50 protein-coding genes (2 of these 50 only partly in view) are annotated in these 56,485 nt (G+C 70.9%); 28 read left to right on the forward strand and 22 right to left on the reverse strand.

All coding sequences use genetic code 11. The annotated features are described in order from the left end of the window. Both ACFU5O_RS14500 and ACFU5O_RS14505 read right to left on the reverse strand, forming a co-directional pair. Window positions 1-690 carry the 5' portion of an ABC transporter ATP-binding protein gene (locus ACFU5O_RS14500; protein WP_384240036.1) on the reverse strand. It extends 87 nt beyond the left edge of the window, so 690 of the gene's 777 nt are visible here — the first part of the coding sequence; it begins with the start codon at window positions 688-690; its stop codon lies off the left edge, out of view. Beyond that, window positions 687-1,202 carry a PadR family transcriptional regulator gene (locus tag ACFU5O_RS14505; RefSeq protein WP_384240038.1) on the reverse strand — a complete coding sequence of 172 codons (516 nt, stop codon included), beginning with the start codon at window positions 1,200-1,202 and terminating at the stop codon, window positions 687-689. The genes ACFU5O_RS14500 and ACFU5O_RS14505 overlap by 4 nt, the downstream gene beginning before the upstream one ends. 185 nt (window positions 1,203-1,387) lie before the next feature. On the opposite strand from ACFU5O_RS14505, the gene ACFU5O_RS14510 reads away from it, so the two are divergent. From ACFU5O_RS14510 to ACFU5O_RS14530, 5 genes are all read left to right on the forward strand, one after another. Beyond that, on the forward strand, window positions 1,388-2,671 hold the full coding sequence (locus ACFU5O_RS14510; RefSeq protein ID WP_384240040.1) for an ABC transporter substrate-binding protein: 1,284 nt from the start codon (window positions 1,388-1,390) through the stop codon (window positions 2,669-2,671). A gap of 148 nt (window positions 2,672-2,819) precedes the next feature. Beyond that, window positions 2,820-4,568 carry a glycoside hydrolase family 13 protein gene (locus tag ACFU5O_RS14515; protein WP_384240042.1) on the forward strand — a complete coding sequence of 583 codons (1,749 nt, stop codon included), beginning with the start codon at window positions 2,820-2,822 and terminating at the stop codon, window positions 4,566-4,568. A gap of 53 nt (window positions 4,569-4,621) precedes the next feature. Further along, complete coding sequence (locus ACFU5O_RS14520) at window positions 4,622-5,944, forward strand: ABC transporter substrate-binding protein (protein WP_384240044.1); 1,323 nt, start codon at window positions 4,622-4,624, stop codon at window positions 5,942-5,944. Between the two features lie 4 nt (window positions 5,945-5,948). Then, window positions 5,949-7,322 carry an ABC transporter permease subunit gene (locus tag ACFU5O_RS14525; protein WP_384240046.1) on the forward strand — a complete coding sequence of 458 codons (1,374 nt, stop codon included), beginning with the start codon at window positions 5,949-5,951 and terminating at the stop codon, window positions 7,320-7,322. Then, on the forward strand, window positions 7,319-8,236 hold the full coding sequence (locus tag ACFU5O_RS14530; RefSeq protein WP_384240047.1) for a carbohydrate ABC transporter permease: 918 nt from the start codon (window positions 7,319-7,321) through the stop codon (window positions 8,234-8,236). Before ACFU5O_RS14525 ends, ACFU5O_RS14530 begins: the two co-directional genes overlap by 4 nt. 127 nt (window positions 8,237-8,363) lie before the next feature. Here the strand turns inward: ACFU5O_RS14530 and ACFU5O_RS14535 are convergent, their stop codons facing one another. Continuing rightward, window positions 8,364-10,244 carry an FAD-dependent oxidoreductase gene (locus ACFU5O_RS14535; protein WP_384240049.1) on the reverse strand — a complete coding sequence of 627 codons (1,881 nt, stop codon included), beginning with the start codon at window positions 10,242-10,244 and terminating at the stop codon, window positions 8,364-8,366. A gap of 264 nt (window positions 10,245-10,508) precedes the next feature. Between ACFU5O_RS14535 and ACFU5O_RS14540 the strand changes: the two genes are divergently transcribed. From ACFU5O_RS14540 to ACFU5O_RS14570, 7 genes are all read left to right on the forward strand, one after another. Next, window positions 10,509-11,639 carry a SchA/CurD-like domain-containing protein gene (locus tag ACFU5O_RS14540; RefSeq protein ID WP_384240051.1) on the forward strand — a complete coding sequence of 377 codons (1,131 nt, stop codon included), beginning with the start codon at window positions 10,509-10,511 and terminating at the stop codon, window positions 11,637-11,639. 96 nt (window positions 11,640-11,735) lie between these two features. Continuing rightward, entirely contained in the window at window positions 11,736-12,176 is a 441-nt protein-coding gene (locus ACFU5O_RS14545; protein WP_384240053.1) for a cupin domain-containing protein, read from the forward strand. Next, window positions 12,173-13,441, forward strand: coding sequence for a beta-ketoacyl-[acyl-carrier-protein] synthase family protein (locus ACFU5O_RS14550; protein WP_384240054.1), 1,269 nt, complete (start codon window positions 12,173-12,175; stop codon window positions 13,439-13,441). Before ACFU5O_RS14545 ends, ACFU5O_RS14550 begins: the two co-directional genes overlap by 4 nt. Next, a complete protein-coding gene (locus ACFU5O_RS14555) occupies window positions 13,438-14,688 on the forward strand; it encodes a beta-ketoacyl synthase N-terminal-like domain-containing protein (RefSeq protein ID WP_384240056.1) in 1,251 nt (416 codons plus the stop codon). Before ACFU5O_RS14550 ends, ACFU5O_RS14555 begins: the two co-directional genes overlap by 4 nt. Window positions 14,689-14,704: 16 nt before the next feature. Next, window positions 14,705-14,971: an acyl carrier protein gene (locus ACFU5O_RS14560; RefSeq protein WP_384240058.1), complete on the forward strand. Its 267-nt coding sequence runs from the start codon at window positions 14,705-14,707 to the stop codon at window positions 14,969-14,971. A 1-nt stretch (window position 14,972) separates the two neighbouring features. Further along, window positions 14,973-15,452 (forward strand): SRPBCC family protein, encoded by a 480-nt coding sequence (locus ACFU5O_RS14565; protein ID WP_384240060.1) that lies wholly within the window; start codon window positions 14,973-14,975, stop codon window positions 15,450-15,452. Window positions 15,453-15,480: 28 nt separating this feature from the next. Next, on the forward strand, window positions 15,481-15,807 hold the full coding sequence (locus tag ACFU5O_RS14570) for a TcmI family type II polyketide cyclase (protein WP_384240061.1): 327 nt from the start codon (window positions 15,481-15,483) through the stop codon (window positions 15,805-15,807). Between the two features lie 98 nt (window positions 15,808-15,905). Here ACFU5O_RS14570 and ACFU5O_RS14575 read toward each other — a convergent pair whose 3' ends face one another. The 3 genes from ACFU5O_RS14575 to ACFU5O_RS14585 all read right to left on the reverse strand — a co-directional run bounded on the left by ACFU5O_RS14575 (window position 15,906) and on the right by ACFU5O_RS14585 (window position 19,306). Beyond that, a complete protein-coding gene (locus tag ACFU5O_RS14575; RefSeq protein ID WP_384240063.1) occupies window positions 15,906-16,952 on the reverse strand; it encodes a methyltransferase in 1,047 nt (348 codons plus the stop codon). Window positions 16,953-16,997: 45 nt separating this feature from the next. Further along, complete coding sequence (locus ACFU5O_RS14580) at window positions 16,998-18,056, reverse strand: nitrous oxide reductase family maturation protein NosD (RefSeq protein WP_384240065.1); 1,059 nt, start codon at window positions 18,054-18,056, stop codon at window positions 16,998-17,000. 170 nt (window positions 18,057-18,226) lie between these two features. Continuing rightward, on the reverse strand, window positions 18,227-19,306 hold the full coding sequence (locus ACFU5O_RS14585) for a hypothetical protein (RefSeq protein WP_384240067.1): 1,080 nt from the start codon (window positions 19,304-19,306) through the stop codon (window positions 18,227-18,229). A 270-nt stretch (window positions 19,307-19,576) separates the two neighbouring features. On the opposite strand from ACFU5O_RS14585, the gene ACFU5O_RS14590 reads away from it, so the two are divergent. From ACFU5O_RS14590 to ACFU5O_RS14600, 3 genes are all read left to right on the forward strand, one after another. Then, window positions 19,577-21,046, forward strand: a complete 1,470-nt coding sequence (locus ACFU5O_RS14590) for an aldehyde dehydrogenase family protein (protein WP_384240068.1) — start codon at window positions 19,577-19,579, stop codon at window positions 21,044-21,046. Continuing rightward, window positions 21,043-22,623 (forward strand): APC family permease, encoded by a 1,581-nt coding sequence (locus ACFU5O_RS14595; protein ID WP_384240070.1) that lies wholly within the window; start codon window positions 21,043-21,045, stop codon window positions 22,621-22,623. Before ACFU5O_RS14590 ends, ACFU5O_RS14595 begins: the two co-directional genes overlap by 4 nt. A 67-nt stretch (window positions 22,624-22,690) precedes the next feature. Then, a complete protein-coding gene (locus ACFU5O_RS14600) occupies window positions 22,691-24,253 on the forward strand; it encodes a GMC family oxidoreductase (RefSeq protein WP_384240071.1) in 1,563 nt (520 codons plus the stop codon). A gap of 45 nt (window positions 24,254-24,298) precedes the next feature. Here the strand turns inward: ACFU5O_RS14600 and ACFU5O_RS14605 are convergent, their stop codons facing one another. After that, complete coding sequence (locus ACFU5O_RS14605) at window positions 24,299-24,583, reverse strand: hypothetical protein (RefSeq protein WP_384240073.1); 285 nt, start codon at window positions 24,581-24,583, stop codon at window positions 24,299-24,301. A gap of 673 nt (window positions 24,584-25,256) precedes the next feature. Here ACFU5O_RS14605 and ACFU5O_RS14610 point away from each other — a divergent pair. From ACFU5O_RS14610 to ACFU5O_RS14625, 4 genes are all read left to right on the forward strand, one after another. Further along, on the forward strand, window positions 25,257-27,704 hold the full coding sequence (locus tag ACFU5O_RS14610; protein WP_384240075.1) for a SpoIIE family protein phosphatase: 2,448 nt from the start codon (window positions 25,257-25,259) through the stop codon (window positions 27,702-27,704). 250 nt (window positions 27,705-27,954) lie between these two features. Then, the gene (locus ACFU5O_RS14615) at window positions 27,955-28,491 is read left to right on the forward strand and encodes a hypothetical protein (protein WP_384240077.1); all 537 of its coding nucleotides are present in this window, start codon (window positions 27,955-27,957) and stop codon (window positions 28,489-28,491) included. A 554-nt stretch (window positions 28,492-29,045) separates the two neighbouring features. Continuing rightward, entirely contained in the window at window positions 29,046-29,651 is a 606-nt protein-coding gene (locus ACFU5O_RS14620; RefSeq protein WP_384240078.1) for a TetR/AcrR family transcriptional regulator, read from the forward strand. Then, on the forward strand, window positions 29,648-31,141 hold the full coding sequence (locus ACFU5O_RS14625) for an MFS transporter (protein WP_384240080.1): 1,494 nt from the start codon (window positions 29,648-29,650) through the stop codon (window positions 31,139-31,141). The genes ACFU5O_RS14620 and ACFU5O_RS14625 overlap by 4 nt, the downstream gene beginning before the upstream one ends. A 132-nt stretch (window positions 31,142-31,273) precedes the next feature. Here ACFU5O_RS14625 and ACFU5O_RS14630 read toward each other — a convergent pair whose 3' ends face one another. Beyond that, window positions 31,274-32,137, reverse strand: coding sequence for a (2Fe-2S)-binding protein (locus ACFU5O_RS14630; RefSeq protein ID WP_384240082.1), 864 nt, complete (start codon window positions 32,135-32,137; stop codon window positions 31,274-31,276). Between the two features lie 190 nt (window positions 32,138-32,327). On the opposite strand from ACFU5O_RS14630, the gene ACFU5O_RS14635 reads away from it, so the two are divergent. Genes ACFU5O_RS14635 through ACFU5O_RS14650 form a run of 4 tightly spaced genes read left to right on the forward strand, consistent with a single transcriptional unit; the run spans window position 32,328 to window position 38,358 of the window. After that, window positions 32,328-33,521 (forward strand): acetyl-CoA carboxylase biotin carboxylase subunit family protein, encoded by a 1,194-nt coding sequence (locus tag ACFU5O_RS14635; RefSeq protein WP_384240084.1) that lies wholly within the window; start codon window positions 32,328-32,330, stop codon window positions 33,519-33,521. After that, on the forward strand, window positions 33,518-35,332 hold the full coding sequence (locus ACFU5O_RS14640) for an IucA/IucC family protein (protein ID WP_384240086.1): 1,815 nt from the start codon (window positions 33,518-33,520) through the stop codon (window positions 35,330-35,332). The genes ACFU5O_RS14635 and ACFU5O_RS14640 overlap by 4 nt, the downstream gene beginning before the upstream one ends. A 6-nt stretch (window positions 35,333-35,338) precedes the next feature. Next, entirely contained in the window at window positions 35,339-37,141 is a 1,803-nt protein-coding gene (locus tag ACFU5O_RS14645) for an IucA/IucC family protein (RefSeq protein ID WP_384240088.1), read from the forward strand. After that, a complete protein-coding gene (locus ACFU5O_RS14650) occupies window positions 37,138-38,358 on the forward strand; it encodes a type III PLP-dependent enzyme (RefSeq protein WP_384240090.1) in 1,221 nt (406 codons plus the stop codon). The genes ACFU5O_RS14645 and ACFU5O_RS14650 overlap by 4 nt, the downstream gene beginning before the upstream one ends. On the opposite strand, the gene ACFU5O_RS14655 is transcribed toward ACFU5O_RS14650, so the two are convergent. Continuing rightward, a complete protein-coding gene (locus ACFU5O_RS14655) occupies window positions 38,348-38,647 on the reverse strand; it encodes a hypothetical protein (protein WP_384240092.1) in 300 nt (99 codons plus the stop codon). The genes ACFU5O_RS14650 and ACFU5O_RS14655 overlap by 11 nt on opposite strands. Before the next feature lie 172 nt (window positions 38,648-38,819). Here ACFU5O_RS14655 and ACFU5O_RS14660 point away from each other — a divergent pair, with 172 nt between their 5' ends. Next, entirely contained in the window at window positions 38,820-39,551 is a 732-nt protein-coding gene (locus ACFU5O_RS14660; RefSeq protein ID WP_384240093.1) for an AAA family ATPase, read from the forward strand. A 27-nt stretch (window positions 39,552-39,578) separates the two neighbouring features. On the opposite strand, the gene ACFU5O_RS14665 is transcribed toward ACFU5O_RS14660, so the two are convergent. From ACFU5O_RS14665 to ACFU5O_RS14680, 4 genes are all read right to left on the reverse strand, one after another. Next, on the reverse strand, window positions 39,579-41,279 hold the full coding sequence (locus tag ACFU5O_RS14665; protein ID WP_384240095.1) for a serine/threonine-protein kinase: 1,701 nt from the start codon (window positions 41,277-41,279) through the stop codon (window positions 39,579-39,581). 50 nt (window positions 41,280-41,329) lie between these two features. Next, complete coding sequence (locus ACFU5O_RS14670; RefSeq protein ID WP_384240096.1) at window positions 41,330-41,872, reverse strand: hypothetical protein; 543 nt, start codon at window positions 41,870-41,872, stop codon at window positions 41,330-41,332. Window positions 41,873-42,091: 219 nt separating this feature from the next. Continuing rightward, window positions 42,092-44,131 carry a SpoIIE family protein phosphatase gene (locus tag ACFU5O_RS14675; RefSeq protein ID WP_384240098.1) on the reverse strand — a complete coding sequence of 680 codons (2,040 nt, stop codon included), beginning with the start codon at window positions 44,129-44,131 and terminating at the stop codon, window positions 42,092-42,094. Between the two features lie 240 nt (window positions 44,132-44,371). After that, the gene (locus tag ACFU5O_RS14680) at window positions 44,372-45,409 is read right to left on the reverse strand and encodes an NAD-dependent epimerase/dehydratase family protein (protein ID WP_384240099.1); all 1,038 of its coding nucleotides are present in this window, start codon (window positions 45,407-45,409) and stop codon (window positions 44,372-44,374) included. 163 nt (window positions 45,410-45,572) lie between these two features. Here ACFU5O_RS14680 and ACFU5O_RS14685 point away from each other — a divergent pair, with 163 nt between their 5' ends. Both ACFU5O_RS14685 and ACFU5O_RS14690 read left to right on the forward strand, forming a co-directional pair. Beyond that, window positions 45,573-45,743, forward strand: a complete 171-nt coding sequence (locus tag ACFU5O_RS14685) for a CsbD family protein (RefSeq protein ID WP_384240101.1) — start codon at window positions 45,573-45,575, stop codon at window positions 45,741-45,743. 51 nt (window positions 45,744-45,794) lie between these two features. Beyond that, complete coding sequence (locus ACFU5O_RS14690) at window positions 45,795-46,007, forward strand: hypothetical protein (RefSeq protein ID WP_384240103.1); 213 nt, start codon at window positions 45,795-45,797, stop codon at window positions 46,005-46,007. A gap of 75 nt (window positions 46,008-46,082) precedes the next feature. Here ACFU5O_RS14690 and ACFU5O_RS14695 read toward each other — a convergent pair whose 3' ends face one another. From ACFU5O_RS14695 to ACFU5O_RS14705, 3 genes are all read right to left on the reverse strand, one after another. Then, complete coding sequence (locus ACFU5O_RS14695; RefSeq protein ID WP_384240105.1) at window positions 46,083-46,826, reverse strand: VOC family protein; 744 nt, start codon at window positions 46,824-46,826, stop codon at window positions 46,083-46,085. Window positions 46,827-47,082: 256 nt separating this feature from the next. Beyond that, window positions 47,083-47,541, reverse strand: coding sequence for an SRPBCC family protein (locus tag ACFU5O_RS14700; RefSeq protein ID WP_384240106.1), 459 nt, complete (start codon window positions 47,539-47,541; stop codon window positions 47,083-47,085). Window positions 47,542-47,685: 144 nt separating this feature from the next. Beyond that, complete coding sequence (locus tag ACFU5O_RS14705; protein ID WP_384240107.1) at window positions 47,686-47,937, reverse strand: DUF6158 family protein; 252 nt, start codon at window positions 47,935-47,937, stop codon at window positions 47,686-47,688. A 309-nt stretch (window positions 47,938-48,246) separates the two neighbouring features. Here ACFU5O_RS14705 and ACFU5O_RS14710 point away from each other — a divergent pair, with 309 nt between their 5' ends. Both ACFU5O_RS14710 and ACFU5O_RS14715 read left to right on the forward strand, forming a co-directional pair. Then, window positions 48,247-48,960, forward strand: coding sequence for a response regulator transcription factor (locus ACFU5O_RS14710; protein WP_384240435.1), 714 nt, complete (start codon window positions 48,247-48,249; stop codon window positions 48,958-48,960). A 5-nt stretch (window positions 48,961-48,965) separates the two neighbouring features. Continuing rightward, entirely contained in the window at window positions 48,966-50,438 is a 1,473-nt protein-coding gene (locus tag ACFU5O_RS14715; RefSeq protein WP_384240437.1) for a sensor histidine kinase, read from the forward strand. A gap of 9 nt (window positions 50,439-50,447) precedes the next feature. Here the strand turns inward: ACFU5O_RS14715 and ACFU5O_RS14720 are convergent, their stop codons facing one another. The 6 genes in view from ACFU5O_RS14720 to ACFU5O_RS14745 are tightly spaced (at most 55 nt apart) and all read right to left on the reverse strand, a layout consistent with a single transcriptional unit that may run on beyond the window. Next, window positions 50,448-52,070: an ABC transporter ATP-binding protein gene (locus ACFU5O_RS14720; protein WP_384240109.1), complete on the reverse strand. Its 1,623-nt coding sequence runs from the start codon at window positions 52,068-52,070 to the stop codon at window positions 50,448-50,450. Next, window positions 52,054-52,866, reverse strand: a complete 813-nt coding sequence (locus tag ACFU5O_RS14725) for an ABC transporter permease (RefSeq protein WP_384240110.1) — start codon at window positions 52,864-52,866, stop codon at window positions 52,054-52,056. The genes ACFU5O_RS14720 and ACFU5O_RS14725 overlap by 17 nt, the downstream gene beginning before the upstream one ends. Continuing rightward, window positions 52,863-53,816, reverse strand: coding sequence for an ABC transporter permease (locus ACFU5O_RS14730; RefSeq protein ID WP_384240112.1), 954 nt, complete (start codon window positions 53,814-53,816; stop codon window positions 52,863-52,865). Before ACFU5O_RS14730 ends, ACFU5O_RS14725 begins: the two co-directional genes overlap by 4 nt. Continuing rightward, on the reverse strand, window positions 53,813-55,408 hold the full coding sequence (locus ACFU5O_RS14735) for an ABC transporter substrate-binding protein (RefSeq protein WP_384240114.1): 1,596 nt from the start codon (window positions 55,406-55,408) through the stop codon (window positions 53,813-53,815). Before ACFU5O_RS14735 ends, ACFU5O_RS14730 begins: the two co-directional genes overlap by 4 nt. Window positions 55,409-55,463: 55 nt before the next feature. Then, window positions 55,464-56,255, reverse strand: coding sequence for a class I SAM-dependent methyltransferase (locus tag ACFU5O_RS14740; RefSeq protein WP_384240116.1), 792 nt, complete (start codon window positions 56,253-56,255; stop codon window positions 55,464-55,466). Between the two features lie 10 nt (window positions 56,256-56,265). Next, window positions 56,266-56,485, reverse strand: partial view of an MFS transporter gene (locus ACFU5O_RS14745; protein ID WP_384240118.1) — the 3' portion only. 1,040 nt of this gene lie beyond the right edge of the window; only the last 220 of its 1,260 coding nucleotides appear in the window; the start codon falls outside the window, past its right edge; the stop codon is at window positions 56,266-56,268.

A 56,485-nucleotide genomic window follows, 5' to 3' on the forward strand; every position in this document is an offset into this window, starting at 1 on the left:
GAAGAAGCTGATGACACGGTCGGCGGCGCTGGCCAGCCGCGCGTCATGGGTGACCAGCAGGATGGCCTGACCGCGCTGGTGGAAGCGGGACAGCAGTCGCATCACCTCGCGGGTGCCCTTGCTGTCCAGACTGCCCGCGGGTTCGTCGGCCAGCAGCAGCCGCGGATGGTTGACGAGCGCCCGCGCAAGGGCGACCCGCTGCTGCTCACCGCCGGAGAGTTCGCCGGGCATGCTGCGTGCCTTGCCCTCCAGGCCCAGCTCGGCGAGCAGTTTCTCCCGCTCGGCGCGGGCCTGCTTCGGGCCCGTCCCGGCGAGCAGCGCGGGCAGTTCGACGTTGTCGGCGACCGTCAGGTTCGACACGAGGTTGAAGAACTGGAAGACGATGCCGATCCGGCGCCGGCGCTCCGTCGCCCAGCGGGCCTCGCTGTAGCGGTCCGTGCACTCGCCGTCGAGCCAGATGCTTCCGCTGTCCGGCCGCTGCAGCCCGCCGAGCAGATGCAGCAGGGTCGACTTGCCGGCGCCCGACGGTCCGCTGACGGCAACGAATTCGCCGTGCCGTACGGACAGATCGACCCCGCGAACGGCACGGGCGGGCGCCCCTTCGCCGTGGTGGGTCTTGACCAGGCCTTCCGCGCGCAGCAGAGGAACGGACCCGGGTCCGGTGGCGGCCTGGCCGGCGGCGTGGCTCATTCCAGCCCCTCCAGTTCCTCCTGGCAGCGCTCCAGCCAGTCGAGGTCGGCCTGCAGATGCAGCATGGCTCCCTCGATCAGCAGATGGGCGATGCGGTTGTCCCGGTTCTCCGTCACGGACAGCTTCGACAGGTTGCGCATGGTGTTGAGGTATTCGCGTCGCTGTTTGTTGATGAGGGCGATCTGGTCGGCGAGTCCGGTCCGCGGCGCGAGCGCGAGTTTCATGAAGAACTCGTCCCGTACCCGCGGCTCGTCCGCCGTCTCCTCGAACCAGGCGCGCAGCGCCTCCGTCCCGGCGTCGGTGAGGCGGTAGATCCTCTTGTTGGGCCTGCTCGACTGGGTGACGTCCTCGCCCTCGATCAGCCCCGACTTCTCCAGCCGGCCCAGCGTGACATAGATCTGGCCGACGTTCGGCTGAGGGTACGCGGCACCCAGCAGTTGCTCAAGGTCCTGCTTGAGTTCGTAGCCATGGGCCGGGCCCCGGGAGAGGAGTGCCAGGAGGGGCAGGCGCACTCAGCTCTCCTCCCTCCGCCATCCCCGGCAGCGTGCGTGCCGGGGGCAGTGCCGGCGGTTGTCGTAATGTGGCCCGGATCGCTCTCGTCATCCGATACCGGCCCTAGTATCGCCCATGCCTAACGGGTATACATGCCCGTACGCCGGACGACGATGCCCGGGGGCGGATGTACAGGGAGGAACCTATGCGGTGGATACGTGCCGCCGGTAGGGGTCTCCTGGTCGCAGCGGTCGTGCTGACGGGATACGTGTCGTCCGGCACGCATGCCGACGGTGCGCCGCCGGGCGGTGCGGGCGGCGGCGGGCGCGGCCCCATGACGCTGGCCACGGCGGGCGATCTCACCGGCTATCTCGGCCCCCTGCTCGAAGGCTGGAACCGCGCTCGTCCCGCCGAGAAGGTCACGCTGGTCGAGCTGCCGGACTCCGCCGACGAGACCCGCGCCCAGATGACCACAGAACTGCGGCCGGGCGGCGGCCGGTTCGACATCCTCAACATCGATGTCGCCTGGACCTCGGAGTTCGCCGCGGCGGGCTGGATATCCCCGCTGGAGTCGAGCCGGTTCCCGCTGGACAGTTTCCTGCCACCGGTCGTGGACACGGCGACATACGAAGGACAGCTGTACGCCGTCCCCTATGTCACGAATGCCGGGATGCTCTACTACCGCAAGGACATCCTCGACCGCGAGGGCGAACGGCCGCCGCGCACATGGCCCGAGCTGGAGCGCCAGGCGCGGACGATCGCCCCCCGCCACGGCATCGGTGGCTACGCGGGCCAGTTCCTTCCGTACGAAGGGCTCACCGTCAACGCCACGGAGGCGGTCTACTCGGCCGGCGGGACGATCCTCGGCGACGACGGGCGGGTGACCGTGGACTCGGCCGCGGCCCGCAGCGGTATCGGGTTCCTCGCCCGCGGGGTGCGCGACGGCTGGATCCCGAAGGAAGCCCTCACGTACAAGGAGGAGGAGTCCCGGCAGGCCTTCCAGGACGGCCGGCTGCTCTTCCTGCGCAACTGGCCGTACGCCTACGCCGGCGCGTCCGGCAAGGACTCCAAGGTCGCCGGGAAGTTCGGCGCGGTACCGCTCCCGGGTCCCGGAGGAGCGGGCACCAGCGTGCTGGGCGGATCCAATCTCGCGGTCAGCTCGAGCGCGAGACACCCGGAGTCGGCCAACGACCTGATCGCGTATCTCACCAGCGGCCCGGTGCAGCGGAGGGTGCTCACGGAGGGCGCCCTGCCACCCGTACGGGCCGAGGTGTACCAGGACCCGGAACTCGTACGGGACCACCCGTATCTGCCCACGCTGCGCCAGAGCGTGCTGGCCGCCGCGCCACGCCCCAAGAGCCCGCGCTACGAGCAGGTGAGCCTGGCGGTGCAGGCGGTCATGCATGACGCCATGGCGCAGCACCAGGAGCCCGGTGCCGCGGTGCGCAGGCTGGCCGGGGAGCTGGCGGCCATCTCCCGCCGCAGCTGAACCCACCCCACCTTCTACCTACACGTTAGGTATCAACGCGGGGGTTCAACCGCACCAATATGCAGGGAATACACGGGCAAATCACCCAACTCTCCTTCGTATTTCCGCATGACCGTTGACACATTCTCGACACCCCTACTTAACATGCATGCATAACCGCTGGCCTTCTCTTCGGCCGCGGACACCCCTTCGTGCAGAAACAGGTCAACGGGTGACGCTCACAGCTCCGGCCGGCGACGGCCTCACGCACCGCGGCGCGGACCGCCTCACGCAGCACCACTGGTGGCGCGACGCGGTCATCTATCAGGTGTACGTCCGCAGCTTCCTGGACAGCACTGGCGACGGCATCGGCGATCTCGCCGGAGTCCGTGCCGGACTGCCGTATCTGAAGAAGCTCGGCGTGGACGGAATCTGGCTGAGCCCGTTCTACCCCTCGCCGCAGCACGACCACGGGTACGACGTCGCCGACTACTGCGACGTGGACCCGGTCTTCGGCGACCTGACCGAGTTCGGCCTGCTCATCGCCGACGCGCAGCGCCTCGGCGTCAAGGTGCTGCTCGACATCGTTCCCAACCACTGCTCCAGCGAGCACGCCTGGTTCCGCGAGGCCCTCGCGTCGCCGCCGGGCAGCGAGGCACGCGCCCGCTTCCACTTCGCCGAAGGCCGCGGTCCCGGTGGGGACGTGCCGCCCAACAACTGGCACGCGATGTTCGGCGGCCCCGCCTGGAGCAGGGTCACAGAACCGGACGGCACCCCGGGGCAGTGGTATCTACACATGTTCACGCCCGAGCAGCCGGACCTGAACTGGCGCAACCCCGAGACGGCCGCGCACTTCGACCATGTGCTGCGTTTCTGGCTGGACCGCGGCGTCGACGGCTTCCGCATCGACGTGGCCGCCGGGCTCTTCAAGCACCCGGAGCTGCCCGACTCCTCCGACCCCGAGGCCGACGCCCGCACCCGGGACTCGGTGAACCCGCTCGCCTGGAACCAGCCCGAGGTGCACGACGTCTGGCGCCACTGGCGGTCGGTGTGCGAGGAGTACACGGCCCGGGACGGCCGGGAGCGGCTGCTCGTCGGCGAGGTGTCCGTGCCGACAGCGCGCGAACACGCCCGGTACGTACGCCCGGACGAACTGCACCAGGCCTTCTTCTTCGACCTGCTGGGGGCGCCCTGGGACGCCGGCACGTTCCGCACGGTGATCTCCGAGGCGATGCAGGACATCGCGGGTACCGGCTCCACCGTCACCTGGGTTCTCAACAACCACGACCAGGTCCGCACCGTCACCCGCTACGGAGAGTCGGGCACGGAGGGCAGCGGTCTCGGCGCCGCCCGGGCCAGGGCCGCCGCGCTGCTCATGCTGGCTCTGCCGGGCGCCGCCTACATCTACCAGGGCGAGGAGCTGGGCCTGCCCGAGGTCGTCGATCTGCCGGACGAGGTGCTCACCGACCCGATCTTCCGGCGCACCGGAAGCCGCGCGCGGATCCGCGACGGCTGCCGGGTGCCGCTGCCGTGGTCGGGCCACGCCTCCCCGTTCGGCTTCACCTCCGGTGCCGAGGGGGCCAAGCCGTGGCTGCCGCAGCCCGGCTGGTTCGCCGAGCACGCCACCGACCGCGCACTCGCCGACACCCGCTCGTTCTGGCACCTCTACCGCGACGGGCTGCAACTGCGCCGGGGCCTGCCGCAGCTGGGCGAGGGCACCCTGCGCTGGCTGGACTCCGTACCCGGGGTCCTCGCCTTCGTACGGGGCGACGGACTCGTGTGTGCCGTCAACTTCGGTACCGCTCCCGTGCCCGCCCCGGTCTCCGGTGCCCCGCTGCTGTCCAGCGGGCCCTGCCCCATCGGCGTACTGCCCGGATCCACCGCCGCGTGGTGGATCAGCGACCGCACCACCCCATGAGTCCCCACCGCCGTAACCCCGTCCGTTCCTCCGCTCACAAAGGAAGATCCACGATGACGCGACGCATCATGCTTGCCGGCTGCACGGCCCTGACCCTCGCCCTCGGCGCCACCGCCTGCGGCGGCGGCCCCGTCAGCACCGCGAAGGACGGTGACAAGTCCCTCGACGGCCAGACGATCACGGTCGCGGGTGTCTGGTCCGGTGCCGAGCAGAAGAACTTCCAGAAGGTGCTGGACGCCTTCACCGCCAAGACCGGGGCGAAGGCCCAGTTCGTCTCCACGGGCGACAACGTCTCCACCGTCGTGGGCAGCAAGATCGAGGGCGGCAACGCACCCGACGTGGTGATGGTCCCCCAGGTCGGTGTGCTGCAGCAGTTCGCCAAGAACGGCTGGCTCACCCCGCTCTCCACGACCGCCGAGAAGTCCGTCGACGTCAACTTCGCCAGCGTGTGGAAGCACTACGGCAGCGTCGAGAGCGAGCTCTACGGCGTGTACTTCAAGGCCGCCCACAAGTCGACCGTCTGGTACAGCCCGGACGCCCTCGACCAGGCCGGGGTCAAGGCGCCGAAGACGTTCGCTGAGATGCTCAAGGCGGGAAAGACCGTCTCGGATTCGGGACTGGCCGCCTTCGCGGTCGCCGGTGAGGACGGCTGGACCCTCACCGACTGGTTCGAGAACATCTACCTCTCCCAGGCCGGTCCCGAGATGTACGACCAGCTCGCCGCCCACACCGTCAAGTGGACCGACCCGAGCGTGGTCAAGGCCCTCACCACCCTCGGCAAGCTCTTCGCCGACAAGGAGCTGATCGCGGGCGGCCAGAAGGGGGCGCTGAGCACCGACTTCCCGGGCTCGGTCGAGAAGGTGTTCGGCCCGGAGCCCGAGGCCGGCCTGGTCTACGAAGGCGACTTCGTCGCCGGTGTGGCCAAGGACCAGTTCGGCAAGAAGATCGGCGAGGACGCTGCGTTCTTCCCCTTCCCGGCCGTCGACAGCGGCAAGGCTCCCGTCGTCAGTGGCGGTGACGCCGCCGTCGCCCTCGAGAGCGGCAAGAACAAGAAGGCCGCCATGGCCTTCCTGGAGTACCTGGCCACGCCGGAGGCCGCCGCCGTCTGGGCGAAGGCCGGCGGATTCATCTCCCCCAACAAGAAGCTGGATCTCGCCGAGTACGGCGACGACACCACCCGTGAGACCGCCAAGTCGCTGATCGACGCCGCGGACTCCGTCCGCTTCGACATGTCGGACCAGGCGCCCGCGGCCTTCGGCGGCACCAAGGGCCTGGGCGAGTGGAAGCTGCTGCAGGACTTCCTGCGCGATCCCTCGGACCCGAAGGGCACCGCCGCCAAGCTCGAGGCCGCGGCCGCCAAGGCGTACAAGGGCTGACGACATGACCTCTGTCACCACCCCCACACCCGGGGCCGCGAGTCCGCCCCTGACCGCCGGGGCAGCGGATCCCCGGCGCCGCGCCCGGCGGCGCCGGCGGATCGTCGCCGTGGCCTTCATCCTTCCCGCGCTGGTGCTGCTCGGCGCGCTCGTCGTCTACCCGGTGCTGTTCTCGGTCGGGCGGAGCTTCTTCGACGCGGGCGGCACCCGCTTCGTCGGCGGCGAGAACTACGCCGAGATGTTCAGCGACCCGGCGACCCTCAAGGCCGTCCGCAACAGCGCCATCTGGGTGGTCGTCGCCCCGACACTGCTCACCGGTCTGGGGCTGATGCTCGCCGTACTGGTCGAGAAGGTCCGCTGGGCCACGGCGTTCAAACTGCTGCTGTTCATGCCGATGGCGGTGTCCTTCCTCGCGGCGGGCATCATCTTCCGGCTCGCCTACGAGGAGGACCCCGACAAGGGGGTGCTCAACGCGGCGGTCGTCGGAGTGCACGACGCCGTCAAGGGCACGTCCTCCTACCCCTCCGCCCGTGCCCGCGACGGACAGGGTCTGACGAAGGGCGCGGACGGTTCCTACACGACCGCGGACAGGGTGTCCCCCGGCAGCCGGAGCGTCAGCCTCGGACTCGTCGGCGTACTTCCCAAGGACCTGCCCGCGGAAGCGAAGCCGGCCGCGGCGGCGGCCTCGCGGGGGGCCGGGGAGCGGGAACTGCTCGGGGTCGTCTATCTGGACTTCACCCCCGGCGGGGCTGGTGAGCAGGGGCGGGTCGACAAGGCCGAGAGCGGACTGCCGAGGATGACGGTCGAGGCGGTGCGCGACGGCGTGGCGATCGCCAGCGCCACCACCGCGGCCGACGGCTCCTTCCGCTTCCAGGACCTGGATCCGGGCACGTACACCGTGCGGCTGCCCGCGAAGAACTTCGCGCCGCCCTACGAAGGTGTCTCGTGGCTCGGTCCGGCACTGGTCACCCCGGCCATCATCGGCGCGTACCTGTGGATCTGGACCGGCTTCTCAATGGTGCTCATCGGCGCGGGGCTGTCCTCGCTGCCGCGCGACACGCTCGAGGCGGCCCGGATGGACGGGGCCAACGAGTGGCAGGTGTTCCGCAGGATCACCGTGCCGCTGCTCGCGCCCATCCTGACCGTGGTCTTCGTGACCCTGGTGATCAATGTGATGAAGGTCTTCGACCTCGTCTACATCATCGCGCCCGGACCGGTGCAGGAGGACGCCACCGTGCTGGCCACGCAGATGTGGCTGGTCTCCTTCGGCGGCGGCAACAACCAGGGTCTGGGCAGCGCGCTCGGTGTGCTGCTTCTGCTGCTGGTGATCCCGGCCATGGTCTTCAACGTCCGCCGTTTCCGCAGGAGCCAGTCATGAGCGCCACCGTCACCGACCCGGTCACCGCGAAGCAGCCGGCCACCTCCGGCCGGTCCCGACGCCGCCGGCGCTCCGGGAGCCGGCTCGGCAGGTGGCTCGGCAACACAGTGGTCCAGGCGTTCCTGGTCGTCATCGGGCTCGTCTGGATCACCCCGCTCGCCGGTCTCCTGCTGTCCTCGCTCCGCTCGGCGCAGGACAACGCGAGCAGCGGCTGGTGGACCACGCTCGCCGGTCCCGGGCAGTTGTCGTTCGACAACTACTCCGCACTGCTCGCCAACGCGGGGATGACTCGGGCGTTCTGGAACACCGTGCTGATCTCGGTGCCCGCGACCGCTCTCGTCATCGTCATCGCGGCGCTGGCCGGGTATGCCTTCGCCTGGCTGGAATTCCCCGGCAGGGACTGGCTGTTCCTGCTGGTGGTGGCCCTGCTTGTGGTGCCCGTCCAGGTCGGCCTGCTGCCGGTGGCGAAGCTGTTCGGCCAGCTCGGACTGTTCGGCACGATCCCGGGGGTGGTGCTCTTCCATGTCGCGTACGGACTGCCGTTCGCCATCTTCCTGCTGCGCAACTACTTCGCCGACATCCCACGCGAAATGCTGGAGGCAGCGCGGATGGACGGGGGCAGCGAGTGGCGGATCTTCACCCGGCTGGTCCTGCCGGTGGGACGTCCGGCGATCGCGAGCCTGGCGATCTTCCAGTTCCTGTGGGTCTGGAACGACATGCTCGTGGCGTTGCTCTTCGCGGACAGCTCCTCCCAGCCGCTCACCGTCGAACTGCAGTCCCAGGTGCGTCAGTTCGGCAGCAACATCGATGTCCTGGCGCCAGGTGCGTTCCTGTCCCTGATCGTGCCCGTGGTCGTCTTTTTCGCCTTCCAGCGGCACTTCGTCCAGGGGGTGATGGCGGGCTCGGTGAAGTAGCCGTCGCGAGGCGCGGCCGGCTGCGACAGCGGACCGCCCCGCCGGTGCTCCACGGGGGAAGCACCGGCGGGGCGGCTCTGTGTTCCGGCAACGCGTCTACTTCACCGCCCTCGCGGCGGCCACGGGCTCAGCGGTACAGCAGCGACTTCATGACGGCCGTCAGCTCCGCCTCGGGGTCGGACACCGCCGCGGCCGAACGCCACGCCATGAACCCGTCCGGGCGTACCACGACCGCACCGTCGGGTGATGCACCGTGCAGCTCGGCCCAGTCGAACCCCGTTTCCGGGATCAGATCGACGTCGGGACCTTCACCGACGACGAAGGTCTCGAGCGTGCACGAGAGCCGGTCGGCGACGGCCCGCGCCGCCGCGCGCCACGCCTGGCCGCCGGGTCCTGTCAGCAGCACGTAGGACCGCTCGTAGAGGTCCAGCGTGGAGATCCTGCGCTGGCTGCCGGGCCGGTGCAGCCACATGTGCGGGGCCCTGCTGCCGGGCTCGCCGAGGAAGCGCATCCCCTGGGGAACGACGGGCATGTCGTGGTCCGCGCCGAGGACGGCTCCACGCGGGTAGCGGTAGCCCATGGCCACGGCGAGCATCCCGCCCGGGGTTCCGCCGGGTCCACCGGCACCACCCGGTCCACCGGGACCGCCGCCGGGCCCACCGGGGCCCCCAGGTCCGCCAGGTCCGCCGGGTCCGCCCGGGCCTCCGGGTCCACCCATTCCCGGCCGTCCGGGACCGCCCGCGCCAGGCCCGCCGGGACGACCCGCACCGGGACCACCGGGGCCCCCCGCGCCGGGACCACCGGGACCGCCCGCACCGGGACCACCGGGACCGCCCGCACCGGGACCACCGGGACCGCCCGCGACCGAGGAGGGGTCGTACCCCGGGTGGCTGTGCTCCTCCGACCTGCTCGAGGCGCGCGCGCCCGTGGCCACGGCCACCGGCTGACGTTCCATCTCGTAGGTCTCCAGCAGCCCGGGGCCGGCAGAGCCGTCCAGGACCAGGGCGAGCTTCCAGGCCAGGTTGTGCGCGTCCTGGATACCGGTGTTCGAGCCGAACGCCCCGGTCGGCGACATCTCGTGACAGGAGTCGCCGGCCAGGAAGACCCTGCCCGAGCCGTACCGCTGCGAGACACGCTCCGCGGCGTGCCACGGGGCCTTTCCGGTGATCTCGACGTCGATGTCCGGGGCACCGGTCGCCTTGCGGATGTGGGCGATGCAGCGCTCTTCCGTGAAGTCCTCCAGCGTCTCACCGCTGTCGGGCTGCCAGGGCGCGTGGAAGACCCAGTTCTCCACGTTGTCCACCGGCAGCAGAGCGCCGTCCGCCTCCGGGTTGGTCAGGTAGCAGACGATGAAGCGCCGGTCGCCGACGACGTCCGCGAGGGCGCGCGAGCGGAAGGTGACGCTGACGTTGTGGAACAGGTCGCCGAGTCCCGTCTGTCCGATGCCGAGCTTCTCGCGCACGGGGCTGCGGGGGCCGTCGGCAGCGATCAGGTAGTCCGCCCGTACAGTGCTGAGCCGGCCGGTCTCCCGGTCCTCGATGACCGCGGTCACGCCCTGCGAGTCCTGCTCGAACGACTTGAGTTCGGTGGAGTACCGCAGGTCGCCACCGTTCTTGCGGGCGCACTGCAGCAGCACGGGCTCCAGGTCGTTCTGGCTGCACACGCACCAGCCGGACGGGCTGAACTTGGCCAGTCCGTCTCCCGGGTCGATCTCCTTGAGCAGCCACTCGCCCGCGTCGCCGGCGAGGGACGGCGTCTGGAGGATGCCGTGGTTGCCCGCAAGCGCTGACGCCGCCTCATGAATGAGCGGCTCGGCACCCGCCACCCGGAACAGCTCCATCGTGCGCACGTTGTTGCCGCGTCCGCGCGGATGCCTCGAAGTGCTCGCGTGCCGCTCGACGAGCATGTGCCCGACGCCGAGTCGGCCCAGGAACAGCGACGCGGACAGGCCCACCAGGGAGCCGCCCACGATCAGGACCGGTACGCGGTCGTCGAAGTTTTCTTCCATCAGTAGCTCCAGCTCCAGACGCCGGTTGGTGGGGGGAATGGAGTTTCTCTGCCCTTGCGGGAGCGCCTCGATCGCCCCTTCACCCGCTTGGTTCACACATCTCGCGCCACCCGTGGTATCGGCACACGATCGAAGCCGGACAGCCACATCGTGTGAGCGGTCGATGGCCGTCCCTCAGCGTCGGACCTCTTACTCCGAACCCCGGAGAGCCGGCTCCGTCCACAACTGTGGCGGCTTCACTGTCTCGAAGGAGATGCGTGGAACATGACAACTCTGTCGGAACGTATATCTCAGTCGGCCTTCGACGGCTCCAGGCTGCGGGTCGTACTGCTGGTGGATCTTCACGACGGCGCGCAGCAGGAGTTCCTCGCTGCGTACGAGCACATGCGCAACCAGGTGGCATCTGTTCCGGGCCATCTCAGTGACCAGCTGTGCCAGTCGATCGAGAACCCCTCGCAATGGCTGATCACCAGCGAGTGGGAGAGCGCCCCGCCGTTCATCGAGTGGGTGAACAGCGAGGAGCACATCGATGTGGTCCGGCCGCTGCACAGTTGCGTGCGGGACACCCGTTCCCTGCGCTTCAGCGTCCTCCGTGAAACGGGCAAGATCCACACCGAGGCGCGCGCCGCGGAACTCGGCGGTTCTTTGCAGCCCTCTGCGCGGATGGGTGACGGTGTGGTCCGCCACGCCCTCACCTTTACCGTCAAGCCGGGCAGCGAGGAGGTGGTCGCGGAGATCCTCGCGAACTACAAGTCGCCCGAGTCCCGTGTCGATGACAACACCCGGTTGCGCCGTACCACCCTGTTCATGCACCGGAACCGTGTCATCCGCGCCGTCGAGGTGCAGGGCGACCTGCTCGCCGCACTGCGCCACGTCGCCCGCCAGCCAGAGGTCCAGGCCCTTGAGGAGGCCATCAATCCCTATCTGGAGCAGTACCGCGACCTCAACGACCAGGAGTCGGCGCGGATGTTCTTCACCCGGTCCTCCCTTCCGGCGGTGCACCACCTGGCGGCCGTCGGCAGCGAGCACCCGGATGTGGAGCGGCACGCGCTGTACTACCCGGCCAAGCAGGGTTGCGGCATGGCTCTGGCCCGGCTGCTGGCCCGTCAGGACGAGGCGGCGGCCCACGAGAGCTCCGGGTCCATCGAGAGCAGCACCATCTTCCTGCGCGACGACATCGTGATCCGACTTGTCGACGTGCGCGGCGGGCTCGACGCGGACCCGCTGCGGGCAGGAGGAGCGCACGGGCCGCGCAAGGTGGCCATGCTGGCGCGTCTGCTCGACGACGACGCGTTCGGTGACGCTTCGTCGGCGACCGAGGAGGACATGCTGCTCTTCCTCAAGCGCGCCGAGATGCGCCTGATCACCGATCGCCGGGCCCCCGCAGGTCCCTGAACCGCCCGTCCGGCGCCGAGCGGTGCGGTGCGCCACAGCGTCACGGCACACCGCACCGCCGGCCCAACGTCACACGGCCACGTGGAGGAACCACTCATGACCACACCCCATCGCATCGTCGACCTCAGCGAGACCCAGCCCAACACCAGGCGCGGAGGCGATCTGCGCGCCATGCTCACGCCCACCACGGTGGGCGCCACGAGCGGATTCATGGGCCTCGCCATCGTGGAGCCCGGCGATCGCATCGGTGAGCACTACCACCCGTACTCCGAGGAGTTCGTGTACGTCGTCAGCGGCGCACTCGAAGTCGACCTCGACGACGAGACGTACGCGCTCCGGCCGGACCAGGGACTGCTGATCCCCGCGTACATGCGGCACCGGTTCCGCAACGTGGGCAGCACGGAGGCCCGGATGGTCTTCCATCTCGGCCCGCTCGCCCCGCGCCCGGAGCTCGGCCACGTCGACACCGAGGAGACACCGGCCAGGGAGGGCGCCGCGGAGCACCGGCCGCCCGAACGGACGAGGACGGCCTCATGACCCGGCGGGTAGCAGTCACCGGCGTCGGCATAGTGGCGCCGGGAGGCGTGGGCATACCGGCGTTCTGGGATCTCCTCTCCAACGGCCGCACGGCGACGCGGGGCATCACGCTTTTCGACCCGACGGGATTCCGCTCGCGCATCGCCGCCGAGTGCGACTTCGATCCGGCAGCCCACGGTCTCGCGCCGGAGGAGATCCAGCGCGCGGACCGGTACGTCCAGTTCGCGATGGTCGCGGCCCGGGAGGCCCTGCGCGACGCCGGGCTCGACCCGGAGAGCGAGGACCCCTGGCGCGTCGGGGTGTCCCTGGGCACGGCGGTGGGCGGCACCACCCGGCTGGAGCACGACTACGTCAAGGTCAGCAGCTCTGGCCGGCGCTGGGACGTGGACCACAGCGAAGCGGAGCCGCATCTGCACCGCGCGTTCTCGCCGAGCGCCCTGGCCTCCGAAGTGGCCGAGCGGACAGGCGCCCGCGGCCCGGTGCAGACCGTCTCCACGGGTTGCACCTCAGGTCTGGACGCCATCGGATACGCCTTCCACGCGATAGAGGAGGGCAGGGTCGATGTCTGCATCGCGGGCGCGTCGGACTCACCGATATCCCCCATCACGGTGGCCTGCTTCGACGCGATCAAGGCGACCTCCGCGAACAACGACGACCCCGCCCACGCCTCCCGCCCGTTCGACGCGAACAGGGACGGCTTCGTGATGGGCGAGGGCGGTGCGGTACTCGTCCTGGAGGAGCTGGAGCACGCACGGGCCCGCGGTGCCACGGTGTACTGCGAGATCAGCGGCTACGCCACCTTCGGCAACGCGTACCACATGACCGGCCTCACCCGGGAGGGCCTGGAGATGGCCCGCGCGATCGACAGCGCGCTCGACCACGCCCGTATCGACGGGTCGGACATCGACTACGTCAACGCGCACGGCTCGGGCACCCAGCAGAACGACCGTCACGAGACGGCGGCCGTCAAGGAGTCGCTCGGAGCACACGCCTACAAGGTGCCGATGAGTTCCATCAAATCCATGGTGGGTCACTCGCTCGGCGCCATCGGGGCGATAGAGATCGTCGCCTGTGTGCTGGCGCTCGCCAACCAGGTGGTGCCGCCGACGGCGAACTACGAAACCCCCGATCCCGAGTGCGATCTCGACTATGTGCCACGCACCGCGCGCGGCCTCAAGCTGCGCAACGTGCTCTCGGTCGGCAGTGGATTCGGTGGATTCCAGTCCGCCGTGGTCCTGACCCGGCCAGGAGGGAGGACACGATGAGTCCTCGGCAGGACCGGCGTCCGGTCATCACCGGAATGGGTGTCGTCGCCCCCAACGGGCTCGGCACCGATGCCTTCTGGAAGTCCACCCGGGAGGGACTCAGCGTACTCGACCACATCACACGGGAAGGCTGCGAGCATCTGCCGGTCCGTGTCGCCGGCGAGGTGCGCGGCTTCGCTCCCGAGTCGCTGGTCGAGGAGCGCTACCTCGTCCAGACCGACCGGTTCACGCATTTCGCGATGGCAGCGGCCGACATGGCGCTGGCCGATGCGCGGATCGCTCCGGGCGACTACAGCGACTCGCCGTTCGGCGTGGGAGTCGTCACGGCCGCCGGTTCCGGCGGCGGCGAGTTCGGCCAGCGTGAGCTGCAGCGCCTGTGGGGACAGGGTTCGCGCTATGTGGGCCCGTACCAGTCCATCGCCTGGTTCTACGCGGCGAGCACCGGCCAGATCTCCATCCGCGGCGGGTTCAAGGGCCCGTGCGGTGTGGTGGCCAGTGACGAGGCGGGCGGTCTGGACGCCATCGCGCACGCCGCCCGGGCCATCGGCCGGGGCACCGACGCCGTGGTCATCGGCGCGGCCGAGGCGCCGCTCGCGCCCTACTCGCTCGTCTGCCAGCTCGGCTACCGGGAACTCAGCATGAGCGACGACCCGGAGCGGGCCTACCGGCCGTTCACCCCGAGCGCCTGCGGCTTCGTGCCCGCGGAAGGCGGCGCGATGCTCGTCGTCGAGGCGGAGGCGGCGGCCCGCGGGCGCGGTGCGGCGGTGCGGGCGGTCGTGGCCGGCCACGCGGCGACGTTCACCGGCGCCTCCCGGTGGCAGCAGTCCCGGGAGGGTCTCGCCCATGCGATCCGCGGCGCCCTCACCGACGCCGAATGTGCCCCCGAGGAGATCGATGTCGTGTTCGCGGACGCGCTCGGCATCCCGGAGGCCGACCGGGCCGAGGCGCTGGCCATCGCCGACGCCCTGGGCCCGCACTGCACGCGCGTGCCGGTCACGGCCCCCAAGGCCGGTACGGGCAGGGCGTACTGCGGAGCACCGGTCCTGGACACGGCCGCCGCGGTGCTCGCGCTGCAGGACGGTCTCGTCCCGCCCACACCCAACGTCTCCGACGTGTGCCACGACCTGGAAGTGGTGACCGGCAGGGCCCGCCCCGCCGACCTGCGCACGGCCCTGGTACTGAGCCGAGGACTGATGGGCTCGAACGCGGCGCTCGTGCTGCGGCACGGCACCGACAACCCCTCGTGAGAAGGAGGACTCCCTCATGACCACGCAAATCACCAAACTCACCATCGAAGAACTGGCTGCCCTGATGAAGAAGGGCGCCGGCGTCACGGTCGATCCGGCGGAGATGGGCGGCAGGCCCGAAGCGCGGTTCGACGAGTACGGCCTCGACTCGCTCGGCCTGCTGGGCATCGTGGGCGAGCTCGAGAACCGCTACGGCCGTCCGCTGCCGCCCGACGCGGACCGCTGCAAGACGCCCCGTGAGTTCCTCGACCTCGTCAACAACTCCCTCATGGCAGGAGCCTGAAGTGTCAGGTCACACCGAGAACCAGATCATCATCGACGCCCCTCTCGACCTCGTCTGGGACATGACGAACGACATCGAGAACTGGCCCCAGTTGTTCAGCGAGTACGCGTCCGTCGAGATCCTCGAGCGCGTGAACGACGCGACGACGTTCCGCCTGACCATGCACCCCGACGAGAACGACAAGGTCTGGAGCTGGGTGTCGGAGCGTGTGACCGACCGCAAGGCGCTGACCGTCCGGGCCCGCCGCGTGGAGACCGGCCCGTTCCAGCACATGGACATCCGCTGGACGTACAAGCAGACCCCGAAGGGCGTCCGGATGCACTGGACGCAGGACTTCGCGATGAAGCCGGACGCTCCGGTCGACGACGACTGGATGACCGACAACATCAACCGGAACTCCAAGGTCCAGATGGAGCTCATCAAGGACAAGATCGAGCAGCGTGCCCGCAGCCGCCAGGCGGTTTCGGTCAACACCGACTGACCCTCCTCAACCGAAGGGACTCTCCCTGATGCACCAGGCTCTGATCGTCGCCCGTATGGCACCGGACTCGGCCTCCGACATCGCCAAGGTGTTCGAGGCCTCCGACCGGGGCGAGCTGCCGGACCTCGTCGGGGTCACCCGGCGCAGCCTCTTCCAGTTCGGCGATGTGTACCTGCATCTCATCGAGGCCGACCGCCCGCCCGGGCCGGCGGTCGCCAAGCTGGTGGACCACCCGGAGTTCCGGGACATCAGCGACAGGCTGTCCGCGTACGTGAGCGCGTACGACCCGAAGACATGGCGGAGCCCGAAGGACGCGATGGCCCACGAGTTCTACCGGTGGGAGCGCGGCGCGTGATGCGCGCGGCGTGACGCGTACGACGAGTCGCCGGCCCCGCGCGAGAACGCGGAGCCGGCGAGGGGGAGATCGGGGGATGGGGTAAGGGGGCCGGGCCGTCAGGCGGGGGTGATGCTCTCGACGGCGTGCAGATACGGGTTGACGGGACGGACGTCGCCGACGATGAGACCGGCGTCCGCCATCCGGCTGACCATGCTGTCCTTGGTGTGCTTCGCGCCACCGACGTTGAGGAGCAGCATCAGATCCATCGAAGTGGTGAACTTCATCGACGGGGTGTCGTCGACGAGGTTCTCGATGACCACCACCCTGGCTCCCGGGCGGGCCGCCTCGATGACGTTCCGCAGGGTCCGGCGGGTGCTCTCGTCGTCCCACTCCAGGATGTTCTTGATGATGTAGACGTCGGCATCCACGGGGATGGCCTCCCGGCAGTCGCCGGGAAGGATACGGGCGCGCTCGGCGAGCGAGCCCCCGTCGCGCAGCCGGGGGTCGGCGTTGGAGACCACACGGGGAAGATCGAGCAGCGTTCCCCGCATATGGGGGTACTTCTCCAGCAGGCTCGCCAGCACGTGCCCCTGGCCTCCGCCGATGTCCGCGACCGTGGTCACCCCTGTGAGGTCGAGGAGCTCGGCGACGTCACGGGCCGACTGCATGCTGGACGTGGTCATCGCCTGGTTGAAGACATGGGCCGACTCCCGCGCGTCCTCGTGCAGATAGTCGAAGAACCCCTTTCCGTACAGCTGGTCGAAGACGGTGCCGCCGGAACGGACCGCCTCGTCCAGGAGCGGCCAGGCGTCCCATGTCCAGGGCTCGGTGCACCAGAGGGAGATGTACCGGAGGCTGTGCGGGTCGTCCTCGCGCAGCAGCCGGGACATCTCGGTGTGCGCGAACCGGCCGTCCTCCTGCTCCACGAAGATTCCGTAGCAGGTCAGGGCGCGCAGCATCCGCCGCAGCGCCCGTGGATCGGCCTTCACGGAGGCCGCGAGTTCCTCCGCGCCGGCGGGGGTGTCCCCGAGCGCGTCGGCGACACCGAGCCGCGCGGCCGCCCGTACGGCAGCGGCACATGCCGCCCCGAAGACGAGCTCCCGCAGCCGCATGGAGGGCGGAGTCGTGTCCTCCTGCGGCGTGGTGGTGCTTACGGTCGTCATACCGCCTCGTTTCTCATGGTGTGGGGACGGGCGTGAACGCCCGCATCAGCACAGGCCCGCGGGTTCGGAGGCCGAGCAGAAGTTGCCCGCGAACGTGTTGCCCTCGCCGGTGTCCCGGTCGGCGAGGTCGGGGGTGGCGTTGCCGACCAGCACGTTGTTGGAGACGACGTTGCGACTGTTGGGAGCACCCACGATGCTCTTGAACAGCACGATCCCGCCGGAGAACGGCGACGAGCCGCTGTGGCCGAGGACCACGTTGGACTCCACGACCGTCTCCTCCGCGCCGGTGAGGACGATCCCGGCGCCCTCGATCCTGGGCAGCCGGGCGGTCTTCGGACAGGACTTGTTGTTCCGGTACACGTTGTTTCCGCGTACGGCCAGGTCCCCGGTCCGCGGGACGCCCTCGTCACCGACGATGAACACACCGGCGCAGTTGCCGGTGACGGCGTTGCCCTCGACGGCAAGGTTCCGCAGCCGCCGGATCGTCACCCCGATCCGGTTGCCCACGAGGTAGTTCCCGGCGACGACCGCGCCATGGGTGTCCAGGGCTCCGGCCTCGGTGTCGGTCGTGTTGGACAGGAAGATGCCCGACTCGGCGTTCTCGCGGGCGACGTTGCCCCGGAACACTCCCCGGACGGAGCGCTCCTGGGCGATGCCCCAGTTGCCGTTCTTCTGGACGGTCACCTTCCGCACGCTGAGCCGGTCGGTGCGCGATGCCCAGATGCCGTTCTTCTTGAACCCCTGCACCTTGAGGGAACGGATCTGCACGCCCGCGACGGGCTTCGCGTCCTTGCCGAGGACGCAGATGCCGTTGCCGCCCTTGGAGCAGGCGTCGCTGCCGGCCTTCGCGCGGGGCGCGATGACGGTACGCTCCCCTGCCCCGCGCAGTGTCAGGTCCGACTTGGTGACCGTCACACTCTCGTAGTAGGTCCCCGGGGCGATGTCGATGACATCCCCGGGCTTCGCGGCGTTCACCGCCGTCTGGATCGATTCCCCCGGATGGACGTCATGCGTGACCGCGGCACGGGCGGGCGCTGCCGCGCCCAGTCCCGAGGTCACCATGAGAGCGACGCATCCGAGGTACTTGATCTGTCGTTTCGTCATAAGGCGAAATTATTGACCTTTATGACGAATCGCCACATAAGATGCTCAAACGGGCGCGTGTCGTCGTCCGGTGCCCGGGCGCCCGGCCCGGGAACGCCGGTCCTGTACATCGTCGGGGCCTGGTCCGTACCCCGGCCACGGCCCCGGGACTCATGCCCTCCTGGCGCCCCTCACCAGTCCCCGTCCGTCACCGGGGTCCCCGGCTGCGGCGCATCGCCGAGCGGCTTGATCTGGTGCGCGCCGGGCGGCGCCCACGGGGTGTGGTCGTCGCCGAGCCAGTCGCCCACCGGCTTGACCCGGCTCAGGGAATCCGTCGGCTCCAGGCCGGCGCCGGCGCCGTCGTCGTAGTAGTAGTCGAACCATGGCAGCCCGGCCCGCGTGTAGGCCGCGCGGTCGACGGGTGACGGCGGCGCCTCCTCACCGGTGATGCGGCGCCATTCGGGCGGCGTCACCAGATGGACGAAGACACGTCCTGCCGGTTCCCGTGACCAGTCCGCCATCGGCCGGTCGTCCCGGTAGACCTCCTGCCGCATCGAGCCGCCCGCGCCGAGCCCCATGGCGGCCGGGGCCGGCGGCGGACCGGCGGGCACGGCGGACGGCGCCGGTGCGGCCTGGGCCGGGGGAAACGCAGCTCCGTAGCCGCCGCCCCACGCGCCCGTGGGGGCCGGCCCGCCGGGCGGCGGCGGCGCGGTCAGGCGGGCCCGTGTGCGCTGCTCCTCCCGCCAGGCCCGCCGCGCCTGTCCGGACAGCGGGTAGGCCTGGAGCTGAATTCCGCCCCAGGTCTCCTCACCGGTGACCTGCCCCTCGACCGTGGCGCCCATCCCCAGTGGTACCGCGACGAACTGACGCACCGTCCCCCGTCCCGAGTTGATGCCGTCGAGCCACGGCTGCCTCGGCAGCACCACATAGTTCTGCGGATCGCGGCTCAGCCTGCCGCTCCACGGCTCGCCGGAAACGGCGCACACCTTGCCGACGCCGATCTGCAGAGCCGCGGGCTCCTCGCTGCCCGCGAAGCTCAGCCACATCGCCTCCCGCAGGTACACGGGCAGCAGCACGCCGCCCCGTGCCCGCCACTCCTGTGGCACGGTGCCGGGGAAGTCCTCCACACGCCGCAGCGGGAACTCACCGAGCCCCGGAGGCAGCGGATACGTCCCGGACTCCGGCAGGCGCAGCGTCCGGATGAAACGGACGCGTACACCACCGCCCAGCAGCAGGCTGTTGCCGTCGATCCGCACAGGGCCGGTGACCATGGCGAACTCCCCCCTCTTCTCGGCATCCTCTCGCTGCTATCACGGCCTGTCGCCCGTCGCGGTTCCCGGCGACCGGGCTCCCCGTGTTCACCCATTCGGTGCCCCTGTCGGCCCGGGAGGGAGGTAGGTAGCGGTCACCGAGCGTGCACGGCAGGGGATGGGGCGTGCACGGGCGGTGTCTCGCCCTGCGAAGCGCGGCCGATCTCTCTAGTGTCATAGCTGAACGACCACGGATGCGCTCGGGACGCCCTCCCGAACCCGGAGGTCCCCATGCCGGATCTGTTCATCGGGGGCGCTTGGACCGCCCCGGCCGACGGAAAAGTGCGCGAGATCCGGTGCCCGGCCGACGGCACGCTGGTGGCGACCGTCGACGAGGCAGGACCCCGGGAGGCCGCCGCCGCGGTCGCCGCGGCCCGGGACGCCTTCGACCGCGGCCCCTGGCCCCGTACCCCGGCCGCCGAGCGCGGCGCACTGCTGCTGCGCGTCGCCGGCCTGCTGGAGCGCGACAAGGACGCATTCGCTCGCGCCGAATCCCTCGACACGGGGAAGCGGCTGGTCGAGAGCGAGTACGACATGGACGACATCGCCAAGTGCTTCCGCTACTTCGGCAACCTGGTGGCGGACGGCGGTCGTGACCGTGTCGTCGACGCCGGCGATCCGGATGTGGACAGCCGCGTGGTCCACGAGCCGGCGGGCGTCTGCGCGCTGATCACGCCATGGAACTATCCGCTCCTGCAGACCGCCTGGAAGGTGGCCCCGGCCATCGGCGCGGGCAACACCTTCGTACTGAAGCCGAGTGAACTGACCCCGAGCACCGCCATCATGCTGATGCGGCTGCTCGCGGAGGCCGGTCTGCCCGGTGGGGCCGCCAATCTGGTCCTCGGGCCGGGGGCCACCGTGGGTGCGCCGCTGACCGAGGACCCGCAGGTCGACCTGGTGTCGTTCACCGGCGGGCTGGTCACCGGCCGGCGCATCATGGCGGCCGCCGCCCCCACGGTGAAGAAGGTGGCCCTGGAACTCGGCGGCAAAAACCCCAACATCGTCTTCGCCGACACCGAGTTCGACACGGCCGTGGACCACGCCCTGACGGCGGTGTTCCTGCATTCGGGCCAGGTCTGCTCTGCCGGGGCGCGGCTGCTGGTCCAGGACGAGCTGCACGACGCGTTCGTCGCGGAGATCGTCAAGCAGGCGGAGGCCATCCCGCTCGGCGGGCCCTTCGACGAGAACGCCCGCGCCGGCCCGCTGATCTCCGCCGCGCACCGCGAGAAGATCGAGGCGTACGTGGCCACCGGGGTCGCCGAGGGCGCGGTCCTGCGCTGCGGCGGCCGGCGGCCCGAGGACCCGGCCCTGCAGGACGGCTTCTACTATCTGCCGACCGTGCTGGACGAATGCACCCCCGGGATGACCGTGGTGAGCGAGGAGTCCTTCGGACCGGTGCTCACCGTCGAGCGGTTCCGCGACGAGGACGAAGCCGTCGCGCTCGCCAACGACACGTTCTACGGGCTCGCCGGTGCGGTGTGGACACAGGACGTCGCCCGGGGCCACCGGGTGGCCTCGCGTGTGCGCGCCGGAACCATGTGGATCAACGACTTCCATCCGTATGTGCCCCAGGCGGAATGGGGCGGGATGAAGCAGTCCGGCTTCGGCCGTGAACTGGGCCCGACGGGGCTTGCCGAGTACCAGGAGACCAAGCACATCTGGCGCAATCTCTCGCCGAGTCCACAGAGGTGGTTCGCATGACCGCGGATGCCGGTCCCACGCCCCATGAGAAGGACCCTTCTCCGGGGCCGGGCGGCCATGACGACGACGCCGCGATCACCGAACTGGGATACAAGCCGGAACTCAAGCGCACCCTCGGCAACTTCCACACCTTCGCCGCGGGAATCAGCTACATCTCCATCCTCACCGGCACCTTCCAGCTGTTCTACTTCGGCATCACCTTCGGCGGGCCCGCCTACTGGTGGTCCTGGCCGATGGTCTTCGTCGGACAGCTGATGGTGGCCCTCTGCTTCTGCGAGCTTGCCGCCCGCTATCCGGTCGCCGGTTCGGTCTACAACTGGTCCAAGAAGATGGGCGGCCCGCACGTGGGCTGGCTGGGCGGCTGGATGATGATGACGGCGACCATGGTGACGCTCTCCGCCGTGGTGCTCGCCTACCAGATCACACTGCCCCGGATCAACCCCTGGTTCCAGTTCGTGGGTGACGGCAGCGGCCCGACCGACGCGGCCGCGAACGCCGTGCTCCTCGGCACGGTGCTCATCGTCTTCTCCACCCTCGTCAACGCGTTCGGCGTCAAGCTCATGGCGACCATCAACTCGGCGGGCGTCTTCATCGAACTGCTTGCCGCCGTCGCCCTCATCGTCTTCCTGGCCGTGCACATCACCCGCCCCCCGAGCACGGTTCTCACCGAGACCTACGGGCTCGGCGAGGGCTACGCCTGGGGCTACTTCGGCGCGTTCCTCACCGCGTCTCTCGCGTCCGCCTATGTGATGTACGGCTTCGACACGGCGTCGTCACTCGGCGAGGAGTCCCACGACCCTGCGCGCAACTGTCCCCGCGCCATCCTGCGTGCCCTGGTCGCGTCCTTCGTCATCGGCGGACTGATCCTGCTGTTCGCGCTGATGGCCGTGCCGAATCTGTTCGCAAAGCAGCTGTCCACGGAAGGCCTGCAGTACGTGGTGCTGGTGACGCTGGGCTCGACCATCGGGGAGATCTTCCTCTGGTGCGTCGTGGTCGCGATCACGGTCTGTGCGCTGGCCGTGCAGGCGGCCGGCATCCGGCTGATGTTCGCCATGGCCCGTGACAACAACCTGCCGGCGGGTTCGGTGCTCGCCCGGGTCAGCCCACGCTTCCACACTCCGGTCGTGCCGGCGGTCGTCATCGGCCTGGTGGGAGTCTTCATCCTGGTCATCAACATCAACCAGCCGCAGATCTTCTCGGTGATCACCAGCATCGCGATCATCATGATCTACATCGCCTATCTGCTGGTCACCGCACCCATGCTGATCCGGCGGCTGCGCGGCGAGTGGAAGCCCGCCGAGGGCGCGTTCTCGCTCGGTCGCCTCGGGCTGCCGATCAACATCCTCGCCGTGCTGTGGGGCGCGGCCATGTCCGTCAACCTCGCCTGGCCGCGCGCCGAGGTGTACAACGCGACCGGACCGCAGCACTGGTATCTGCGCTGGGGCGCGGTCCTGTTCATCGGCATCGTCGCCGGCTGCGGATTCGCCTACTACTGGTTCGTGCAGCGGCACCGCACGGGCGTACTCGCCGCGCACGCCGCCGAGGCCGTCAAGGCCGGTGACCCGACGACGCCCTGACGAGACCCGTGACGGCCCGACGACCGGCAGCCGCCCGTCCGCCCCGACGCTCTGCTCTGGAGATCAGATGGCCTCAGACACGTCCCTCCCGGAGTTCGACTACGTCGTGGTCGGCGGCGGTACGGCCGGCGCCGCCGTCGCCGCACGGCTGACCGAGGATCCCGACGTCAGCGTCTGCGTGGTGGAGGCCGGCCCCTCGGACGTCGGCGACGACAACGTCCTCAGGCTCGACCGCTGGATGGCTCTCCTGGAGTCCGGCTACGACTGGGACTACCCCATCGAACCGCAGGCGAACGGCAACGACTTCCTGCGCCACGCCCGCGCCCGGGTGCTCGGCGGCTGCTCCTCGCACAACTCCTGCATCGCCTTCTGGGCACCGGCCGAGGATCTCGACGAGTGGGCCGCGATGGGCTGCACCGGATGGAGTGCCGCCGACTGCTTCCCGCTCTACCGGCGCCTGGAGACCAATGACGCGCCCGGCGACCACCACGGCCGTTCGGGCCCGGTCAATCTGCGCACCGTCCCGCCGAGGGACCCGTGCGGGCGCGCCCTGCTCGAGGCGTGCGCGGCGACCGGCATTCCCGTCACACCGTTCAACACCGGTACCACGCTGCTGCGGGGAGCCCACTGGTTCCAGATCAACGCGCTCCCGGACGGCACCCGCTCTTCGGCGTCCGTGTCGTATCTGCACCCGGTGCTCGGCAAGCGGCCCAACCTGGAAGTACGGACCGGCATCAGGGCCGAGCGGCTGCTGTTCGACAACTCGCGCTGCTCCGGCGTGGAGTACCTGGAGCCGGACACGATTCACACCAACGCGGTCTCCGCCCGCCGGGAGGTGATCGTCTCCTGCGGGTCCATCGACTCACCGAAACTGCTGATGCTTTCGGGCATCGGTCCCGCCGGGCACCTGCGCGAGGTCGGGATCGATGTACGGGTGGACTCCCCCGGAGTCGGCTCCCATCTGCAGGACCACCCCGAGGGCGTGATCATGTGGGAGGCGAAGCAGCCCATGGTCACCACGTCCACCCAGTGGTGGGAGATCGGGATCTTCGCCGACACCCGGCCGGGTCTGGACCGGCCCGACCTGATGTTCCACTACGGTTCCGTCCCCTTCGACCTCAACACCTACCGCCGCGGCTACCCCACGTCCGACAACGCCTTCTGCCTCACACCGAACGTCACACGGGCCAGGTCCACGGGCACGGTACGGCTGCGCACCCGCGACTTCCGCGACAAGCCGAAGGTCGACCCGCGCTACTTCACCCATGAGCACGACGTCGAGGTGATGACGTACGGACTCCGTCTGGCGCGCGAGATCGTCGCCCAGACGCCGATGGCCGACTGGGCGGGTGCCGAGCTGGCCCCGGGTCCCGGCGCCCGGAGCGACGACGAGCTGTTCGCGTACATCCGCGAGACCCACAACACCGTCTACCACCCGGCCGGCACCGTACGGATGGGGGCCGACGACGACACCGGATCGCCGCTCGACGCCCGCCTCCGGGTCAAGGGGGTCCAGGGGCTGCGGGTGGCCGACGCGTCCGTGATGCCGCTCCTCACGACCGTCAATCCGTGCATCACCACGATGATGATCGGTGAGAAGTGCGCCGACATGCTCAAGGAAGCACGCTGACGCGCTCGGCACCCACAGCGCCCCCGGTACGGGCCTGCTACCGGCTCACGGTGTGCTGGTGATCCACCGCATGACGGTCACGTTCGTCGTGTCGTCCAGCATGCAGAGCGCCTCGATGGCCTCGAGGTCGCCCGGAAGGGGCGCGATCCCCGCGGAGGTCAGGGCCGCATGCAGGTCCAAACGGCGCCTGTCGGCCGGGCTCAGCGGGATCGGGAGCCGCTCCTGCGCGTCCGGGGCGGGCAGAAGAAAGTCACCGGCGTGGATACCGCTGGTGTCACCGAGCCGGCCGAAGACACCGGCTCCGGGGTGACGGTAGAGATCAACAGCCATAAGAGCCTCCTCAGTGTGTCACTGAGGGGCAGGAGTCCCGCACGGGCGGGTCCGGTTGCGGGCGGGGCGACCGATCACCCGTACGGCCCCTACGGCGTCTTTTCACACCAATGGTGGAGCGGCACGGCCCGCCGTGAACGCACGTTTATGGGGCCGAGGCCGGGCGTCGCTCCGGCCGGCTTCCCGGACCAGGGTCCGCGGGCACGCCTGGACCGCGGACCGGTACCGGGTCGGGGGCCGCGCGGCGCAGTCGATCGTCCCGCCCTTCGTTGCGCGGCGGCGCCGCGGTGCGCACTCCGTCCGTCGGGACGGCGGACCACGGCCGCGAGCGGGCCGTGGTCCGCCGTGTGCCCGCTGTCGGGGATCCGGCAGCCCCGTCCGGCGCAGCAGCCTCTCCAGGGGTCTTTCAGCCCGTCGCGGCACCCAGGTGCTCTCCATGGAGCCCTTCGCGGCCCGGGACGCGCCTCACGCCCTCCCAGGGGCCTTTCACCGCGTCGCCGTGCACACCCATGGCCGAATCGGCAACCCTGTTAGTAGGGTTTTCGCCGACCCGTCACTTCCTCCGCAGATTCGTCACCGTCCGTTCCTGACTCGCCCCCACAGTCCGAGGCGCGACAGCATGGAGGGAGGGCCGGTCGACGGTGGTGGCCCGCGCAGGGAGGCGGTACAGGCTGTGACCAGGCAAGGCTTTGCCTTCTGCGGGGCCGAGCTGGCTGCTGTCTACGTGCTGGCCGAAGGAGGCCACGAACTCCATCTGACAGAGATGGCCGGGGACCGAAGCGTGCTGTACGGGCTGCCGGCGGTCCTCGCCGTGGACGGTCACTCCCCCGCCGCCGACGCCTTCCGCTCCGGCAACCCGCTGTGGCTGACCCCGGAGGGATTCGCGGCCTACGTCGAGGGCGATCCCCACCACTTTCCCGGCCGGGTGCTCCGCAACAGCGTGGGAACACCGGCCAAGGTCTCGCTGGGCGCCCTGCCCCTGGGGCGCGGCGCCACGGAACTGGGTTGCCTGATAGTCGCGGGCGAGGTCCCGGACGGCTTCAGCTCCGACCGCCGCAGCCTGCTGGAGCTGTACGCCGACCAGGTCGCCGCGGGACTCGAATCGGTCGCCGCCCACGCCGCCGGGAGGACGACACCCCGGCCGCAAATGGGGCGGAACCTCGTACCGCTCCAGGGCGGCGCGTTCATCGTGGAGCTGAGCACCGGGCGCATGGAGGCCCATGCGCTCGTGCTCGACCTGCTCGGCATCCCTCTCGAGCAGTTCGACGGGCACGTGGAGACCCTGCTCGCCTGTGCCATCCCGGACGACATACCCGCCCTGATGGCCATCGTGGACCCCGGCCGGCTGTCCTCCACCGCACAGCAGCTGGCGTTCCGTATCCGCCGTCCCAACGGGGAGCTGCGCTGGCTGGGGGTGCGGTGCCGGGTACAGGTGGACGCCGACGGCAAGCCGGAGCGGGTGCTGGGTGTGGTCGCCGACGCCGCCTATCTGCGCCCCAGTGCCGACGAGGTCTCCATCGTGCAGCGGCTCTCCGCCACGCTGGCCGGTGCGGCGACCATCCGGGACGTCAGCCAGAAGGTGGTCGCCGCCCTGCGCGAACCGCTGGCCGCCGACCGGGTCGCGGTCGCCGAGCTGGAGGGGGACCGGCTCGTGGTCACCGTCCTCGACCCCCCGGAGCCTGATGCCTGGCCCGATCTCTGGCGCTCCGAATGGCGGTCCGAATGGCCGGATGCCTCGATCCACAGCCTGCCCACGCTGCAGAGCGCGCTGCGGGAAGGCCATATGAGCCTGTGGCCCCCGGGCGCGGATCTCGAGCCCGGTCTCCAAGGCATCGGGCCGGGTGGACTGGCCGTGGTGCCGCTCCCGGCCGACGGGCGGATGGTCGGACTGTGCATGGTCGGGTGGGACGACGACCACCGGTTCGGTCCGGAGGAGCGGTCACTGCTGACCGCGACGGCGGGTCTGGTCGGGCAGGCCCTGGTGCGCGCCCACGCACTGGACGCCGGTCATGAGCTCGCAACGATGCTGCAGCGCAGCCTGCTGCCCCGCAAGCTCCCCGAGCTGCCCGGAGGGGTGGCCGTGGCGCGGTACCTTCCCGCGACGGTGGGACTCGAGGTGGGCGGCGACTGGTACGACGTCATACCTCTTCGTGACGGCCATGTGGCGCTCGTCATCGGGGATGTGCAGGGGCACAGCGCGGGCGCCGCCACCATCATGGGGCAGATGCGTACGGCGGTCCGTGCCTACGCGGTGGAGGGCCACCCACCCGACGTGGTGGTCGCCCGCGCCAACCGACTGCTCGTCGGCATGGAGACCGATCTCTTCGCCACCTGCCTCTATGTGGACCTGGACATGGAGGAGGGCATCGCCAGGTGCGTACGGGCGGGTCATCTGCCGCCGATCATCCGTCACCCCGACAGCACCACCGAGGAGTTGGCGGTCGAGGGCGGACCTCCGCTCGGCGTCCTGGTGGACGCGGAATTCCCCATGACCGAGGCCGGACTGCTCCCCGGCACCCTGCTGGCCCTCCTGACGGACGGTCTGGTCGAGTCGCCCAGCCTGTATCTGGAGGACGGCATGCGCCGGGTGCGCGAGGTGCTCGGTCCTGCCGACCTGGAGGAACCCGGGCGGGTGGCCGACGAACTGCTCGGGAGTGCGAACCGGCGCGACGACGACGTGGCATTGCTGCTCCTGCGCTACGACGGCACGCGCGTCCGGCCGAAGCGGACCCATTGGACGGTGTGGCGGCTGCCCAACGCCGTCCAGCACGCCCGCCGCTTCACGGCGCGAACGCTGCGCGCGTGGGGTGTGGTCGAGGAACTCGACATCGTGCTGCTGGTGGTTTCGGAACTGGTCACCAACGCCATCGCCCACACCCAGGGAGAGGTGCGACTGGAGCTGACGCTGTCCGCGGACCGGCTGCGGATCGCCGTGAACGACGCCTCGCCCCGCAGCCCCGTCAAACCGGCGGATGTGAACTGGCAGGCGACCGGTGGCCGAGGGCTGCTGATCGTCGAGGCGACGACGACGGCCTGGGGTGCGGTGCCGCTCAGCGGAGGCAAGCAGGTGTGGGCCGAGATTCCGCTGGCGCCGCGTGAACGGCAGGCGAAGGACAGCTGAGGCGCGTCTTCCGGATCCTGGAGGCGCGTCTTGCGGAACCTGCCGGGCTTCGCGCGCCCGGGGGCGCCGGCCCGCTGCCTGCGCGGCCGTGGACGGCGACGGAACCCCGGCTGTGACGTACGTCCTGTTGCCGCCCAGGCGTCCGCCTTACGCTTGCCTGCCACGTGCGCCCCGGGCGCGCAAGTACCCGCGACGGGATCACGCACAGGCAACAGAACCGTCGGCGGGCACGCCTACAGGACGGTTCACCATGCCCAGTGACCTCTCGCCGGTCATAGCTGCCGCCACCCGCTGGCTGCTTTCGGCATTCCCGCCGGCAGCCGGCCCGCTCAACCACGCCCTGGCCGAGGCCCAGGCCTGTCAGGCGGCCACCATCGCCGCCGCCCTCCGCTACCCCACCGCGCTGGACGCCGGACTGCTGAACCTGCTGGGCCCCGGCGGCTCCGACCGGCTGGACTCCGTCACCGGCGCCGATGTCCATCCGCTGGAGGGGCCCGAGCACTCCTGGCGCACCGGGGTGGACGAAACCGTCGTGAGCTGGGCGGCGTGCCTGCTGGCCGACGCCGATCTCGCCACCGTGGCGGCGGCCTGCCTGGCCGCGACCCACCACGGCGCGAGCAGTGTGGGCCATGCGCGCCGGCTGACCATTCCCAGTCCTCGCGACAACAGTGCGGCGCCGCTGCTGCGCCACCCGGACCTTCTCGGCCCGATCGCGGAGCTCCACCGCGAGACACTGCTCGGCCTCCTCGATGCCGGGGCGTCCGTCAGCGCTCCCGAGCGCACGTAGGGCCTCACATACGGTCCTGCCGGGCTCGTGTGCCCTGGCACCGCACCTGGCTGCCTCCTCGTCGGCCGCCGGCGTCCCCGGCCACCGCCGGGAGGTGCCCCACCGCGTGGGCTCCTTCCACCGCCTTGCGACGCATGTGGCGTGTGGCCTGGCCCGGCTCACCGATGCGGTCCGATCCGAACGAAAGACCTGGCCACGAAGTCCGCAGACCAGGACGGGCTTCACGCCGGGCAGCCTTCCCGGCATGAAGCCGCTCGCGTGTTCCACGCTGCCCGGCGTTCCCGCGCCCGGCCCGATGTGGCCCCGGCCGACGGGGCGCACTCCTTGGGCGCCGTCCGCGAGCATCTGCGACGGCGCGGCATGCGCGCCGGACGGACGTACCCCGATCCGGAACTTCCGGGCGATCCCGCTGATCACCTCGAGGCGGCCCCCTGCGACCCTGCTGGCGCGTCCGGTCCGGAAGCAACGGCTCCTTCCGCGCCCACCGCGTGGCCTTCCCGAGCACCGCCCGAACCTCGTAGACACTGTCTACCAACCTCTGGTAGACAGTGTCTATGACCGAACACGAGGCGGGTCTGCGTGCCCGTTTGATCGAGGCCGGGGTCGAGCTGGTGAGCAGCGAGGGCGTGCATGCGCTGTCCCTGCGTGAGATCGCCCGCAGGGCCGGTGTCTCGCACGGAGCCCCGCGCCGTTACTTCCCGACCCATCTGGAGCTGCTGTCCGCCATCGCGCGCCAGGGTTTCACCGAGCTGACCGACAGAGCCGCCCGGACGATCGGGGACGGCCGGGCGGATCCCCGCTCGCAGCTGACGGCACTCGGACGCGCCTATCTCGACTACGCACTCACCAACCGCGGCATGTTCGAGCTGATGTTCCGTCATGACCTGCTGGAGAGCAACCATCTCGGCCTGCGGGAGACGAGCCTGCCGCTCTTCGGCGTTCTCGTCGACCTGGTGGCCCGGGCGCGGTCGCAGCACGGTGCATCCGCATCGGATTCGGCCGCCACGCCGTCCGTCGTCGCGGCGGCGCTGTGGGCGAACCTGCACGGCATCGCCCAGTTGTGGCTGTGGGGCAGCCTGCCCCTCGTGGCCGGCCTGGACGACTCCGAGCCACTGCTGCTAGCCGCGCTCGACGCGCACCTGGGCCCGGAGCCCCGATGAACACAAGGGCCCACCGGCGCACCACGCTCGCCTGCAGCATCACCGGGGCCGCGATCGTGGCCCTGGACGGAACCGTCCTGACCGTCGCCCAACCGACCATGCAGCGGGAGCTGCACGCGTCGTTCACACAGATCCAGTGGACCAGTACGGGATATCTGATCGCCGTGGCGAGCCTGCTGGTCTTCGCCGGCCGTCTCGGCGACCGGTTCGGCCACCGGCGGGTATTCGCCGCCGGAACACTGGGCTTCGCCGTCACGTCGGCGGGAATCGGTCTGGCTCCCGGCGTGGGCTGGGTGATCGGACTGCGGGTCGCGCAAGGGGTCTTCGGCGCGCTGCTCCAGCCGGCCACCCTCGGGATGCTGCGCGCCGCGTACCCGCGCGACGGGATCGGCAGGCCCATCGCCCTGCGCACCATCGCCATCGCCGTCGCGGCGGCGGCCGGCCCGGTCATCGGCGGAGCACTCACCACACACCTGGGCTGGCGAGCGGTCTTCTTCCTCAACGTCGCGCCCGCGGTCGCCATAGGCGCGCTGGCCCTCGCGGTCCGGGTGCCGGCCCCCCGGGGCCCGTCCACCGGGCTCGACCTGCCCGGCGCATGCCTTCTGGCGGTGGCTCTGGTGTGCCTGGTGCATACGCTCGCCGACGTCCCGGAGAACGGGTGGACGGCGGCGAGCACAGGGGCGAGTGCCGTGGCCGCGGCGGCGACGGCCGCCTTCGTCCGGCACGAGCGACGCACGAAGAGTCCGCTCGTGCCGCCGGAAGCCGTCGGCCGGAAAGCCGTCGCCTGTTCCCTCGCCGTCCTGCTCGCCGCGTCGGCTGCGATGTTCGGTGCGCTCTTCGTCGGCACCTACTTCCTGCAGGACGTCCTCGGGATGAACCCGCTCCGGAGCAGTTTCGCGGCGCTGACGGGGCCTGCGGGAATCGTGCTGAGCGCCTCGGCCTCGGCGGTGGCGCTTCGCCGATGGGGCCACCGCCGGACTGCGGTTGCGGCGATGGTTCTCCTCGCCCTCGGCGTGTTCGTCCTCTCCCGGCTCGATCGGGCCGCCACGCCGGTGGCGGTAGGCGGCGGCTTCCTCCTGCTGGGCGTCGGTTTCGGCACGGTGATGGTCACGGCCACGGCCGTCATCGTGCACCAGGCGTCCGTGCACAACGCCGGGGTGGCCGGCGGACTCCAGCAGACCGCCATGAACATCGGGCCCGCGCTGGGGATCGCCCTGGCGACCGCGCTGATGGCCCTCACCGCGCCCGACGGCGCCGGCAAGGGGGCGTACGGCGGCGGACCTCGCTGGACCGGTGAGGCCTTCACCTCCTCGATGAGCGCCACATTGACGGCGCTGACGGCGCTGACGGCCCTGGCGGCGGTCGCGGCCGCCGGCGCGCTGTTCGCACTCGGGCTGCCTCGTCGCCTCGCTCCGGTGGAGGACCACGAGGCTGCCGAAGCGGGGAACACCACGGTCCGCGACCGGAGTCGGGGAGTGTCCGCGAAGTAGGGACGCCTCGCGGGCGGGGTCTGAGGCGAGGGGACACTCCCCCGTTCCGCCGGGCATGTCCCGCCCCCCTGAGGGTTACGGACGAGGAGGCGCCGGGCCCCCCGCACCCGGGTTCCGGTGCACACCGCGCCCTCAGCCCGTCGACTCCGCCTCGAGCCGGCGCAGCCGCTCGGTGTCGCACACGCGGGGACAGGTACCGCAGGCCTCTGCCGGGCGGATCGTGTAGTAGAAGCAGCAGCCGAGCCGGGTGCGGGTCGGGTACGACCGCCCCTCGCGGCCGGCGAGGCGGCGGAAGTCCGCGCCTCCGGGAAACGGCGGCACGGGTCCCGGCAGCAGCCGGGTCGCCGCCTCGACGCCCTGCTCCTCGTCCCCCGTCATCCGGCCCAGGTACCAGAGGCCGGAGACGAGGTCGTCGCCCACCATGCCCCACACCGAGCGAGGCCCCCGCCGCAGCCGGGGACGGATCGCGGCAAGCAGTGGTCGTACGTGGTCGGCGACCGCGGTGCGCAGTTCGGCCATCAGCGCTTCCTCGTGCGGCACTACGCGTACGCCGGGCAGCGCCGCCGCCGGGTCGTCCGGCAGGCAGGCGAAGCCGCCGGGGACGATGCCGTAGGTCCCTGCGGTCAGGCTGATCCTCACATCGCCCGGCCGGATCCGGGGCACGCGGCGCTCGAGGTACCAGGGCCCGCTCATCAGCAGGCAGACGGACCAGAAGTAGTCGTGCAACGCCCGGGAGGCCACGACATCGGGCCGTGCCGTGTGTGCGTACCGGTCCTCGATGTGCCGGGCCTCGGCGTCGAGGAAGGCGTCGAGGAATTCCGGACGGACAGCCAGTTCCGCCCCGTCGGCCCAGCCTTGCCCGGCGGGAGACCCCGGCATCGCCAGGTCCGCCTGCAGGGACGGGCAGATCGCGGTGAGCCGGCGATAGGCAGAGGCCAGCAGGGCGGAGCTGCTCGCTGCGGTTCCGGCCGGTGGGCGTGCCGGGGCCAGGGTCACGGGCGCTCCTCAGCGAAAGCAAACATCGAGAGTGGTAAGGCAAGGCTCACCTTAACCATATGAAGATCCACCTTCGCCAACCGGGGCCGTGTCGAGGCGAATTGACAGAGTTAGGTGTGCCTAACCTAGGCTCTCGCCTCGTGTCCGATCTTTGGCGGGCACGCGACTCTCTGCACGGAAGTGATCCCTCATGCAGATGTACCTGCTTGCGCTGAACCCGACCGACTCGGTCACCGAGGGATTCCTCCCTGCCGCACGCCGGCTCGGCCTCGATGTCACGGTGCTGACCGACCAGCCCGCGGCACACCGGGCCGCCGGCGCGTACGCCGAGGTCCTGGAGTGCGACGTACGCGACTTCCGCGCGGTCATCACCACGATCTCGGCCCGTCGCTCCCCGGACATGGTCTTCACCAACAGTGACCATCTGCAGACCCAGGCCGCCCTGGCCGCGGACTACTTCGGGCTTCCCGCCAAGAGCTGGCAGGCCGCTCTGCGCACCAAGGACAAGGCACAGATGCGTCGCCATCTGGCCGTCACCGGCGCCGACACGGTCCGGTCGGTGGAACTCACGGCCGGGGAGGATCCGGTCACGGTCCTCGCGGCCGTGGACCTACCGTTCCCGTGCGTGCTGAAGCCGCGTGAGGGCGTGGCCAGTGAGGATGTCGTCCTCGTCGGCGATCTCGAGGATCTCGTACTGCGCTGCGAGGAGATCCGGGCGCGCAGACCGGGGGCCGCGCTGGTCGTCGAGGAGTACCTGCCCGGCGAGCTGTACACCCTGGAGACGCTCGGCGACGGCCGGGTCCGCCATGTGCTGGGCGGGTTCCACACCGAACTCTCGTCGCCGCCGTACTTCATCGAGGAACGGCTCACCTACGTACCCGCCCGTCCCGGGCCCGTACTGGACCAGGTTCTCTCCCAGCTGGACCGTCTCGGCGTCGGTTTCGGCGCCTGCCACACGGAGTTCGTGGTGCACGAGGGACGTGCGCGCATCATCGAGGTCAACTACCGGGCCATCGGCGACCAGTGCGATCTGCTCCTGGCCCGGCTGCTGGACATCCCGCTCTTCGAGCACATCCTGCGTACCCATCTCGGCGAGCCGCTGCCACCGGACCTGGGCATGCGCACCGACGGCGTGGCCAGGCTCGACTATCCGTGTGCCGACCGCGCCGGAACGCTGGTCGCCGCCCCGGCCGCGACCGATCTGGTGTCGGGCGATGTGAAGCTGACGTACCGGCCGCTGCGCGAGGTCGGTGAACGGCACCAACTGCACGGCACCAACCGCGACTTCCTGGGTGTCGTCCGGGCCACCGGTACCGACCAGGAGCGGGTGGACCGGACAGTGGCCGAGTTCATCTCGGCGCAGCGCTGGGAGATCATGCCGTGACGCTGCCGGCCACCGAAGCGGCCATCACGGCCGAGGCGGATCTGCTCGTCCGTGTACTGAGCGCGCTGCTGCGTGAGGACGTGGTGGGACTGCGCAGCCGCAGTTCCGTGGTGGAGCACCCGGACGGGACGTGGCTGAGGCTCGGGACCCCCGGTCCGGACGCACTGCTGCTGCCCGTTCACGAGGACGGTTTCCAGTGCGAGTGGTCCGCGCGGCAGCCGTTGCTGCGGCGGGAATCCGACGGTGCGGAACTGACTACCTGCGACAATGTCCTGGCCGAACTGAAGGCCCTGGCCGCACCGGTGGACCGCGGGGGCTTCGACGCGTTCGCCGCGGAGTGCCGGCAGACGCTCGCCACGGTGCGGCTGCATGCCGATTCGGAGGACGAGGTTCTCGAGATGCTGGCAACGCGGTACGGGGCCGATCCCGCCCGGTGGACCGGGTACTCCGGCGGCCTCGCCCATGACACCCTCGCCGCCCGGCTCGACCACCCCGTCTATCCCACGGCGCGCGGCCGCGCCGGGCTCACCACCGGCCCGCTGCGTGCGTACGCACCCGAGTTCCACCCTCGTTTCGCCCTGCGCTGGCTCGCCCTTCCCAGGGACGCGGTGACCGTCAGGGGTATGACCGCCGAGGGGTACTCGGGCAAGGGCCACCTCGTCCCGGGCCGCACGGCCCCCCGGGCGGACCTGTTGCCGTCGCCGTCCGCCGTCGGACTGCCCGGGCTCGACGACAGCCATCTCGCGTTCCCGGTCCATCCCCTGACCGTGGACGGACCTCTGCGGGACGCGCTGCGCGCCGCCGGGCTCGAGAGCCGGGCCGTCCTGGCTCCGCGCTCCGGCATCGATGTCGTGCCGACCCTGTCCATGCGGACCGTGGCGCTCGCCGACGACCCCGGGGTCCATCTCAAACTCCCCCTGGCCACCTCCACGCTGGGCAGGCTCAACCGGCGCACGATCAAGCCCGGCACGCTCGTGGACGGCGCGGCGGCACAGCGTCTGCTGCAGTCGGTGACCGCCCGTGAGCCCCGCTTCCTGGAGCGGGTCCTGCACGCGGACGAGACCGCCTTCGCCCACGCGGGCCATGAGCTGCTCGCCGTGCTCGTACGCCGCTGGCCCGCCGGTACGGACGGCGCCGTCGTCGTACCGATGGCCGCCCTGCTGAGCCGGGCACCCGGCGGCCGGCTGGTCATCGACCATCTCGCCGACCGCTTCCACGGCGGTGATCCGCTCGCTCTGCTGGAATCCGTGCTCTCGCTGCTCCTCGACTGGGCTACCACGCTGTTCGGCTACGGAATCGCGCTCGAATCCCATCAGCAGAACATTTCGCTCGTGCTGGACGAGCGGACGGACGGACCGCGCGTCCGGCTGCTCCTCAAGGACAACGACGGGCCACGTATCAACCGTGTGCGGCTGCGCGCGGCCCTCGGGCCGGATGCGCCCGACCTCTCCGCGTTCGACGACGCCCGTATCCTCGGCGACAGTGACGGGCCGGTCGTCGATCTGTTCACCACCATCAGCGTCCATCTGTGCGCAGGTGCCTTCGCCTTCGGGCTGGCCCGGCACGGCCGCGCTCCGGTGGAGCGGCTGCTGGGGCTCGTACGCGAACGGCTGGAACGGGCCGTCGAACGGCTCGGCACCCGCCCGGGAGAGCCCGGCGCGGTCCTGCGCGAGCAGGTCCTGGACCCGGCGCGGCTGCCCGTCAAGGCGATGGTCACCGCGGGCACTCTGCTCACCAAGGCCAGATCGGGAGCGTCCGACATCAACAAGCACTACACCACGGGCCCCAACTACCTGCTGCGGGGAGTGTGACCGGCGATGACGTCCACTCGGTCCTTCGTTCATCACTCCGCCCACCGCCCCGACCACGGCCGCGCTCCCTCGGGGCTGCCCACGGCGGACGAGGCCGTGGCGCACACCCTCCTCAACTGTCTGCTCCGGGAGGTGTCGGGGCCGGAGCACGAGAGCGCCGTCATAGACGGCCGTCTGCTCCTGCGTCTGCGGCGCAGCGGAGTGCTGCTCCGGGTGGCGCTGCGCCGCACGTCCCTTCTGGGAGCGCACCGCTTCACGGGCGCGGTCGCCGAGCAGACCGGCGCCGGATGGGCAGAACTCGGCTGGCGGCGCCTCGCGGAGTACATCCACGCCGAGCTCTCACTGCGTACGGGCACCGGCAACGACGAGTTCCTGACCCAGATCGCGTCGAGCCATCAGGGAGTGTCCGCGGCCCTCGCCGTACGCGGGGCCGCCACCGACCGGCATCCCGCGGGCCCGGGGGACCTGGATCCCCTCGCCGCCTACCTCGCGTCCGAGCAGTCCCTCGCCCTCGGCCACCGCTTCCACCCCACGCCGAAGGCCCGCGGCGGCGACCGCGCCGCCTGGAAGGCGTACGCACCGGAGGCCGGCGCCTCCTTCCCGCTTCGGCTGCTCGCCGTACGCGACCATCTGGTCGCCGAGCGGTCCCACCGGCCGGACGGCTCCGGCGCCGACCCGCTCGACGGACTGGACCGGCTTGGGCCGGTGCCCGACGGATACCGGCTGCTGCCCGCGCATCCCTGGCAGTACGGACTCCTGCAAGGACACCCCGTGCTGGGTGAAGCCATCAAGCGCGGTGACGTCCTCGACCTCGGCCCCGGCCGGTCGCCGTTCACCGCCACCGCCTCCGTGCGCACCCTCTACGACGGCGACACGTTCCTGAAGTTCAGCCTCAACGTCCGCATCACCAACTGCCTGCGCAAGAACGCCCGTTACGAACTCGACGGCGCTGTCGCCCTCACCCGTCTGCTCGGGCCCGTCTTCGCGGACCTGGCGGGCCGCTTCCCCGGCACCGGCGTGCTCCGCGAGCCCGCCTACCGCAGCCTCGCCCTGCCGGGCCCGGACGGGCGGCCCGTGCCCGCCCTCCTCGAGGGCTTCGGTGTGATCGTCCGTGAGGGGCTCGACCGCCACCTGCGCCCCGGAGTCACTCCCCTGCTGGCAGCCGCTGTCGCCGACGAGTACACCACGGGACCCGGCCATGTCTCACGCCTCCTGGCCGGCGCGGACCCCGGCAGGACCCTGGCGTGGTGGCGGGCCTACCTGGAACTGCTCCTCCCGCCCGTCCTGGCCGCGTACTTCGACCACGGTGTGGTCCTCGAACCGCATCTGCAGAACGTTCTCGTCTGTGTCGACGCCGACGGCAGACCCGCCCAGGTCCTCTTCCGCGACCTGGAGGGCACCAAGCTGATCCCCGAGCGTCACACCTCCGACCTCGCGGCACTTCCCGCCGATGTCGCGGGGCCCCTGACCTACGACGCCCGGCGCGGCTGGGACCGGGTCGTCTACTGCCTGGTCGTGAACCATGTCGCCGAGATGCTCGCCGCCCTCGCCGATCTGCATCCGGGGTCGGAAGCCGCGCTGTGGTCCCAGGTCCACCGCACGCTCCAGGACCATGCCGACACGCACGGCTGCCCGCCCCGTCTGGGCGCTCTGCTCGCGGGCGAACCGCTGCCCGCCAAGGCGAATCTGCTCACCCGTTGGGCGCGCACGGCCGACCGTGATGCGGGCTACGTCCGGCTGCCTTCCCCGCTCGCCGAGGACGTCAGGTCCGGGGCGATCTCCGCCGACGACATCTGGAACTCCCGTTGACCACACACCTGCTGACCGCGGCGGTGCGCGACCGTGCGCTGACCCTGCCCGCCGATGACCTTCCCGCCTATCTGTACGACCTCACGGCACTGCGGGAACACGCCGCGTCCGTCCGGTCGGCCCTGCCGGAGCGCGTCGAGCTGTACTACGCCGCCAAGGCGAATCCCGAAGCGGAGATCCTGGCCGCTCTCGCCCCGTACGTGGACGGGTTCGAGGTGTCGTCGGGCGGTGAACTCGCCCATGTCGCCAAGGCCGTTCCGGACCGTCCACTCGCCTTCGGCGGTCCTGGGAAGACGCCCGCCGAGACCGCGGCCGCGCTGGAAGCGGGTGTGGACCGGTTCCATGTCGAGAGCGCCCACGAACTGCGCATGCTGGCGGACCTCGCGGCACGGCTGGTGCCGGGAGCGCGCGTGGCGGTCCTGCTCCGCTTCAATCTGCCGCTCGCCGACGGCTCCCTCAAGGCGAGTGCGCTGTCCATGGGCGGGCGGCCGACGCCGTTCGGCCTGGACCCGTCCGAGGCGGACGCCATGGCCGGTCTCCTCTGCGGAGGCAGCCACCCGCAGCTGGAGCTGCGGGGGATACACGCCCATCTCGCCAGCGGACTCGACGCGCCGGCGCAGATCGCCGTCGCCGAGTCCGTGGTGACCTGGGCCGCCCGCCTCGCCCACCGGCACGGATTCCCCCTGCGTGAGGTGAACGTCGGTGGCGGGATGACCGTCGACTACGCCGATCCCGGGGCCCGTTTCGACTGGGCGGCGTACGGAGCCGCCCTCGCCCGCCTCACCGCCGCTCACCCGGACCTGGTGCTGCGCATCGAGCCGGGCCGCGCGCTGACCGCGTACTGCGGCTGGTACGCCACCGAGGTCCTGGATGTGAAGCGCAGCCATGGTGAGGAGTTCGCCGTCGTGCGCGGGGGCACGCACCATCTGCGCACCCCCGCGACGAAGGGCCACGACCAGCCCTGCGCACTGCTTCCCGTGGACGCGTGGCCCCACCCCTGGCCTCGGGCCATGGGCCGGCCGGGCCCGGTCACACTGACCGGCCAGCTGTGCACACCGAAGGACGTTCTCGCCCGCGATGTGCCCGCGGCCGGCCTGCGCACCGGGGACCGTGTGGTGTTCGCCCTCGCGGGGGCGTACGCATGGAACATCTCGCACCACGAGTTCCTCATGCATCCCCGGCCGGGCTTCCACTTTCTGGGGGCCGTCAACGGTTGAAGTGGCTGAAGCCGACCTCGTAGCGTTCGACGGAGACGATCCGCTGGCCCTCCCGCCGTGCGGTTTCCTCACGGATCTGCTCGGCCTTCTCCTCGCTGGCCTGCATCGACACCTCGTCCTCCCAGAGGGTGAGCGACACGACCTTCCCGGACGGCCGGTCGACGAGGTAGTACACGCCCACGAAGCCCGGTACCTCCTGGACCTGCTTGACAACCGCTTCCGAAGTCGCCGACAGGTCACCCTCCGCGGGCACGGGTGACCCCTGATAGGTGCTCAGTCTCGCGAACATCGCAGCACCCTTTCCTCGACGACCGTCGACCGGACAGCCGACGGCCACACGGCCCAGCGTGCCCCCGCGAGCCGCGCCCCGCATGCCGGGGCCGCGTCGAGCCACACCGTCTACCGTGGGTAACGCGTGCGGCCTCCGGCATCGGGGCAACCTGGCCGATACACTCGACAGAGTGATAATCGAACGTGTGTACGCCCACGGCTCGTCGCAGGATGCGGGCTCATGGCCGTGGTCCGTGCCTTGCGTGGGGCAACTCGTCGGGGAGGGCCTGCGCTTCACCGCGCCCGTGACCTTCCTCGTCGGCGAGAACGGCTCCGGCAAGTCGACCTTGGTCGAAGCCCTCGCGGAGGGTTTCGGCCTCGACTCCTACGGCGGCTCGCACGACTGGCGGTACGCCTCGCACCGCGCGAAGTCACCCCTGGGCGAGCGCATACGGTTCGACGCCGCGCCGCACGGCCGCCGCATGCTCACCAGCTGGTCGGCGCGCAAGGGCTTCTTCCTGCGCGCCGAGACCGCCATGGACGCCCTGGACCGCGAGGGCTTCGCGCCGGACACGGTCAGCCACGGCGAGGGCTTCCTGGCGGCGTTCCGGGGGAAGTTCCTGCGGACCGGGCTCTATGTGATGGACGAGCCCGAAGCAGCCCTGTCCTTCACGTCCTGCCTGGCACTCCTCGGCCACATCGACCAGTTGGCCAAGAACGGCAGCCAGGTCGTCTGCGCCACGCACTCACCACTGCTCACCGCCCTGCCCGGGGCGGACATCATCGAGGTCGGCGAGCACGGCATGCGGCACGTCGAGTGGCGCGATCTCGCCCTCGTCGACCACTGGCGCCGGTATCTCGCCGACCCGGCGGCCTATCTGCGTCATGTGGTGGGCCCCCCGCCCGGCTCCCCCGGAGCATGAGTCCCACCGGCGCGGGCGGACGACCGCTCAGCTCGCGGCCTCGACCGTGTTCACCACCGCGCCGTCGAAGTCGGCGGCGAGATATCCCGACGCACCGTACTCGTCCGACACGTACACATTCACCGTCGGCACGCTTTCGAACACGGAACCACGCACAATGACATAACGCATCGTCGGCTTCGGGACACCGAGCACCTGGTCCGCCTTCTTGATGAGCGCCGGCAGAACGGCCCACTTGACCTTGCTGACGTCGATCGGCCCCTCGTCCATCGAGGTCAGCGAACCGCCGGGGCCCTCCTTCGACGCGTAGCCGTTGCGATACGTGTACCGGTCGTACTTGGCACGGCTCCCCGGCACCGGAACCGAGGCGATCGCGTACTCCTCGTACACCGTGAGCTCGACGAACTTCGTCGTCCCCGTCTTGGCCTGGAACGCCTTGACGACGGTCCGCACACCGTCCGGAGTGAGCAGGTGCTTGGTTTCCTTGGACGGCGGCAGCGCGACCTCGGCCGGCTGCCCGGTGCCGCTGCCACTGCCCTCGTTCGCCGTGTCCCCCTGCGCCTTCCGGCCGTCCTGCCCGGCGGAGGCGCCGTCGGCCGAGGACGAGGCCCCCGCCCGGTTGCCACCCGTCGTACCTCCGTGGTCGGGGAGCAGGTTCAGCACGATCACGGACGCCACGGCCAGCGCGGCGGCGACGCCCACAGCGGCGGGCGCCTTCCGCCACTGCCTGTGCGGCCGGGTGCCGGAAGGCGCCATGCCGAAGTGGCCCGGTGGGGGCTGAACCGCCGTCGTGCCGTACACATTGCCGGCAGTGGCACCCGGGTGGGGCGCGTACGGCGGCGCGGGCGACCAGGGCTGGGTCGGTGAGCCCGAGGGCGAGCCGAGGGAGTTCCTGGCGGCGTCGTCCAGCATCCGCTCCAGCTGCGCACCGTCCGGGCGCGCCGCGGCATCCCTCACCAGCAGTGCGTTCAGCACGGGAGTGAGCGCTGCGGACCGCACCGGCGCCGGGATCGGTTCGTCGAGCACGGCGACCAGGGTCGAGAGGCTGGTGTCACGCCGCAGGGGGTGGGATCCCTCGAGGGAGACATAGAGCAGCATGCCGAGCGACCACAGGTCCGAGGCCGGGTTGCCCTCCTCGCCGCGGATGCGCTCCGGAGCGATGTACTCGGGTGAGCCTATGAGGTCGCCCGTGGCGGTCAGGCTCGTGGACTCCCGCAGCGCGGCGATCCCGAAGTCCGTCAGGACAGGGCTGCCGTCCGGCCGGAGCAGGACGTTGGCGGGCTTCACGTCACGGTGCTGGATACCGGCGTCGTGCGCGGTCCGCAGGGCGGACAGCACTCCACGGCCCACGCGCAGAGCCTCGGTGACGGTCAACGGCCCCTGGGCCAGGCGTTCGTGCAGGGACTGCCCCTGGACCAGCTCCATGACGATCCAAGGATGGGGTCCTTCCGAGCTGTCCACGATGTGATGGATGGTGACCACATTCGGGTGGGCGATCCGTGCCATCGCGCGGGCTTCACGCAGCACCCGTTCGCTGAGCATGCGCGCCCGGGCGGGGTCGGCGTCCTCCAGTGCGGTGTCGGAAGGACGCACTTCCTTCAGTGCCACTTCGCGGTGCAGCACAATGTCCCGAGCCCGCCACACGGTGCCCATTCCGCCGCTGCCGAGCCTGCCGAGCAGTTCGAACCGGCCGTCGACGATCCGTCTGCCACTCCCCCTGGTGTCCATAGCGGGTCAGCTTACGAGGATTGCCCGCGCCGCCGCCCCTCCACCCCCGCTCAGTGACCGGCGAGAAGCTTCACGGCGACGACCCCCACACCGATCGCGGTGTCCAGCAGGCCCGAGACCAGCGCGCTCAGCGGCCCGTTGCCCATCCGGATCCCGGACCGCCAGCCCCACATGAAGAGGGTGGCCACCTCCACGCCCGCGCTGATCAGAAGGGCGGTCACCAGATCGAGCGCACCCAGCGCCGAGAGGCCGATCAGCACCAGTGGGCCCGCGGCCACCACCAGCAAGGGGCTGGAGACGTGCAGGGCCGTCCGGATCTCCGGCCGGGTCGCGCCCCTGCCGCTCACCGCCCGGTGCGCCTGTTCGTCGGCGACGACCGTGGCCAGCCAGACCCCGAGCGCCGTCACGGCCACGGTGAGTGCCGCCTCGATGTGGTCCGGCGCCTTCGTCTCGGCGAGGGCCACCACCACGGCGGTCAGCGTGATGGTCGCGTAGATGCGCTCCTTGAGCCGTGCGGCCGCGATGTCGCCCGCGCGGGCAGCCGTGGCGGCGGTGCTCGGCTCGGAGACGGAACCGGCGTCCGGAGTGGTCATGTCTGCGCGGACTCCGGCCGGCCGGCCCTCGCGCCGGTCAGGATCAGGGTCATACGTACGCCTTTCCACGGCGAGGCCGACGTGGCCGGAACGACTCGCTCCGGTGGCACCGTAGCCGACCGTGCATGCGGAGAGCGTTTCCGTGACCGTGCGAGTGTCGGACGCAAGGCCGAACCGGCAGGGCGGCATCGAACGGGCCTCATGGTGGGAGTACGCGGGTCAGCCCAGGGGCCGTCGGGCTCTGGCGATGAGCATGGCCACGTCGTCCTGGGCCGACACCGGCAGCAACCGGCCGAGTACGCGGTCGCAGATCTCGTCCAACGGGTGGTGGACCTGCCCCAGAGCCTGTGCGAGCTCCCGCATGCCCTGGTCCAGGTCCCTTTCGCGGGACTCGATCAGGCCGTCGGTGTACAGGACCAGCAGATGACCGGGGGGCAGAGTCACCCGCTGGGTCTGGAAGTCCGGGGAGCCCGTTCCCAGGGGCGTGCCCGCCGGGCCGTCGAGGAAGGCGACCGCCCCCCGGGGATCTGCAACGGCCGGGGGCGGATGACCGGCTCTGGCGATCAGGCAGCTGCCGTCGACCGGGTCGTGGACGGCGTAGACGCACGTCGCCATTTCGTTCTCGCCGAGATCGACCACGACCGCGTCCAGGGAGCGGAGCATCTGGGCCGGTGGAATGTGGTGACGTGCCAGGGTTCGCACCGCCGTGCGCAGTTGTCCCATGACGGCTGCGGCATGGACCCCGTGCCCCATGACGTCCCCGATGGTCAGCCCGGTCGTACCGTCGGGCAGGGCGATGACGTCGAACCAGTCGCCGCCGACATCGTGGTTGCTCGCGGGGAGATAGCGTCCGGTGAGTTCGAGGCCCGCCACTTCGGGCAGCCCGCTGTTCGTCAGGCTGCGCTGCAGAGTGAGCGCCGCCTCCCGCTGGCCTGTGTACATGCGGGCGTTGTCGATGTTCAGTGCCGCCCGGGCGACCAGCTCGTCGATGAGTACGCAGTCCTGCTCGTCGAACGGCTCGCGGTCACGGCTACGCGTCAGCACCACCGCCCCGAGAACGGTGCCGCGGGCGACCAGCGGAACCAGTCGTGCGCAGGAGATCCGGCTGCTGAAGTACGTCCGCAGCTCTTCGCCCTGCGGACCGGGGAAGAGGGCGGGAAGGTCGGAATGCCGGAGCTTCATCGGGCGGCCCTGTGCCATGACGCTCTCGTACACGGACCCGAGCGGGATCTGGAACGTCATGCCCACGGCCAGCTTCGCGGTGGGGGCCGACGGGTCGGGGAAGACGGCTGCCATACGGCGCACCACGCCGTGGCTGGACGCGGCGGCCTCGTCGGGACCGAGCACCTCCTCCAGCAGCTGTACGTCGGCCGAGTCGGCCACCCGGGGCACCAGCATCTGCACCACCTCCGCGGCGGTCTGCCGAAGATCCAGGGTGGTACCGATGCGCGTGCCGGCCTCGGCCAGCATCGCGAAGCGCCGCCGCGCCCGGTCGGCCTCGGCCTGCGCCCGCTGGCCGTCGGTGATGTCGATCAGGGAGGCGACGAGCCCGAGGCTACGGCCCGCACCGTCCAGCAGCGGGGCGCAGGAGCAGGACCATGTGCGGTCGTGGTCGGGGTCGGCCGGGGTGCGCCCGGTGCCGCGCACGTCGACAACCGCCTCACCGCGGTCCAGCGCCTGCCGCATCACCGTCTCCAGCGCCTCGGCCGTGAGCCCCGGCGCGACCTCCGCCGGCCGCTTGCCGAGATGCCCCGCCGCGGCGACGCCGTTCATCCGGGCCAGAGCGTCGTTGACCCGGAGGAAGCGCAGATCCGGGTCGAGCGTGGCCAGCCCGATCGGCGACTGGGTGAAGAGCCCCTCCAGCGCCGCCAGCGAGTCCCGCATCCTCAGGACCTCGGAGGTCTCGACGGCGATGGCCAGGAGGCCCGCGCCTCCCCCGGGCGCCGCGGAGGGGCATATCCACATCTCCATCGGCACGAGGTGTCCGTCGCTGTGCCTCACGGGGAGCGTGCCGACGACCGTCTCACCGGCCAGGACGCGCCGCGTCAGCTGTTCGGCCAGCTCCCGGTTGGGCTCGGGCACGAGGACGGGGATCGCGTTCGTGCCGAGCAGCTGCTCGGCGCGGTGGCCGAGCAGGTCCTCTGCGGCGAGCGACCACTCGACGATGCGCCCGTCCTCGTCGGTCCTCCACAGGGCGACCGGCAGCAGGTCCCGCAGCACACCGGCGTGCCCGACCGCCGTCAGAGGCTGGTCAGGCACCTCACTCGTCGCCTTGCGCGTGTCCAACACAACGACCTAACCCCGGGGCGTGGGCGTCCGCCTGCCGGGCACTCACAGCCGGTCCTCCGGCGGAGCGCTGCCGACGCGTCACCGGTGCAGCGTCCTGCGTATACCTTTTCCGGTGATTTGTTACCAGATCACCTTATCCAAGGCGCCCTCCCGGGCAAGCGAGACCGTTTCCGCAGCCCCGGCGGACGAACCGTCCACTCACCAGGACGGTCAGGCCGCCAGTGGAGCGGTCTCCATGCCCGCCTGTGCGCGGAGCCCGTCGAGGAACTCCAGTACCGCCTCGACCGCCGAGTATCTCGGCCGCCAGTCGAGTTCCGCGCGGGCCCGCGAGCTGTCCAGCAGCGGCAGCCGCAGTACCGCGTCGAACAGATCCGGCGAAGCGGCCACCAGCCGCAGCCGCCAGGCGGCCGAGAGCGCGGCCCTCAGCGGCGGCAGCGGGACCTTGAGAGGCCTGGCGTCCATGATCCGGGCGAGCTCGGCGGCGTCCAGCGGAGGTTCCGCGGCGAGGTTGAACGCTCCACGAACCGGGCGGGTGACCGCCTCGCGGTACGCGGCGGCGGCATCATCGGTGTGCAGAGCCTGGAAGGTCAGACCGGGCAGATCGGGAACGGCGGGGACCAGGGACGGCCGGATCAGCTGCGGGGGCAGCAGCCGGCCCGCGAAGATCCGCCGCTGCTGGGACGCTGACTCCCGCTTGAACAGGAATGCCGGACGCATACGGACCACGCGCACGGCCGGACGCGTCAGTTCGTACGCGTCCAGATACCGCTCCAGATAGGCCTTCTCGCGGCAGTAGGCCGCCTGCGGCCAGCCATGGGTGGGCCAGCTCTCGTCCACGCGCCGGTCCTTGGGGCCCGGGGAGTACGCGCCGACCGACGAGGCGTGGATCAGCACCGGCACCCGGGCCTCCGCGACCGCCTCGAAAACGCGGATGCTGCCGAGCACATTCGTCCGCCAGGTGGTCACGGGGTCGTGGGTGGGCTGGAACTTCCAGGCGAGGTGGATCACGGCGTCGGCGCCGGTGAAGTGCCGGGCGAGGTCGGTGCCGCCGGGATCGATGTCGGCGGCGGCCCATGTCGTCCGGTCGGGCTGCCAGTCGGGGAGCCTGCGGGCCAAGCCGAGGACCGAGGCCACCCCGGGGTCTGCGGAGAGGGCCTTCACCACGCTCGTTCCGACGTTTCCGGTCGCTCCGACGACGACCACGCGGATTCCGCCGCCGCCTGTCTCGCTTCGCGTCCTGCCGTTCATGTCGGCCGCCGCCTTCCAGCGGAGTTTTCCTGGCAACCCTGCGGGTACCCGGCGTGCCACCCGGCATGCGCCGGTTTGCGGCGTTCGACGGCTGGGCGCACGGTGAACAAGGGCCGGCCCTTCGGGTCCGGCGTCCCGCGACCCCGAGAGGACAGCGATCCTGATGCACAAGGGCAAGACGATGCAGATCAAGGGCAAGCTGAAGGAAACCCTCGGCAAGACCATGGGCGACAAGGCCATGCAGAGGCACGGCCGGGGAGATCAGCTGCGCGGGAAGGCGCAGGAGATGGCGGAGAAGGCCACCGACCAGATCCGCAGGCGGTCGAAGCACTGAGCACGAAGCGGACGAAGCACGAAGCACGGCGCCGGTGAGGAGCTGCTCCGAGTGACTGATCAAAGCAAGAAGCTGCGCGGCAAGGGCCGGGAAGCGGTGGGCAGGACCGGGGAGAGTCCCGGTAGCGCCACCGATGACGAGGAGCTGCGCCTGAGAGGAAAGAGCGAGCGCGTCCTGGGTGAGGTCAAGGAGGCGGCCGCGAAGGCCGGGAACGCCGAGCGTGAGGCGACGGACGCCGCAAAGGGGCTGCGCCCGCACAAGTAGCGAGCAAGCAGCGAGCAGAACCCGGGCCCGGGTGGGAGTGTCGTCTCGCACCCGGGCTCCGCGCTGCCGGTCGGGCTATCCCGGTTTGCGGGTGGTGAGGGTGAAGAGTCCGCCGTCGGGGTCGCGGAGTGTGGCGTGTTGGGGGGTGTCGGGGTGGTGGTTGGGGGGTGTGGGGGTGGGCAGGGTGGTGGCGCCGTGGCGGGTGGCGGTGTGCAGGGCGGTGTCGAGGTCGGGGACGTAGAAGTGGACGTGCCAGCGGGGGCGGATGTGTGGGTCGGGGGCGGCTTCGACGGCGCCTGCGGTGAGCCGGGCGACGGTGTCGCCGTCGTGGTGCAGGACGACGTGGTCGTGTTCGTAGGCGACCTGGCAGCAGCCGGGTTTCTCGCAGGCCCAGTCGAGGACTTCGGCGTAGAAGATGGCGGCGTCGAAGGCGTCGCGGGTGCGTAGTTCGAGCCAGGCGGGTGCTTTGGCGCGGCCGACGCGCCAGTCGGGGATGACTCCGCCCTGCCAGATGCCGAAGACGGCTCCGTCGCGGTCGGCGGCCAGGGCGGCGCGGCCGGTGCCGAAGCTGAGGGGGCCGACCGCGACGGTCGCGCTGCGTTCGCGGATCCTGGCGGCGGTGGTGTCGGCGTCCTCCACGGCGAAGTACGGGGTCCAGGCCACCGGTACCGAAAGGCTGCGGGCCAGGGCGCCGATACCGGCGACCGGGGCGCCCTCGTGGAAAGCGACGGAGAACTCCTCGCCCAGTGAGGTACGCCGGAACTCCCAGCCGAACACCGCACCGTAGAAGTCCTGCGCGGCACGCAGATCCCGCGCCATCAGACTCACCCAGCAAGGAGCACCGAACACCGTACGACTCGACGTCGACACAACCGCCACCCACTGCCCGCGTGACCGGAATCGTTCCACGCTACCGCGCCCACCTGCGAGGAGCCCGGCAGCGCACGCGGCGCGCCGCCTGATGCGCCCGATCCGGTGAGGCGGCCCGTGGCCGCGGGGAACGGCCGGTGGCCGCACGCGCCCTGCTCACCGCGTGCGGCCACCCTCGTATGCACCGCAGTGCGCCCGGGGGATGTCATCCGGGGCTGACGCGGCCGCGCCACGAGCCGGATTCACCACCGCGCTGCTCGATGTAGTCCTTGAAGCGCCGCATGTCGCCCTTGACCCGTCGGTCGATCATTCCGGCCATGACAGCGGTCTTCTCCGCCACCCCGCCCGGCTCGACGTCCATCACGAGCTCCACGCGGGTGTGCGTGTCGTCCAGGCGCTGGAAGCGGACCATCCCCATCTGCTTGGTGTCGCCGCCGATCGTGCGCCAGGCGATCCGTTCGTCGGCCAGCTGGTCGACGATCTCGGTGTCGAACTCACGGCGTACGCCGCCGATCTTCGTGGTCCAGTGGTTGTGCAGGTCGTCGATCTGCCTCACCTCCTCGACGCCCTCCATGAACTTCGGGAACTCCTCGAACTGCGTCCACTGGTTGTAGGCGGTGCTGATGGGAACGCCGACCTCCACCGACTCCTTCACCGTGGTCATGACTGCGCGCCTCCTTTCCGTGGCCGCCGCACGAGCAGCGGGTCTGCCGTGCGGACCGGGTCACGGGGACGCGGGTACCCGGCATCGGCGCGATTACCACCCGGGACACCCGATTGCGGATCACCGGCCTCTTCCGCACCGACGTCAGGACTCGCCGCCCCCGGGTTCACGGGCACGTGCGCCTGCCCGCGTGCGTCCGGACGAGGGGGCGCGCTGAGGATGCCGCCGCAGGTATTCGTTCTCCAGCGCGGCCGTCCGGCTCGTGTGCGTGGCCAACGCGTCCTCTGATCCGTACAGCAGGGTTTCATGGCGTGTGCGATGAACAGCTTCCAGCTCCTTGAGCAGCAGCGCTTCGTCCAGCTGCTCAGGCGCCACCCCGCGGTCCCGCTCGTTCATGACTCGCACCTCCTGGTCGGTGCATCGGTGCATGCGCATCGCGCGATCGCCCCACTGCTGCCCGTACCCGGATGGGTGTGAACCACACGCGGGGCGCGCGACGGGCCCGTCGCGGCCGCTCCAGAGCCGGCAGAGGGTGCACCGCGGCGAACGCACACGACGATTGCCCGCGACCGACCGGTCCCGGGGCCCGGCCACTACGATGCCGACGGCTCGGGCGCGGGGCCTGCGAGGGGACCGGGCCGAAGTGATGACGGGGCCCACGGAGGCACCGGCCCGGTGCGGGAGCGCAAGGACTGGAGCGAGCGGATGGACGGTGGCATCGCCCGGGGGCGCGTGCTGGTCGTGGACGACGATCCGGCGATCCGGCGTTCGCTGGAGCGCGGGCTGAGGCTGGCCGGTTTCGCCGTGGCTCTGGCCGAAGGGGGACGGCCCGCCCTGGACCGGATGGGGGCGGAGCCGGCCGATGTCGTGGTTCTGGACATCTCCATGCCGGACGTCGACGGAATCCAGGTGTGCCGGACACTGCGCGCCGACGGCAACGATGTGCCGGTGCTGATGCTGTCGGCGCTGGACGAGACGGCGGACCGGATCGCGGGGCTGCAGGCCGGTGGCGACGACTACCTGGTCAAGCCGTTCGCCTTGCAGGAACTGGTGCTGCGGCTGGAGGCGCTCCTGCGCCGCCGGCCGCCCAGGGCCACGGACGTGGTGCGTGTCGGCCCTTTGGAGCTGGATCCGGCGGCCCGCGCAGCACGTCTGGGCGGGGAGCCGCTGTCGCTGACCCGGCGGGAGTTCGAGCTGCTGGAGGTCCTCGCGCGCAATACGGGGATCGTGCTCACCAGGGACCAGCTCCTCGACCGCGTCTGGGGGTACGACTTCGAGGTACGCACGGACGCCGTCGACACCTTCGTCAGCTATCTGCGCCGCAAGCTGGAGGGCGGCGGCAGGGCACGGTGCATCCACACGGTGCGGGGAGTCGGCTTCGTCCTGAGGTGCGACGACGACGGGAGTGGGCGGGGATGAAGCGGATGAAGCTGGCCACACGAATCGCCATCGCCGTGGCCGTCACCGTGCCGGTCCTGGTGCTCGCGGCCGGCTGGCTGCTGCTCCAGCTGGTCGCGCGCGATCTGCACACGGAGCAGGACGCCCATCTGCGGGACCGCGCGGCGCTGGTCGCGGGAGACGCCCGCCGGCTGCTGCGGGCCGCCGCCGCCGACCGGCCCGCCGCGGTCGAGCAGGCACGTGAGCGTCAGCTGTACGCCACGGCGCTGGACGTCGGCATCCGGCTGACGGGGCCTCAGGGAACCGTCTCCGGCGGCCCCCAGCCCGGTTCGGCCGTACCCCTTCCGGACAGCGCGGCCAGGCCGGTGACCGTCGAGGACGGGAAAGGCAGCTGGCGTGTGCTCTCGGTCCGGATACAGGGGTCACGGCCGGGGGTCGACGGGACACTGTGGCTGTTCTCCCCGGACACCGCCGGCGAGCATCAACTCGCTCTCGTACGCAGGCGCGTGGCGACCGTGGCGGTGCTGGCCGCTCCGGTGTCCGGTCTGCTGGGCCTGGGTGTCGCCTCGCGGGCCGGCCTGCCGCTGCGCAGACTGCAGCAGCGCACCAGCGGACTCGACCCGTCGGCGGATGCGGCGCGCCTGGAGCACGTCCCGACCGGCGTCACCGAGGTGGACGACCTCGCGATGACCCTGGGGACCGTACTCGCCCGCTACGACGAGCAGGCCGCCAGAACCGCCACCGCCCTGGCCACCGCGCGCTCCTTCGCGGCCGCGGCCGCGCATGAACTGCGTACACCGCTGATGAGCATGCGGACCAACCTGGACGTCCTCACCGAGCACCCCGGTCTGGATGCGACGGACCGGACGGAGGTGCTGAAGGATCTGCACAGTGAGCACGCACGGATGCTGGGTCTGCTGCAGATGCTGCGCGAACTCGGCCGGGGCGACCTGGTCGAGGCCGACGCCTTCGGACCGGTGGACCTTGCGGAGGTGATCGACGCCTCGGTTGCCGACGCCCGGCGCAGGCATCCGGAGGCCGCGATACATGTGCCGGCGCTGCCGCGTCTGAGCGTGTACGGCTGGGAACCCGGGCTGCGTACGATCGTCGACAACCTCCTCGCGAACGGCCTGGTCCACGGGCGGGACGGCGACGGACGGGCCCGCATCGAGGTGGGACTGCGGCCCGGCGGCCACGGCACGGAACCGGTCGCGGTCCTCACCGTGGACGACCGGGGGCCCGGTGTCCCGCCCTGTCAGCGCGATGCGGTGTTCCAGCGCTTCCGGCGAGGACCGGACAGCCCGGGCTCCGGGCTCGGCCTCACGCTTGTCGCACAGCAGACAGCCCTGCACCGGGGAAGTGTCCAGGTCAGGGACCGGCCGTCCGGTGACGGTGCCCGGTTCGAGGTCCGGCTCCCCGTGCGCGGGGAGACCGTGCCTCCGCTGCCGGCCGGCCGGGACTGGCTGATCGGAACGGCCCGGCATTCGCAGGACTCTTGAGGGCCACGGTCAGGGCCCGCCGACACGCCACCGTGGGTGAGGAGCGCGACGGTCCGCGTCGTCACGCCGGTGTGGCGGGCGAGGGAGCGTAGAGGGTGCGACCGAGAGTCTGTCCCCCGCCGAGCCTTGCACGAGTGAAGCGGTGAATCCGTGCCGCGGTGAGGTGAGCACCTGCTGTGCCGGTCCCTGCTCGATGAGTTCCCCGGCGTCCAGTACGGCGATCCGGACCGCAGTCGCTGCGGTGCCGAGGTCGTGGGTGATCAGGACCAAAGCCAGTTCGGGTCGGTCGCGCAGCAGGACGGCGAGCGTGTCGAGGAGGCCGCGCCGGGTGACCGTGTCGAGGCCGGAGGTGATCTCGTCGCAGATCAGCACCCGCGGCCGGGCGAGCAGGGCCCTGGCGAGCGCGGTCCGCTGCAGTTCGCCGCCGGACAGCCGGCCGGGTCTGCGGCGTACCAGCTCCTCCGTGAGGCCGAGGCCGCTCAGGGTGTTCAGGGCCTCGGCGAGCGCCTCGCGCGGGTCCGCTCCTCGCAGGCGGACCGCCGTGCGTGCCACCTGGTCCAGGACCGGTCGGTGTTCGTCGAACGCGGCCTTCGCGTCCTGGAAGACGTACTGGACCGCGGCCAGTTGTTCACGGGTCCGGGCGCGCAGGCTGCGCGGGAGCGGAGCGCCGTCGAGCAGGACATCGCCTTCGTACTCCTGGTGGAGTCCGGCCAGGCAGCGGGCGAGCGTGGTCTTGCCGCTTCCGGAACGGCCGACGACGGCCAGGCACTGGCCCGAGCGGAGGGTGAGTTCGGGGATGCGCACCACCTCCGTGGTACTGCGGGCGCCGTCGCGGTGCCGCGCGCTGAGGCCACGTACCTGGAGTGTTACGTGCCCTTCGCGCACAGGCGGGCGCCCACCTGATTTCCCTTCCGCTGCCAGGAGTTCGGCGGTCCAAGGGTGCTGCGGTGCAAGCCACAGGTGCTCCGCGGGAGCCGCCTCCACCACTCGGCCCCCGCGCATGACAAGAACCTCGTCGGCCAGTGCCCGGACGACGTCCAGGTCGTGACTCAGCAGGACCACCGCGATGCCCTGCCGGGCAACCGCCGCCAGTTGGTCGACGATGCGCCGCTTCGTCACCACGTCCTGCCCTGTGGTCGGCTCGTCCGCGACCACCACCCTGGCACCGAGCAGCAGTGCCTGTGCCAGGACGAGGCGCTGCTGCTGGCCGCCCGAGAGCTGGTGCGGATAGCGGCGCAGCAGGGGCTCTCCCTCCGGGAGCTGGGCGAGGGTCAGGGCGTCCAGGATGCGCTTGCGGGCGGCTGCTCTCCGCTCGGGTCCGGGCAGGCTCCGCACCTGGTCGCGTGCGATGTCCTGCAGCAGTGCGCCGACACGGCGTGCGGGATTGAGGACGGCGCCGGGGTGCTGGGGTACGTATCCGACGAGGCCGTCGGCCACGCGGACGTCGCCGGTCACCCGGGCACCCGCCGGGTACTCGCCGAGCAGTGCGAGACCCGTGGTGGTCTTGCCGCTGCCGGACGCGCCGACGAGCGCGGTGACCTTCCCGGGCCGCACCCGAAAGCTGACTCCGTCGACGATCGCCCGGCCGCCGATCTCGACTCGTAGGTCCTCTACCTCAGCGACCGCGTCCACGCCCGTTTCCTCTCTTCCGGTGAGGCTTTTCCAGTACGGCGTCGAAGAGCAGGTTGCTCCCTATGGTCAGGGCGACGATCAGCAGGGCCGGCACCACCACGGCCCAGGGCTGGACGAACAGCCCCGTACGGTTGCGGTCCACCATGACCGCCCAGTCGGAGGCGTCCGGCGCGACTCCGACGCCGAGGAACGCCGCCGTCGCCACGAGGTAGAGCACGCCTGTGAGCCGTACGCCCGCGTCGGCGGCGAGCGTGCGCGCGATCGACCTGCCGACGTGGCCGACGGCCATGCGCCACCATGTCTCTCCCTGCATGCGCAGCGCTTCGACGGCCGGGCGCGAGGCCGCCTCGGCCGCGGCCGCGCGGACGATCCGCCCGGCGTCCGGGATGTTGACCAGGGCCACCAGCAGTGACAGGCCCACTGCCCCCGGCGGGAAGACGGAAGCCACCAGCAGGATCAGCAGCAGCGACGGCACGGCGAGAAGCACGTCCAGGGGCCGCATCAGCAGCTCTTCGAGCCATGTCCGGTGGGTGAGTGCGCTGATGAGCCCGAGCGGCAGGGCTGCCAGGTAGGCCAGGGCCGTCGCGGCGAGGGCGACGAGGACCACGGACCGACCACCGAGCAGCACCTGCTGCCACACATCCCGGCCGACGAAATCTGTGCCGAGCCAGTGTCCCCCGCCGAGCGTGAAGGAGGGCGCTCGCGGCCCGGACTCGCCCGCGAAGAGCGGCCCGAGCAGGGCCAGTACGAGCGGTACACCGACGATCGCGACGCCGAGTCGGAAGCGTGGCTTCACGCCGCCACCCCCGCTCGGGGCGCGAAGGTGCGGGCGACCAGGTCGGCGCCCAGATTGAGGACGACGGCGGTCAGCCCGAAGACCACCGCGAGGCCCTGCACCACGGGAACGTCCCGTTCCGCGACAGCGTTCATCAGTACCGTTCCCAGCCCGGGGATCACATACAGCGCCTCCACGACGATGACCCCGCACAGCAACCAGTCGACCGTGCGGGCGAGTTGCTGGGCGGCAGGCGCGATGGCGTTGGGCAGTGCGTGCGTGTAACGGATGCGGGCGCCGGAGATGCCGTAGCGGCGGGCCTGGGCGACGTACGGCGAGGCCAGCGCGTCGATCATGCCCGCCCGTACCAGGCGCGCCAGTGAGCACACTGGCCGCGACAGTAGGACGAGCACGGGAATCACCAGCGCCGCGGGGTGGGCGAGGAGGTCGGTCCCGTAGCCGACGGCGGTCGGCGGCAGCCAGTCCAGGCGCAGGGCGAAGACGGTGACCAGCAGCACACCGAAGGCGAACTCCGGGACCGCGTACACACCGAGCGTCACCGAGCTGACCAGCCGGTCCACGAGCCGCCCCTCATGCCGCGCGGCCAGTACACCGAGGCCGACACCGGTCGGCACCAGCAGGATCGTCGTGAGCGTGGCGAGCAGCACGGTCGGCCCGAATCCGTCCGCGATGTACGAGGCGACGGGCCGTCCCGAGGCCAGGGAGGTGCCGAGGTCGCCGTGCAGCAGCCCGGCCGCCCAGTGCGCGAGCCGTTCGTGCGCAGGCCGGTCCAGGTGCAGCGCCCCGCGGATTGCCGCGATCCGCGCGGGGTCGGGCTGGTCGCCGGCGAGCGCCACGGCGGCGTCGCCCGGCAGCGCCTCGGTGAGGGCGAAGACGAGCAGCACGACGGCTGCCGTCTGCGCGCCGCCGAGCAGCAGCCGCCGGGCGACCCAGGACCCGAGTCCGATCACGCCAGCCAGACCTTGTCGAAGCGTGCCCAGTCGAGGGAGTTGGCGGGGGCCGTCTCCTCGATGCCCCGGACGTTGCGGGCGGTGCCCAGGATCCAGTCGGCGAAGCCCCAGATCAGGAAGCCGCCCTCGGTGTGCAGGCGGCGCTGCATGCGCTCGTAGACGGCGGCGCGCTCCTTCTTGTCCTTGGTGGACTGTGCCTGCTGGTACAGGGCGTCGAAGTCCTTGTGCTTCCAGTGGGTCGCGTTGGTGGTGGAATCGGTGAGCAGGCGCTGGGAGATGTGGGACTCGATGGGCATGGCGCCGGAGCGGTAGGAGGCGAGGGTCCCGGAGTCGAGGATGTCCTTCCAGTAGCTGTCCTTGCTGCCGGTCCTGATCTTGATGGTCACACCTGCCTTGGCCGCCTGGTCGCGGAAGATCGCCGCGGCCTCGGTGAATCCGGCCGCGACCGGGGAGGTGTCGAGGGTGACCTTGAGCTTCTCGGCGCCGGCCTCCTTCAGCAGCTTGCGGGCCCGGTCGAGGTCCTGTTCGCGCTGCGGCAGGCTGCTCGCGTAGTACTCGTAGCCCTTGCCGAACAGGTCGTTGCCGATCTCGCCCGCGCCGGACAGCGCGCCGTCGACCAGTTCCTTGCGGTCGGCGATCAGGAAGAACGCCTCACGGACCCGCTTGTCGTCGAACGGCGGCCGGTCCGTCTTCATGACGAAACCCTGCATGGCGCTGTTACGCAGCCGGACGATCTGGATCTGCCCCTTGTCCTCGTGGGCGCGGGCGGTGGCGGGATTGAGTTCGTGGGCGTACTCGATCTGTCCGCCCAGCAGTGCGTTGGCGCGTGCCGATTCCTCGTTGGCGACGACGAACTCCAGCTCGTCGAGGTGGGGGGCGCCGTCCCAGTAGGCGTCGTTGCGCTTGAAGACGGCGGACTTGCCGGGGGCGAAGGACACGAAGCGGAACGGGCCGCTGCCGATCGGCTTCTTGTCGAAGTCTTCGTGCCCGTCGGGAACGATGTACGCGCCGAACGCGGCGAGTACGTTGGGGAATTCGGCGGTGGGGCGCTTGAGGACGAACTCGATGGTCCGCTCGCCCAGGGCGCGGCTTGCCTTCAGGTCAATGGGTTCCAGTGATGCCTTGGCCCGGAACGCCTTGGCCGGGTCGGCGATGCGGCGGTAGCTGTAGAGGACGTCCTGGGCGGTCACCGGCCTTCCGTCGTGGAAGGAGGCCTTGCGCAGGGTGACTTTCCAGCGGTCCAGGCCCGCGTTCGGCTCCCAGGCCGAGGCGAGCCGGGGCTGTGCGGCGAGGTCCGGTCCGTAGTCGGCGAGCTTGTCGAAGAGGGCCTTGGCGCGGGCGGCATCGGCGAAGAGGTTGCTCAGGTGCGGGTCGAGGGTCTCACTGGCACCGCCGCCGGCGAAGGCGGCGCGCAGCCGTCCGCCGCGCTTGGGCTTGCCGTCGCCCTTGGCGGAGTCAGGGGCGGTGTTGCCGGAGCCGGCGCACCCGGCGAGGGCGAGCGCACCGAGTCCGGCCGCGCCTCCGGCCGCGGCGAGGAAGCCCCGGCGGCGCAGGCCGGAGAAGCGGTTGTGGTTGACGGGGACGTCGTTCATCAAGGTGTCCTTGCTGTGCGAGCGGTTGTCGGCGTGGAGGGGTGGCGGGTGTGGGTCAGGTGCGGTCGGTCAGACGGGCGACGAGATGCAGCCGGTCGGCATCGGCCGTGGCTGCCGGCAGGTCCCCCTCCTGCCAGGGCGGCTCCGTACGCGGACCGGGCCGGTCGTACAGGGCGAGGACCTCGAAGCCGTGGGCGGTGAGGACGTGACGCAGTTCCTGGGGGAAGAGGAGCCGCCATGCGGAGCGCTGCTCGACGGGCGGCGATCCGTCGTCGGAGGTCCACACCCGGGTGCGGCGGAGCAGTTGCGCGGCCCGGTCCACGTGCAGAGTGGTGGTGGACCGGTAGGCGGTGCCCTGCCAGGTGAAGCCGTTGAGGGACGGGCTGTCGAGGAGGTCCGTACGGCCGAGGAAGAAGGCCCCGTTGCGCATCTCGGCGACGAGCAGCCCTCCGGGTGCCAGCGAGGTGCGGCAGGAGCCCAGGAAGCCGTCGAGCTCTTCGTTGGTGTGGCAGTACAGCAGGGCGCTGTCCAGGCAGACCACGGCGTCGAAGGACCGCTCTCCCAGGTCGAAGGCGTGCAGGTCGGCCCGTACGTATTCCGGGCCGGGTTGGTGCACGCGGGCGTGCTCCAGCATCGCCTCGGACAGATCCGCGCCGACGACCGTGCGGCCGGCCTCGTGCAGGTACGCGGCGTCGCGGCCGGTGCCGCAGCCGATGTCCAGGATCCGCGGACCGGCCCCGTACCGCCGCAGACAGTCCTCGGCCCAGCGCCCCGCCAGCCGCGTGGCGTCAGGGAAACGGGCTTCGTACAGGGCCGGGTTGTCGGTCAGCAGGTTTGCGTTCCTCATCTGTGTCTCCTCACGCCGGCACCGGTACGGCCGCCACGGGGGCGGGAAGGACACGGAGGCGGTGCAGCCACACGACGCCCGCAGCCGAGGCGATCCCGAAGGTCAGGCAGCACGCCCAGGGCAGCCACTGCGCTCCCGTGCGCTCGCCTGCGTCCATGGCCCAGCCCACGACCGTGTTGCCGAGGGCCGCGGCGATGCCCGAGACCACGTAGAACAGCCCGAAGTAGGTG

The organism is Streptomyces sp. NPDC057445, assembly GCF_042802855.1.
Taxonomy (GTDB): Bacteria; Actinomycetota; Actinomycetes; order Streptomycetales; family Streptomycetaceae; genus Streptomyces.

What these genes read in the sequence shown, in the direction of transcription:
- ACFU5O_RS14510 (WP_384240040.1), top strand. Translation starts at nt 1,388, where the DNA reads ATGCGGTGGATACGTGCCGCCGGTAGGGGTCTCCTGGTCGCAGCGGTC.
- ACFU5O_RS14515 (WP_384240042.1), top strand. Translation starts at nt 2,820, where the DNA reads ATGCATAACCGCTGGCCTTCTCTTCGGCCGCGGACACCCCTTCGTGCA.
- ACFU5O_RS14520 (WP_384240044.1), top strand. Translation starts at nt 4,622, where the DNA reads ATGACGCGACGCATCATGCTTGCCGGCTGCACGGCCCTGACCCTCGCC.
- ACFU5O_RS14525 (WP_384240046.1), top strand. Translation starts at nt 5,949, where the DNA reads ATGACCTCTGTCACCACCCCCACACCCGGGGCCGCGAGTCCGCCCCTG.
- ACFU5O_RS14530 (WP_384240047.1), top strand. Translation starts at nt 7,319, where the DNA reads ATGAGCGCCACCGTCACCGACCCGGTCACCGCGAAGCAGCCGGCCACC.
- ACFU5O_RS14535 (WP_384240049.1), bottom strand. Translation starts at nt 10,244, where the DNA reads ATGGAAGAAAACTTCGACGACCGCGTACCGGTCCTGATCGTGGGCGGC.
- ACFU5O_RS14540 (WP_384240051.1), top strand. Translation starts at nt 10,509, where the DNA reads ATGACAACTCTGTCGGAACGTATATCTCAGTCGGCCTTCGACGGCTCC.
- ACFU5O_RS14545 (WP_384240053.1), top strand. Translation starts at nt 11,736, where the DNA reads ATGACCACACCCCATCGCATCGTCGACCTCAGCGAGACCCAGCCCAAC.
- ACFU5O_RS14550 (WP_384240054.1), top strand. Translation starts at nt 12,173, where the DNA reads ATGACCCGGCGGGTAGCAGTCACCGGCGTCGGCATAGTGGCGCCGGGA.
- ACFU5O_RS14555 (WP_384240056.1), top strand. Translation starts at nt 13,438, where the DNA reads ATGAGTCCTCGGCAGGACCGGCGTCCGGTCATCACCGGAATGGGTGTC.
- ACFU5O_RS14560 (WP_384240058.1), top strand. Translation starts at nt 14,705, where the DNA reads ATGACCACGCAAATCACCAAACTCACCATCGAAGAACTGGCTGCCCTG.
- ACFU5O_RS14570 (WP_384240061.1), top strand. Translation starts at nt 15,481, where the DNA reads ATGCACCAGGCTCTGATCGTCGCCCGTATGGCACCGGACTCGGCCTCC.
- ACFU5O_RS14575 (WP_384240063.1), bottom strand. Translation starts at nt 16,952, where the DNA reads ATGACGACCGTAAGCACCACCACGCCGCAGGAGGACACGACTCCGCCC.
- ACFU5O_RS14580 (WP_384240065.1), bottom strand. Translation starts at nt 18,056, where the DNA reads ATGACGAAACGACAGATCAAGTACCTCGGATGCGTCGCTCTCATGGTG.
- ACFU5O_RS14585 (WP_384240067.1), bottom strand. Translation starts at nt 19,306, where the DNA reads ATGGTCACCGGCCCTGTGCGGATCGACGGCAACAGCCTGCTGCTGGGC.
- ACFU5O_RS14590 (WP_384240068.1), top strand. Translation starts at nt 19,577, where the DNA reads ATGCCGGATCTGTTCATCGGGGGCGCTTGGACCGCCCCGGCCGACGGA.
- ACFU5O_RS14595 (WP_384240070.1), top strand. Translation starts at nt 21,043, where the DNA reads ATGACCGCGGATGCCGGTCCCACGCCCCATGAGAAGGACCCTTCTCCG.
- ACFU5O_RS14600 (WP_384240071.1), top strand. Translation starts at nt 22,691, where the DNA reads ATGGCCTCAGACACGTCCCTCCCGGAGTTCGACTACGTCGTGGTCGGC.
- ACFU5O_RS14605 (WP_384240073.1), bottom strand. Translation starts at nt 24,583, where the DNA reads ATGGCTGTTGATCTCTACCGTCACCCCGGAGCCGGTGTCTTCGGCCGG.
- ACFU5O_RS14615 (WP_384240077.1), top strand. Translation starts at nt 27,955, where the DNA reads ATGCCCAGTGACCTCTCGCCGGTCATAGCTGCCGCCACCCGCTGGCTG.
- ACFU5O_RS14620 (WP_384240078.1), top strand. Translation starts at nt 29,046, where the DNA reads ATGACCGAACACGAGGCGGGTCTGCGTGCCCGTTTGATCGAGGCCGGG.
- ACFU5O_RS14625 (WP_384240080.1), top strand. Translation starts at nt 29,648, where the DNA reads ATGAACACAAGGGCCCACCGGCGCACCACGCTCGCCTGCAGCATCACC.
- ACFU5O_RS14635 (WP_384240084.1), top strand. Translation starts at nt 32,328, where the DNA reads ATGCAGATGTACCTGCTTGCGCTGAACCCGACCGACTCGGTCACCGAG.
- ACFU5O_RS14645 (WP_384240088.1), top strand. Translation starts at nt 35,339, where the DNA reads ATGACGTCCACTCGGTCCTTCGTTCATCACTCCGCCCACCGCCCCGAC.
- ACFU5O_RS14655 (WP_384240092.1), bottom strand. Translation starts at nt 38,647, where the DNA reads ATGTTCGCGAGACTGAGCACCTATCAGGGGTCACCCGTGCCCGCGGAG.
- ACFU5O_RS14665 (WP_384240095.1), bottom strand. Translation starts at nt 41,279, where the DNA reads ATGGACACCAGGGGGAGTGGCAGACGGATCGTCGACGGCCGGTTCGAA.
- ACFU5O_RS14670 (WP_384240096.1), bottom strand. Translation starts at nt 41,872, where the DNA reads ATGACCACTCCGGACGCCGGTTCCGTCTCCGAGCCGAGCACCGCCGCC.
- ACFU5O_RS14680 (WP_384240099.1), bottom strand. Translation starts at nt 45,409, where the DNA reads ATGAACGGCAGGACGCGAAGCGAGACAGGCGGCGGCGGAATCCGCGTG.
- ACFU5O_RS14685 (WP_384240101.1), top strand. Translation starts at nt 45,573, where the DNA reads ATGCACAAGGGCAAGACGATGCAGATCAAGGGCAAGCTGAAGGAAACC.
- ACFU5O_RS14695 (WP_384240105.1), bottom strand. Translation starts at nt 46,826, where the DNA reads ATGGCGCGGGATCTGCGTGCCGCGCAGGACTTCTACGGTGCGGTGTTC.
- ACFU5O_RS14700 (WP_384240106.1), bottom strand. Translation starts at nt 47,541, where the DNA reads ATGACCACGGTGAAGGAGTCGGTGGAGGTCGGCGTTCCCATCAGCACC.
- ACFU5O_RS14705 (WP_384240107.1), bottom strand. Translation starts at nt 47,937, where the DNA reads ATGAACGAGCGGGACCGCGGGGTGGCGCCTGAGCAGCTGGACGAAGCG.
- ACFU5O_RS14710 (WP_384240435.1), top strand. Translation starts at nt 48,247, where the DNA reads ATGGACGGTGGCATCGCCCGGGGGCGCGTGCTGGTCGTGGACGACGAT.
- ACFU5O_RS14715 (WP_384240437.1), top strand. Translation starts at nt 48,966, where the DNA reads ATGAAGCTGGCCACACGAATCGCCATCGCCGTGGCCGTCACCGTGCCG.
- ACFU5O_RS14735 (WP_384240114.1), bottom strand. Translation starts at nt 55,408, where the DNA reads ATGAACGACGTCCCCGTCAACCACAACCGCTTCTCCGGCCTGCGCCGC.
- ACFU5O_RS14740 (WP_384240116.1), bottom strand. Translation starts at nt 56,255, where the DNA reads ATGAGGAACGCAAACCTGCTGACCGACAACCCGGCCCTGTACGAAGCC.